Below are 57,671 nucleotides of genomic sequence, written 5' to 3'. Positions count from 1 at the left end.
GCCGTCGCCGAGCACCGGCACTTCGGCCGGGCCGCCGACGCGCTGCACATCACCCAGCCGTCGCTGAGCCGGCAGATCCGGCGGCTGGAGCAGCAACTGGGCGCGCGACTGCTGGAGCGGACCCCGCAGGGGAGCAGCCTCACCGAGGCGGGGGAGGTCTTCCTGCCCCGGGCGAAGGCGCTGCTGCGCTCGGCGGCCCAGGCGGCGAGCCTTGCCCGGGCGGCCGCCGAGCCGAGCCGGATCACCGTGGGGTACACGGCGGGGATCATCGTCACCCCGGCGGTGCGCGCACTGCGCGAGCGCTACCCGGACGCCGACGTCAGGACCGCGCACGTCGACTGGGGCGAGCGGACCACGGCCCTGCCCGAGCTGAAGGTCGACGTGCTGGTGACCCGGCTGCCCTTCCCGACCGACGGGGCGCAGGTGACGGTCCTCTACGACGAGCCCCGGGTCCTGGTGCTCCCGGTCGGTCACCGCCTCGCCGGCAAGGAGTCCGTCACCCTCGACGACATCGCCGACGAGCCGCTGGTCCGGGTGGCCGACCCGGTCTGGAACGCGTACTGGCGCATCGACCCCCGACCGGACGGCCGCCCGGCACCCGGCGGTCCGCTGGCCGACGCCCTGGAGGACAAGTTCGAACTCGTCGCCTCCGGGCAGGCCCTGGCCATCACGGCGTTGCCCCGGGCCGGTGCGCTGCGCCCCGACGTCACCGCGGTCCCGCTGCACGGGGTCGACCCGGCCCATGTGGTCCTCGCGACCCGAGCCGAGGAGCGGAGCCGGTTGGTCGCGGCCTTCCGCAAGGCCGCGCGGACCTTGCTCAAGGCGTCCGACTCCTGAAACGACCTCAGCCGGTGACCCTGTCTCCAGGATCACCGGCTGAGGTGAGTGGGGTGAGTGACGGGACTTGAACCCGCGGCCACCTGGACCACAACCAGGTGCTCTACCAACTGAGCTACACCCACCATGTTCGGCTGTCCGGGTTTCCCTGACCGGCCGAGAAAAAGTGTACAGGGTCTGAAGGGGTGCTCGCGCCCGGCTTTTACCGCCCCGGCAGTACGTGCTTCGCGGCGATCGTCTTCGCGGTGTCGGAGTCGGGTCCGGGCTGCGGGACGAAGATCGCCTCGCGGTAGTAGCGCAGCTCCGCGATGGATTCGCGGATGTCGGCGAGGGCACGGTGGTTGCCGTTCTTCTCCGGGCTGTTGAAGTAGGCCCGCGGGTACCAGCGCCGGGCGAGCTCCTTGACGGAGCTGACGTCCACGATCCGGTAGTGGAGGTAGTCCTCCAGAGTGGGCATGTCCCGGAGCAGGAACCCGCGGTCGGTGCCGACGGAGTTGCCGCACAGCGGGGCCTTGCCGGGTTCCTTGACGTGCTCGCGGACATAGGAGAGGACCTGGTCCTCGGCGTCGGCGAGCGTCGTGCCGCCGGACAGCTCCGTGAGCAGTCCGGACGCGGTGTGCATCTGACGCACCACCTCCGGCATCGTCTCCAGCGCCTGGTCCGGCGGGCGGATGACGATGTCCACACCGTCGCCGAGCACGTTGAGCTCGGAGTCGGTGACGAGGGCGGCAACCTCGATGAGCGCGTCGTCGGACAGCGAGAGGCCGGTCATCTCGCAGTCGATCCACACCATGCGATCGTTCATGCGAACACCCTACGGCTGACGTCTGCTTTTGGGTGCCCCGCGTCGGCGCGAGCACCTGCGACACCGGGCGGGCCGGGTGGCCCGCCCCGTGTCAGGACGTCACGTGCCGCTGCGCTGCCCCGGCAGGCTCGCCCGGCCTCCGACGTACAGCTCGCGGCCGTTCTCGGAGGACGGGCCCACGGGGGCCGGGGTGCGGCGGCTCTGGAGCGGTACCGGACCGCTCTCCGGGTGCAGCTGCACCGGCGGGCTGGGCGCGGGACCGGTCTGACCCACCGAGGCGTCGCTGTCCACCGGCTTGTCGCCCTGCGGACGGCGGGCCCGGTACGCGGCCCGGTAGGCGGCCGGGGACGAGCCCAGCTGCCGCCGGAAGTGCCCGCGCAGCGCCACCGGCGAGCGGAAGCCGCAGCGGCCCGCGACCTCGTCCACCGAGTAGTCGGACGTCTCCAGCAGCCGCTGCGCCTGCAGCACCCGCTGCGTGATGAGCCACTGCAGCGGGGCCGAACCCGTCAGCGAGCGGAACCGGCGGTCGAACGTACGACGGCTCATGTACGCCCGCGCCGCCAGCGTCTCCACGTCGAACTGCTCGTGGAGGTGCTCCAGCGCCCAGGCGACGACCTCGGCGAGCGGGTCGGCGCCGATCTCCTCTGGTAAAGACCTGTCGAGGTAGCGCTCCTGACCGCCGCTGCGGCGCGGAGGGACCACCAGGCGCCGGGCCAGCGCGCCGGCCGCCTCGTTGCCGTGGTCCGTCCGCACGATGTGGAGACAGAGGTCGATTCCGGCCGCGGTACCGGCCGAGGTCAGTACGTCACCGTCGTCCACGAAGAGTTCTCGTGGATCCACGTGCACCGACGGGTAGCGCTTGGCCAGCGTCGGTGCGTACATCCAGTGTGTTGTCGCGGGGCGGCCGTCCAGCAGGCCCGCCGCGGCCAGAACGAAGGCGCCGGTGCACAGCCCGACGATGCGGGCGCCTTCCTCGTGCGCCCGGCGCAGAGCGTCGAGCGCCTCCTCCGGCGGCGGCGAAGTGATCGAGCGCCAGGCCGGTACGACGACCGTGCCCGCGCGTGAGATCGCTTCCAGGCCATGCGGTGCGGTGAGTTCCAGGCCCCCTGTGGTCCGCAGTGGGCCTTCTTCGCCGCCGCACACCAAAAGGCGGTAGCGCGGCACGCCGGCGTCCTGGCGGTCAATCCCGAACACCGACAACGGTATGGAACTCTCGAAGATGGGGCCGCCGCTGAACAGCAGCACCGCGACGATCTCCTTGCGGCGTCGCCCGGAAAGCTTCCGGGCCGCGGCTTCCGGCGCGGCAGTGGAGTCGTGGCTCATACTGCTAAGCCCCCCTCGGTGGTCGCGGCGCCCCTAACTTGTCGGGCATGTCGCTCCAGCACGTTTCCCCTCGGTCCTGCACGAGTCCCCCGCCGTAAGACGTCAAGATCGAATCTACTGTGTCCCGTGGTGTCGGCGTGACCAGTTCGTCATCCGGCACATTGTCGACATGGCAACTTGGCGTAAAGCATTCGATCACGAAGCGTTGCACTCGTGGGCCGTGCAGGGAAGTGCGCCTTGCGGCGGTGGCTAATCCACGTAGGGTGCGCAGGACCCCGGAGACCCTATCCGTGCAGGTGGAACGGGGGTTGAGGGGTGGTCGGACCAAGGGACACGCCCAATGCGGAAGTTGGCTGAAAAGAATCGTCCCGGTGCATGAAAACCGGTCAGCCGACCGGTGTATTTCCCCCGGTGTGACGACCGCCTCGATGGGCCCCGGTGCCGCTCCTGTGGCGACGGCCACGATGCGGTGTCCACTCCTCCGCCCGCAGTTGGGCCGCGCCGCGCTCCGACTGGCGCAGGAGGATACGGCAGACGGCCGTGACGGCGGCGAGACCGAGGGCCGTGCCCGCCGCGCCGGCCAGCGAGGTGCCGTAGCAGACGAGAACCACGGGGACGAGGACGCAGCTGAAGGCCGCCCAGCGGACCACGTCCGTGGTGGAGTCCTCGGAGGGCGGTCGGTGTCCGGTCATCGCGTGCTCCCTGTGGCGTCTCCCTGCGGGGTGGCTCACGGAGGTCAACGCGCGTTCGACCGGTCGGTCACTGTATCGAGGGGCCGTCCGTGGGTCCGGGACGGGAACGGCCATGTGAACCCTGTGCAAACCGCCTGTACAGCGCAGCAACCATTGCGTTGCGGGCGCCCCCTCGTGCATGCTCCGTGGAACCCCCACGGACCGAGGGCGGGCGCTGGGCCAAGGAGGCTTGCCGCCGTACCCTTGGGGGTATGGGGTTGGGAAGATGATTCCCGGACACAGCTCCGCCGCACAGTGTCGTCCCTCCCACACAAGGATCACAACGCCGAGACAGCCATGGCCGGTCACGAATTCTTCGAACCAGCGGACCGCAAGCGGCCCGTCGCCGACCCCACGGCGGCCGAGCCCCTGGCGGCGGAAGAGCCACGCCACTCCTGCGACCCCGCCTTCAAGCACGGCGTCGTGGTCGGCTTCGACGGCTCCACGTCCAGCGAGCGCGCCCTCGCGTACGCAATCGGCATGGCCCATCGCTCCGGCTCGGGCCTGATCATCGTGCATGTCGCCAACCGGCTGCCCACCACCGTGTGGGCCGGCTGCGAGCCACCGGTCTTCGTCGACGTGCCGGATCACCGCACCGAGGTGCTCGGCCTCGAGCTCGCCTGTGCCGACTACCTGGCCGAGGTGCCCTGGATCCTCGTCGAGCGCGGCGGAGACATCTGCCACGAGCTCGAGGAGGTCGGGCGGGAGTACGAGGCGGACGCGATCGTCGTCGGCTCCACTCACGGCATCGTGGGGCGCATCTTCGGCTCCGTCGCGGGGCGGCTCGCCAAGCGGGCGAAGCGGCCCGTCGTCGTCATTCCGTAACTCGCCCTCCTCCCAGGTGAGATGGGCGAATCTACTCGTGTGTAGAGGTGTTTGTGCCCTGGTGAAGGGCATATAGCGGTCACCGCGCCGCGCCCACCGAAGCGTGCTGCCGACCGGGGCGTGACGGCCACCGGTCAGCTGCGCGGGCCGGGAGTTGGGCGGCTTCCCGGCGATGAAACGGACCCCCCGTGAGCATCACGTGGGGTCCGTCCTCATGTCCGGCCTCTGCGGGTGTGGCCCTTCGGGGCGACTACTCCACCGTGACCGACTTGGCGAGGTTCCTCGGCTTGTCGATGTCCCGGCCCAGCGCCAAGGCCGTGTGGTACGCGAGGAGTTGGAGGGGGATACCCATCAGGATGGGGTCCAGTTCGTCCTCGTTCTTCGGGACCACGATCGTCTCGTCGGCCTTCTCCTGGTGCTGGTGGGCGACCGCCAGGATCCTGCCGCTGCGGGCCTTGATCTCCTCCAGAGCGGCGCGGTTCTTCTCCAGGAGGTCGTCGTCGGGGACGATCGCCACCGTCGGGAGGGCAGGCTCGATCAGGGCCAGGGGGCCGTGCTTGAGCTCGGAGGCGGGGTAGGCCTCAGCGTGGATGTAGGAGACCTCCTTGAGCTTCAGGGACGCCTCGCGGGCCACCGGGTAGCCCCGCACCCGGCCGATGAAGAGCATCGAGCGGGCCTCGGCGTACTGCTCGGCCAGCTTCCTGATGTGCTCCTCCTGCTCCAGCATCTCGGTGATCTGCGCGGGGAGCTTGCGCAGGCCCTCGATGATCCGCTTGCCGTCGCGGACCGACAGGTCACGGGTGCGGCCCAGGTGGAGGGCGAGGAGGGCGAAGGCCACCGTCGTGTTGGTGAAGCACTTCGTGGAGACCACGCAGACCTCCGGGCCCGCGTGCACGTAGATGCCGCCGTCGGCCTCCCGGGCGATCGCCGAGCCGACCACGTTCACCACGCCCAGGACGCGCGCGCCCTTGCGCTTGAGCTCCTGGACGGCCGCGAGGACGTCGTAGGTCTCACCGGACTGCGAGACCGCGATGTAGAGGGTGTCCGGGTCCACGACCGCGTTGCGGTAACGGAACTCCGAGGCGGGCTCCGCGTCCGCGGGGATGCGGGCCAGCTCCTCGATCATCTGGGCGCCGATCATGCCCGCGTGGTACGAGGTGCCACAGCCGAGGATCTTCACGCGGCGGATCTGACGGGCCTCGCGGGCGTCCAGGTTGAGGCCGCCCAGGTGCACGGTGGAGAAGCGGTCGTCGATGCGGCCGCGCAGGACGCGGTCCACGGCGTCGGCCTGCTCGTGGATCTCCTTGTGCATGTAGGTGTCGTGGCCGCCCATGTCGTAGGAGGCGGCCTCCCACTCGACGGTGGTGGGCTCGGCCGTCGTGCGGGTGCCCTCCGTCGTGTAGGTGCGGAAGTCGTCGGCCTTGAGCGTGGCCATCTCGCCGTCGTCCAGCGTCACTATCTGCCGCGTGTGGGCGACCAGTGCGGCGATGTCCGAGGCGACGAACATCTCCTTCTCGCCGATGCCGAGGACGACCGGGGAGCCGTTGCGGGCCACCACGATGCGGTCGCTGAAGTCGGCGTGCATCACGGCGATGCCGTAGGTGCCCTCGATCACCCGCAGGGTCTCGCGGACCTTGTCCTCCAGGTTGGTCGCCTGGGAGCGCGCGATGAGGTGGACGAGCACCTCGGTGTCGGTCTCGGAGAGGAACTCGACACCGTCCGCCTCCAGCTTGCGGCGCAGGTCGGAGGCGTTGTCGATGATGCCGTTGTGGACGACGGCGACCTTGCCCTCGGCGTCCAGGTGCGGGTGGGCGTTCACGTCGGAGGGGGCGCCGTGGGTGGCCCAGCGGGTGTGGGCGATGCCGGTCGTGCCCTTGAAGCGGGCCGGGACCTTCGCCTCCAGGTCGCGCACCCGGCCCTTGGCCTTGACCATCCTCAGGCCGGCCGTCTTCGGCGAGGTGACGACTATGCCGGCCGAGTCGTAGCCGCGGTACTCCAGGCGCTGCAGACCCTCCAGGAGCAGGGGGGCGACATCACGCTTCCCGATGTAACCGACGATTCCGCACATGTGTATGCATTCCTAGCCGTAGACGATGCGCCGTAGCTGCCTGAGCGTGAGCTCGGGCGGTGCCACCGCTCGGTATTTCAGATCCGCCTCGATCCGTCCGAAGATCTCCGTGTTCACCAGACCCTGCGCCTGGAGTTCGCGGTGGCGGCGACGGACGAACTCCACGGTCGTCTCGTCGAAGTAGGCGAGCACGTCCTGGATCACCCGCAGCGCCTCGCCCCGGCTCAGGGGCGTGGACCGCGTCAGATGATCAACCAGGTCGTCGTGCACCCGGTAGATCCTGGGGTACCGCGAGCCGATTCGCAAGAATCCTGCCCGGTATCGGGCAAGGTGCTGTTGATGTTCTTATGGACGTCTGTTCGCAAGCTGTCCATGCTGCGTCTTACACCTCGTTGCTCATGGCGACGAGTTTCAGACGTCATGGACATTCCTCGTATGGGCGTACCCGACCAGCTCGCCGAGCACATGAGCATGGCCGAGCAGCACGAGTACCTGCGCGCCAGATTCTCCCGGCGCACCATGATCAGAGGCGGCGCCGTCACGCTGGGCGCCGTCGCGGGTGGCGCGTTCGTGCCGGGCGCCGTCGCCCAGGCCGCCACGCCGACCCGGACCTTCGCCGGCGCCGAGAGCGTCGACGGCGCTCTCGTCGCCCCCTTCGGCCGTCACCTCGCCTACGGCAACGACGCGCGCACCGAGATGACCGTCTCGTGGCAGGTGCCGGTCGCGGTCAAGAAGCCGTTCATCCGGATCGGCGCCCGCCCCTGGGACCTCTCCCACAAGATCGAGGCCGAGGTGCGCACCCTGTACACCCCGGCCGGCGTCGGCGCCGGCGGCGATCACACGCAGTACTACGTGCACGCCAGGCTGAGCCGGCTGCGCCCCGGCCAGACCTACTACTACGGTGTCGGCCACCAGGGCTTCGATCCGGCCGAGCCGCACCTGACCGGCACCCTGGGCACCTTCACCACCGCGCCCGCCCACAAGAAGCCGTTCACCTTCACGGCCTTCGGCGACCAGGGCGTCAGCTACCACGGCCTGGCCAACGACAGCCTGCTCCTCGGCCAGAACCCGGCCTTCCACCTGCACGCCGGCGACATCGCCTACGCCGATCCGGCCGGCCAGGGCAAGTCCGCCGACACGGGTTTCGACTCGCGCGTGTGGGACCAGTTCCTCGCCCAGACCGAGTCGGTGGCCAAGTCCGTGCCGTGGATGGTGAGTTACGGCAACCACGACATGGAGGCCTGGTACTCGCCCAACGGCTACGGCGGCGAGGAGGCCCGCTTCACGCTCCCGGACAACGGGCCGGACACGGCGCACCTGCCGGGCGTGTACTCCTTCGTCTACGGCAACACGGCGGTCATCGCGCTGGACCCGAACGACGTCTCCTTCGAGATCCCGGCCAACCTCGGCATCTCCGGCGGCACCCAGACCACCTGGTTCGAGGGGCAGCTGAAGAAGTACCGGGCCGCGAAGGACATCGACTTCATCATCGTGTTCTTCCACCACTGCGCCTACTGCACCTCCACCGCGCACGCTTCGGAGGGGGGCGTGCGCCAGGAGTGGGTGCCGCTGTTCGAGAAGTACACGGTGGACCTGGTCATCAACGGTCACAACCACCAGTACGAGCGCACCGACGTCATCAAGGGCGACAAGGTCGCCAAGAAGCTCCCGATCGGCGAGACGGCCTACTCCGAGACCGAAGGGGTCGTCTACGTCACGGCGGGCGCCGCGGGCCGCAGCCTGTACGCGTTCTCCGCGCCGGACTCCTACGAGGGCCACCTCGACGAGCAGGACTCCGTCGCCTCCTTCATCAACACCAAGGACGGCAAGGTCAACGAGACCGTCGCCTGGTCCCGGGTGCGCTACCTCAACTACTCCTTCCTGCGCGTGGACGTGGAACCCGCAGCACGGGGCCACTACGCCAAGCTGAAGGTGTCGGGCATCGCCGAGACCGGTGACCGCATCGACCACTTCACGGTGGCGCGCAGGGCGAAGTAACCCGCCTCGGATCACATCCGCTTGAGGATCGCCTGCTTGGCCATCGTGAACTCCTCGTCCGTCAGGACACCCGTGCGGTGCAGCTCACCGAGCTCGCGCAGCCGGCGCAGGAGGGCATCGTGACCGTCCTCGGCGGAGCCGACCGGAGAAGAAGGCGTTTCCGGTCGTACGTCCCGCGTTGTGCGTACGTCGATGGCGGCGGCCCGCGCCGGGTGCGGCAGCCTGGCCTGGACCGCCGCCGCGACCAACGCCATCAGCGGGTCCTTCTTGAAGCCCCACAGCTCCACCGCGTTGGGGTCGTACTTCGGCGGGGCCTTCGTCGGGGCGTGCCGCACGGTGAAGCGCAGGTGGCCGTTCTCCAGGCCGGCCGCGGGTTGCCATTCCACGGCGACGACATCGGTCAGGGCCAGGGTGCGGGGCCCCGCGGAGGCCTTGGCGTCCTCCGTCTTCCAGTTCCACTCCAGCCGGATGTGCTCGCCGTCGAAGGCGGCGGTGCCGTCACCGGCGGAGACGGACAGGGGAACGGCCGGGCCGGGGAGCAGGTACTCGGTGACCGGATCGGTGGGGACCTCATCCAGAAGCAGGGCGCTCCGGACCTCGTCCACGAAGTACTCGGCGACGCCGTAGCGGTCCGACTCGACGGTCAGCTGGTACGGGTCGTGCGGCTCGCTCAACCGGCCGCCCGTCGCATGCAGCAGGGGGTCGGCGCCGTCGCGCAGCCGCAGTCTCAACCGGCCGCTCTTCTTGCCCTGTTCAAGGGAAATGCCCGCCAACGCGCCCAGCGGAACGACGAGTTCACCCAGCGTCCTGCGGAGCAGCCCGACGCTCTTGTCCCTTCCCGGCGTCAGCCGCAGGGCGTCGCCGTCGAAGATCCAAGTGCCGTCCCTCTGGAGGATTTCCGCCATGGGGAAATTCTGGCATCCGGGACTCGGTCGCCGAGCGCTTCGTCCAGGGCGTCGTCGAGAACGAAGACAGCCGCCCTCCCGGCGGTCCCGGTCGACAGGCGTCGCCGTATCCGGTTGGTGGGCGCGGAGCGCGTCGTGCCAATGCTCGTCCGGGCTGGTCTCCACCCGGCTGACGCCGAAGGCGCAAGACCCCCGGGAGCGCTGCTCCCAGAGGCAGCCTGAGTCTGGAATCCCCCTCACTCATGAGCCGGAAAAGGACAGGGCCCGGGAGGACCGTACTCCCGGGCCCCGCCTGGCTGTCGAGGCCGTCCTACCGGCCCGCGATGGGGTTGTTCAGCGTGCCGACCAGCTGGAGCGCGCCCGACGGGTCCGCCAGGTCCACCATCTGCTTGTTGTTGCGCAGCTGGAGGCGGTTGAGGCAGGACCGGGCGAACTCGGGCGCGAACATGTCGTACTGACGGAACTTGTCGGCGAGTTCGGGCACCGAGTGCTGGTAGTCGCGGGTGACCTCGGCGACCGTGCGCCAGAAGTCCTCCTCCTCCAGGATTCCCTCAGCGGCGAGGTTCGCGGCGAGGAAGCGGAAGAAGCAGTCGAAGACGTCCGTGAAGATCGACAGCAGCTTCGTGTCGTCGGGGACCTCGACACGCAGCCGCTCGACCGTCGGCGGCAGCACCGCCTCCGGGTCCATGACGGCGATCTCCTCGGCGATGTCCTTGTAGATCGCCCGCTCGACCACGCCGTCCTTCAGGACCAGGATGACGTTCTCGCCGTGCGGCATGAACACCAGGTCGTAGGCGTAGAAGCTGTGCAGGAGCGGGGTGTAGTAGGCGCGGAGGTAGCGGCGCAGCCAGTCGGTCGGGGTGAGCCCCGACCGCTCGATGAGGGCGCCCGCGAAGGACCTGCCCTCGTGGTCGACGTGCACCAGCGAGGCCATGGTGGCGAGCGACTCGCCGTCCTGGAGGGACGGGACCGGGCTCTCGCGCCACAGCGCGGCGAGCATCTTGCGGTACGGCGAGTAGCGGTCGGTGGCCGCCTCGTACTCCAGGTGCCGGTAGCCCACGGCCGCCCGCTCGCGGATGATCGTGAGGCCCGTCGACTTCAGCACCGGGTCGCCCTCGATCAGCCCGGCGAGCCAGTCGTTGATGGCCGGGGTCGCCTCCATGTATGCGGCCGAAAGTCCGCGCATGAAGCCCATGTTGAGGACCGACAGGGCCGTCTTCACATAGTGCTTCTCCGGGCTCGACCGGTTGAAGAAGGTCCGGATGGACTGCTGGGCCAGGTACTCGTCGTCGCCCTCGCCCAGGCAGACCAGCAGCCCGCGGGCGACCTCGGCGGCGAAGGTGACGGTGAGCTTGTTCCACCACTGCCAGGGGTGGACCGGGATGAGGAGGTAGTCGGCCGGGTCGAGGTCCTTGTCGCGCAGGACGCCGTAGAAGCGCTCGACGGTCGCCTCGCCCAGCTCCTGGCGTACGAAGGACTCGTACTCGATGCCGGCCCCGGCCGTGAACGCGGCGCGTGAGCGGTGGGCGGCGAGCCAGACCAGGCGGACCGGGCTCGCGGTCTCGGGGGCGTACGAGAGGTACTCGTGGATGCCGAAGCCGAGCCGGCCGTTGTTGGCGACGAAGCAGGGGTGGCCCTCGGTCATGCCGGACTCGATGGCCTGGAAGGAGCTCTTCGCGAGTTCGGCGACCGGGACCTGCGGCTTGGTGAGCTTGTAGCAGGTGCCCGAGAGGGTGGAGGAGATCTCCTCCAGGTAGACCGGCAGGATCTCGTCGCTCAGGCCCAGGGTCTGCTTCAGTTCGATGAGGAAGTCCAGGGCGGCGAGGGGGAGTTCGGTGCCTTCGCGGTGGCGGGTGATCGAGTCGGCGTCGATCTGCCAGTGGTCCAGGGCGCGGCGGACGGCCGTGAAGTCGTAGCGGGTCTTGCCGTCGTCGCTGCGGACGACGTACTGGTCCTTGTCGGTCTCCTCGGGCTCGATCAGCCGCTCGTGCGCGAACTCGGCGAGGCCCTTGCGGACCAGCAGGCGGTTGGCGGTCTCCCAGCGCTCGGGGGACAGATGGGCCACGGCGTCGGCGAGGCTCATGCGGTCACCCCCGTCGCGGCCACGCCGTGTTGAATTTCAAAGAAGCGTTCCCGCGTGCAGAAGCTCAACAGGGCCGTCTTCTCCGGCTTCTGGATCTCGCGCTCGGGCACGAACCCGACGGCCTCGTTCAGGGCGTGGACCGCCTTGTTGGAGACGTCCGGCTCCACGACGACCCGCTCAACGGCCGGGTCCTCAAAGAGATGGGCCATCACGGCGGTGATGACGGACCGGGTGAACCCGTGGACGGGCGTGTCGGTCGCCGGGGTCAGGAAGTGCATGCCGACGTCGCCCGGCCGGGGCTCGTACAGCCCGACGAGCTCGCGGTGGGCGGGGTCGTACTTCTCCATCAGGAAGGCGGGCTCGCCGTCCTCGCGGAGCCCCAGCAGGGCGTGGTGGTGCTCGTCGGCCGCGATGTCCATGTACGCGCGCTCGACGTCCTCGAGCTTCGCGTCCTGCATCATCCAGAACGCGGCCTTGGGATGGGTGACCCACCCGTGCAGGAGCTCGGCGTCCTTCAGGGGGTCGAGGGGGCGGAAGGTGAAGGTCATACTGCGAACTCCTGGAACGCGATCGTCTTCTCGACCGGGTAGTACTCGGTGCCGAGCAGCTCTCGGATGATGTAGCTGTTGCGGTAGGCACCCATGCCCAGGTCGGGGCTGGTGATGCTGTGGGTGTGGACGCCGGCGTTCTGGAGGAAGACGCCTCTGCCCGTCACGTCGATCGCGTAATTGCGGGACACGTCGAAGTTGCCCTGGGAGTCGTACACCAGGCGGTCCTTGACGGGCGCCAGGAACTTTGGCTCGGCGTACTTGTAGCCGGTGGCGAGGACGAGACCCTGTGACTCGATCTCGAAGTCCTTCTCCTGCTCCTCCTGGCGGAAGGAGAGCGTGTACGTGCCGTTCTCGTGACGCGCGCTGTTCAGCGAGGAGTTGGTGAGCAGACGGGTGGGGACCGGGCCGCCGAGGTTCTTCTGGTAGAGCAGGTCGAAGATCTCGTTGATCAGGTCGCCGTCGATGCCCTTGAACAGGCCCTTCTGCTCGGCGGTGAGCCGATAGCGGGTGGCCTCGGGGAGCTCGCGGTAGTAGTCGACGTACTCCGGGGAGGTCATCTCCAGCGTGAGCTTGGTGTATTCGAGGGGGAAGAAGCGGGGGGAGCGGGTCACCCAGTTCAGCCGGTAGCCGTGGACGTCGATCTCGCCGAGGAGGTCGTGGTAGATCTCGGCGGCGGACTGACCCGAGCCGACGACGGTGATCGACTCCTTCTTGACCAGCTCCGAACGGTGCTGAACGTAGCGGGAGTTGTGGATGAAGTCTCCGTCCAGCCCCTGGCAGGCCTCCGGGATGTACGGCGGGGTACCGGTGCCGAGGACCAGGTGGCGGGCGCGGAACTCCTCACCGGCCGCGGTCTTCACGGCATAGAGGTCGTTCTCGTACGTCACCTCGGTGACCGTCGTGCTGAAGCGGACGTTGCTCAGCCTGTTCGCGGCCCAGCGGCAGTAGTCGTCGTACTCCACCCGCAGGGGATAGAAGTTCTCGCGGATGTAGAACGAGTACAGCCGGCCCTTCTCCTTCAGGTAGTTGAGGAAGGAGTACGGCGAGGTCGGGTCCGCGAGGGTGACCAGGTCCGACATGAACGGGGTCTGGAGGTGGGCGCCGTCCAGGAACATGCCGGCGTGCCACTCGAAGTCGGGCTTCGAGTCCAGGAAGATCCCGTCGAGTTCGGCGATGGGCTCGGTGAGGCAGGCGAGGCCGAGGTTGAACGGGCCGAGCCCGATCCCCACGAAATCGTAGGTCGTGTTCTGGACTTCAGGACGCGCGGTCAAGGGACTCTCCCAGGTACTGCTCGGCGTGGCCGGCGATCAGGTCGAGAACGACGGACATGTCCTCGACCGTCGTCTCGGGGTTGAGCAGGGTGAACTTCAGGTAGTGACGGCCGCTCACCTTGGTGCCTGCGACCACCGCGTCGCCGGAGGCGAACAGGGCCTTGCGGGCGTACAGGTTGGCGCGGTCGATCTCGGCCGGGTCGGTGACGGAGGCCGGAATGTAGCGGAAGACGAGCGTGGAGAGCGAGGGCTCGACCACGACGTCGAAGCGGGGGTCGGCGGCGAGCAGTTTCCAGCCCTCGACGGCCAGGTCGCAGACTTCGTCGAAGAGCTGTCCGATGCCGTCGGCGCCCATCACGCGCAGGGTCATCCACAGCTTGAGCGCGTCGAAGCGGCGGGTGGTCTGGAGGGACTTGTCCACCTGGTTGGGAATACGTTCCTGCACCATGCGGCGCGGGTTGAGGTACTCCGCGTGGTAGGTGGCGTGACGCAGGGTCGAGGAGTCCCGTACCAGCACGGCGGACGAACTCACCGGCTGGAAGAAGGACTTGTGGTAGTCCACGGTGACCGAGTCGGCGCGCTCGATGCCGTCGATGCGGTCCCGGAACCTGAGCGAGGCGAGCAGCCCGCAGCCGTAGGCCGCGTCCACATGCATCCAGGCGCCGTACTGCTCGCACAGCTCGGCGATCTCGGGCAGCGGGTCGATGGAACCGAAGTCGGTGGTGCCCGCGGTGGCGACGACGGCCATCGGGACCAGGCCGTCGCGACGGCAGCGCTCCAGCTCACGGGCGAGGGCGACGGTCTGCATGCGCTTGTCGTGGTCGACGGGGATGGAGACCACGGAGTCCTGGCCGAGTCCGAGGAGCTTGGCCGACTTCTTCACGCTGAAGTGGCTGACCTCCGAGGCGAAGATGCGCAGTCCGGCCGTCGTGTTCGCCTTGGCCTCCTCACGGGCGAGCAGCAGCGCCTGCAGGTTGGACTGCGTCCCGCCCGAGGTGAACACCCCGTCCGCGTTGTCGCCGAGACCGATGCGCGCGGTCGTCCAGTCGATCAGCTTGCGTTCGATGAGGGTGCCGCCGGCCGACTGGTCCCAGGTGTCCAGGGAGGAGTTGACGGCCGAGAGGATGGCCTCGCCGAGCACGGCCGGGATGACGACCGGGCAGTTGAGGTGGGCGAGGTAGCGGGGGTGGTGGAAGTAGATCGCGTCGCGGAGGTAGACGTCCTCCAGCTCGTCGAGCACCGCTGCGGTGTCCAGCAGGGGCTTGTCGAGGTCGATCTCGTCGATGCGGGGACTGAGACCGTCTACGGTGACTCCGGTGAACGGCCTTGTGGTGGTGGCGAGTTTGGCCGCCACCCGCTCGATTCCTTCGGTCACGGAGCGGCGGTAGCTCTCCGCGGTCGTGTCATTGAGCAGGTGCGAGCGCATGCGGGGGCCCTCCGGTGGGGAAATCCGTGCGGGACGGGGCAGGAGCGGGGCAGGGCCCCAGGCTTCAACTTAGGTAAGCCTAACCTAATTAGCGCGGGGGAAAACCTGCCTCACCGGTGACTGGCGTCACGTGGACGGGAGTTACTCGGCCGCCCGCAGCTGCTCCTCGGTCATCCCCTGCCGCCAGTACCCCACGAAGGTGACCCGGCGCCGGTCGATCCCACGCTCCCGCACGAAGTGCCGCCGCAGCTCCTTCACACACCCGGACTCGCCCGCGATCCAGACGTACGGCCGCTCGGCGTCCGGCAGTCGGGCATCCCGAAGGGCGCCGAGGGCCACGGGGGAGCACGCGGCGCCGGTCTCCTCGGCCACGAGCCAGGTGATCTCGGCGTCCGCCTCGGTCGCGAGGTCCTGGATGTCCCCGGCATCACGCACCTCCAGCCAGACGCGGGCGCGCTGGCCGGCGGGGAGGGCTTCGAGGATCGCGGAGACGGCGGGCAGGGCGGTCTCGTCGCCCCACAGCAGGACCAGATCGGCGTCCTCAGGCGGCCGGAACCGGATCGCCCGGTTGTCGGCGACGGCGGGCCCGAGCAACTGGACCCGGTCGCCCGCGGCGGCACGTGCGGCCCACCGGGAGGCGGGCCCGGCGGGCTCGTGCAGCACGAAGTCGATGTCGATCTCGTCGGGGTCTCGACGGAGCGAGCGCAGCGTGTACGACCGCATCACGGCCCGTACGTCGTCGGGGAGTTCACGCCACGCCTGCCACCATCCGTCGCCGAGCTCGACGGGCACTCCGGGCTCGGTCCGGCCCTCGGCGGGGAGAAAGAGGGACAGTGACTGATCGCGTCCGTCGGAGAAGAAGTGCCGGAGGTCCTCTCCGGTGAAGCTGACCCGGACAAGAGACGGGCCGAGCCGCCTCGTCCGTACGACCTGGAGGGAGAAGAAACGGAACGGGGCGGCTACGGCCGTGGTCATGTGAGGCTCCTGGGGCTCAGGAAGGGGTACGGGTTCAGCTGACCTTCTTCGCGGTCTCGATCGCCTTCGCGAGGTTCTCCACCATCGCCACGCACTTGTCGTACGACGGAATCGGCTCCGGTGACCGCGAGATGACCTGCCCCGCCTTCACCGCGGGCAGCTTCTTCCAGGTCGCCTCGGTGATGTCGGCCGGCTGGATGGTCGCCGTACGGTCGTCCATCATGATGATGTCGGCCGCGTACTTGTCGACGTTCTCCCAGCTCAGCGACTCGTACCAGCCGCCGGAGGCCTTGAGTACGGACGCCGGGGGCTCCACGAAGTTCACGCCGAGCGCCTTGAAGTACTCCAGGTCGATGGACAGGTTGGTGCCGGAGACGTAGAAGACGTCCTGCGCCGCGGACCCGGCGAGCACCTTGATGTCGGGGTGGGCCTTGGCGGCGGTGCGCAGCCGCTCCGACGCCGCTTCGAACCGCTTCTTCGCGTCGGTGGCCTTCGTCGCCGTCATGTCGGCGCCGAGAGACTCGGCCAGCTCCCACACCCGCTGGAGCGGCGTGGTGATCTGGCGGTCGTAGACGGAGACGGCCACGCTCGGCGCCAATTTGGCGATCTTGGACGCGGAGGCCGCGGGGACGTACCAGAGGGTGCCGGCGCTGTCGAAGGTCGTGGTGATGAGGACCTCGGGCGCGAAGGCCGCGTACTGCTCGACGTTGAACTGGTCCCAGACGTTGCCGAAGACCGTCAGCTTGCTGACGTCCATGTCGCCGGCCTGGACATCGGCCTTGCCGTCCTTGGTCTTGGTGGGACCGAAGACGCCCTTGACCTCGATGCCGTAGTCGTGGAGCGCGGCGGCGACGCCGACGAAGGCGACGATCTTCGTGGGAACCTTGTCGAGCTTCACGGTCGTGCCGCGGTCGTCCTTGAAGGTCCACGGTCCGGACTTCGCGGCCGTGGTCTCCTTGCTCGAGCCCTCGCTGCCGGAGTCGTCGTCACCGCAGGCCGCGAGCACGGCGCCGAGGCCGAGTGCGCCGCCCGCGGCGAGGATGCCACGGCGGGTGAGATGGGCGGCTCGTGCGTGGGACATGTGTGGCTGCTTTCGAACGGGGCGAAGCGCCCGCCGGACAAGTTCGAATGTAGGTTAGCCTAACCTCATTGAATGTCCAGAGGGCGGGCGCCGCCCCGCCGAAGCTGTGGGTGCCCTGTGGTCTGCGGATTAACCCGGCAGCCCCAACTCCCGTGCGATCAGCATCCGCTGGACCTCGCTGGTGCCCTCGCCGATCTCCAGGATCTTGGAATCGCGCCACATGCGGGCGACCGGGTACTCGTTCATGAAGCCGTAGCCGCCGTGGATCTGCGTGGCGTCACGGGCGTTGTCCACGGCGATCGTGGAGGAGTACAGCTTGGCGAGGGCCGCCTCCTTCTTGAAGGGTTCGCCGACGACCAGGCGCGAGGCCGCGTCCCGCCAGGCGAGCCGGGCCGTGTGAGCCTTCATCTCCATGTCGGCGATCTTGAACTGGATCGCCTGGTTGGCGCCGATGGGCCGCCCGAAGGCCTCCCGCTCCTTCGCGTACTTCACCGACTCGTCCACACAGCCCTGCGCGAGGCCGGTCGCGAGGGCCGCGATGGCGATCCGGCCCTCGTCGAGGATGCGCAGGAACTGGGCGTAGCCGCGCCCCTGTTCGCCCAGCAGGTTCGCCGCCGGGACCCGGACGTCCGAGAAGGACAGCTCACGGGTGTCGGAGGCGTTCCAGCCGACCTTCGAGTACGGTGCCGCGACCGTGAAGCCCGGTGTGCCCGAGGGGACGATGATCGAGGAGATCAGCGGCTTGCCGTCCGGCTTGCGCCCGGTGACGGCGGTGACGGTGACCAGGCCCGTGATGTCGGTACCGGAGTTGGTGATGAAGCACTTGGTGCCGTTGATCACCCATTCGTCGGTGTCCGGGTCCAGGCGGGCCGTCGTACGGGTCGCCCCGGCGTCGCTGCCGCCGTCCGGTTCCGTGAGGCCGAACGCGCCCAGGATCTCGCCCGAGCACAGCCGGGGCAGCCACGCGCGCTTCTGCTCCTCCGTGCCGAACAGGTGCAGGGGCATGGCGCCGAGGGAGACGCCGGCCTCCAGCGTGATCGCCACCGAGGAGTCCACGCGCGCGAGTTCCTCCAGCACGAGGCCCAGCGCCAGGTAGTCGCCGCCCATACCGCCGTACTCCTCGGGGAACGGCAGCCCGAACAGGCCCATGCGGCCCATCTCGCGGACGATCTCGTACGGGAACTCGTGGTGCTCGTAGTACTCGCCGATCTTCGGCGCCACTACGTCATGGGCGAACTCCTCGACCGTGCGGCGGAGTTCTTCCAGCTCGGGGGAGAGGCGGTGGTCCATCGGTGGGTCACTCCTGGTGGGAGAGGGCGCGGACGGTACGGGACGGGCTGGGTCGGCCCAGGTGTTCGGCCATCCACACGCTGGTGGCGACGAGACGGCCGAGGTCGACACCGGTGTCGATGCCGAGGCCCTGCAGCATCCACACGAGGTCTTCGGTGGCGAGGTTGCCGGTGGCGGACTTGGCGTACGGGCAGCCGCCGAGGCCGCCCGCGGAGGCGTCCACGGTGGTGACGCCGTGCTGGAGGGCGGCGTAGGTGTTGGCGAGGGCCTGGCCGTACGTGTCGTGGAAGTGCACGCCCAACGTGTCCACGGGTACGTCGAGTTCGGTCAGGAGAGCCCGTACGTGCCCCGGAGTCGCCACCCCGATCGTGTCGCCGAGACTGAGTTCGTCACAGCCCATGTCGAGCAGCGCACGGCAGACCTTGGTGACCTGAGGGATCGGGACGGCGCCCTCCCACGGGTCGCCGAAGCACATCGACAGATAACCGCGGACGTGCACCCCCTCGGCCTTCGCCCTGCCGACGACGGGCTCGAACATCGCCAGGGCCTCGTCCACCGTGCGGTTGAGGTTGGCCTTGGCGAAGGACTCGGTGGCGCTGGCGAACACGGCGACCCGGCGGGCTCCGAGGGCCAGGGCCCGGTCCAGGCCCCGGTCGTTGGGGACGAGCACCGGCAGCTCCACGGGCAGAGCGCTCACGAGGGGGAACAACTGCTCCGCGTCGGCGAGTTGGGGCACCCACTTGGGGTGGACGAAGCTGGTGGCCTCGATCGTCGTGAGGCCCGCGTCGGCGAGGCGGCGCACGAACTCCGCCTTGACCTCGGTGGGCACGGTCGCCTTCTCGTTCTGCAGGCCGTCGCGGGCGCCGACCTCGTGGATACGGACGCGGGCCGGCAGGCCGGTCTGGGGAACGGTCATGGGCAGGGTCACTGCGCCACCTCCTCGTGCGGTGCGATCACGGCCAGCACCTGGTCCATGGCGACGGTCGTGCCCGCCGTGACGTCCAGCTCGGCGACCGTGCCGGCGTGGGGGGCGGAGATGACGTGCTCCATCTTCATCGCCTCGACGACGAGCAGACTCTGACCGGCGGCCACCTCGTCCCCGACCGCCACCTTCACGACGGTCACCGTGCCGGGCATGGGGGCGGTGAGGGAGTCCGCGCCGGCGTGACCGCTCCGGGTGAGGGACGCGGCCACCGGGTCGTGGTCGTGCACGTGCCAGGCGTCTCCGTCACGGCCCACCCAGTCACCGGCGCGGTGGAAGGTGTGGCGGACGCCGTCGAGGGTGACGGTGACCTGGTCGTCGGTGACGGTGTGGGTACCGCGGCTCCGGTGAGTGACCGGCTCGAGTCCCGTCACGCGCAGCGGGAACCCGACAGGCTTCCCGAAGCCCCCCATCCGCCAGCCGCTCGGCACCGAGAACGGGTCGGTCCAGCCGCCTTCGCGAGGACGCAACGCCTCAAGCCGTACGGCCGCCGCCGCCTCGTACACTTCTTCCGGTACGTCCGTGGAGACCAGGTCGTCCACCACGCGCTCGACGAGCCCGGTGTCCAACTCGCCCGCGACCACCGCCGGATGGGCCAGCAGCCGCCGCAGGAACCCCGCGTTGGTCTGCACGCCCAGCGTCACCGTCTCCGCGAGAGCCGCCCGGAGCTTCCTGAGCGCCGTCGCGCGGTCCGGGCCGTACGCGATGACCTTGGACAGCATCGGGTCGTACAGGCTGCCGACCTCCGTGCCCTCGCTGAGCCCGGAGTCGGTGCGGACGCCGTCGCCCTGGGGCTCCTGGAGGCGGAGAACGGTGCCGCCGGAGGGGAGGAAGCCCTTCGACGGGACCTCGGCGCAGATCCGGGCCTCGATCGCGTGCCCGGTGAGCGTGATGTCCTCCTGCGCGCAGGGAAGTCGCTCGCCCGCCGCCACCCGCAGCTGCCACTCCACCAGGTCGAGACCGGTGATCAGCTCGGTGACGGGGTGCTCCACCTGGAGGCGGGTGTTCATCTCCATGAAGTAGTACGAGGACGGGTCGTCGCCCGGGACGATGAACTCCACGGTGCCCGCGCCCCGGTAGCCGCAGGAACGGGCCGCCTCGACCGCGGCCTTGCCCATCGACGCGCGCGTGCCCTCGTCGAGGAGGACGCTGGGCGCCTCCTCGATGATCTTCTGGTGCCGGCGCTGGAGGGAGCACTCGCGCTCGCCGAGATGGATCACGTTCCCATGGCCGTCCGCCAGCACCTGGATCTCGATGTGCCGGGGCCGGTCGACCCACCGCTCCACGAGCAGGGTGTCGTCGCCGAAGGAGGCACGGGCCTCGCGGCGGGCGGCGGCGATCTCCTCCTCGAGGGCCGTCAGGTCCCGGACCAGCCGCATGCCCTTGCCGCCGCCGCCCGCGCTGGGCTTCAGCAGTACGGGCGCGCCCAAGGCGCGCGCGGCCTCGGCGAGATCGGGGTCGCGGCCGCCGGGCACCACGGGCACCCCGGCCGCCTCCACGGTCTCCTTGGCGCGGATCTTGTCGCCCATCAGCGCGATGGAGTCCGCCGTCGGCCCGATGAAGACCAGCCCGGCGTCGGCGCACGCACGCGCGAAGGCGGCGTTCTCCGCGAGGAAGCCGTAACCGGGGTGGACCGCCTGGGCGCCGGTGCGGGCGGCCGCCTCCAGGAGCCGCTCGACGGACAGATAGCTCTCCGAGGCCGGCGCCGGGCCCAGTCGTACCGCTGTGTCCGCCTCCCGGACGTGCCGTGCGTCGGCGTCCGCGTCGGAGAAGACGGCCACGGAGCGCACGCCCAGGGCGCGCAGGGTGCGGATGACGCGGACCGCGATCTCGCCCCGGTTGGCGACAAGCACTGTGTCAAACATGGGTCCTCACATCCGGAAGACGCCGAACTGGGGGTCGCCCAGCGGCGCGTTGGCGCATGCGGTCAGGGCCAGGCCGAGCACCTGCCGGGTGTCGAGCGGGTCGATGACCCCGTCGTCCCAGAGGCGGGCGGTGGCGTAGTAGGCGTTGCCCTGGCGCTCGTACTGGGCGCGGATGGGCGCCTTGAAGGCGTCCTCGTCCTCCGCGGACCAGCTCTCGCCCCGCTGCTCCAACTGGTCCCGCTTGACGGTCGCGAGGACGGACGCGGCCTGCTCGCCGCCCATGACGGAGATCTTGGCGTTGGGCCACATCCACAGGAAGCGGGGGGAGTAGGCCCGGCCGCACATGGAGTAGTTCCCGGCGCCGTACGAACCGCCGACGACCACGGTCAGCTTGGGCACGCGCGTGCAGGCGACCGCCGTCACCATCTTGGCGCCGTGCTTGGCGATGCCGCCCGCCTCGTAGTCCTTTCCGACCATGAAGCCGGAGATGTTCTGGAGGAAGAGGAGCGGGATGCCGCGCTGGTCGCACAGCTCGATGAAGTGGGCGCCCTTCTGGGCCGACTCGGAGAACAGGATGCCGTTGTTGGCGACGATCCCGACCGGGTGGCCGTGGATCCGGGCGAAGCCGGTGACCAGGGTCTGCCCGAACTCTGCCTTGAACTCGGCGAACCGGGAGCCGTCGGTGATACGCGCGATGATCTCGCGCACGTCGTAGGGGGTGCGGGAGTCGGTGGGGACGGCGCCGTAGAGGCCGTAAGGATCGACCTTGGGCTCCACGGCGGGCCGGACGGACCAGGGCAGCGGCCCGCGCGCGGGGAGCGTGGCGGCGATGTTCCGCACGATCCTGAGAGCGTGGGCGTCGTCCTCGGCGAGGTGGTCGGTGACGCCGGACACGCGTGCGTGCACCTCGCCGCCGCCGAGCTCCTCCGCGGTGACGACCTCGCCGGTGGCGGCCTTCACGAGGGGAGGGCCGCCGAGGAAGATCGTGCCCTGGTTCCGGACGATGACGGCCTCGTCGCTCATGGCGGGGACGTAGGCGCCCCCTGCCGTGCACGAGCCGAGCACGGCGGCGATCTGCGGGATGCCCGCGCCGGACATCCTGGCCTGGTTGTAGAAGATCCGCCCGAAGTGCTCGCGGTCCGGGAAGACCTCGTCCTGCATGGGCAGGAAGGCGCCGCCGGAGTCCACGAGGTAGATGCAGGGGAGGCGGTTGTCGAGGGCGACCTCCTGCGCGCGCAGGTGCTTCTTCACCGTCATCGGGTAGTACGTGCCGCCCTTGACGGTGGCGTCATTGGCGACGACGACGCACTCCCGCCCGCTCACCCTGCCGATCCCGGCGATGACCCCGGCGGCCGGGGCCTGTCCGTCGTACAACCCGTCGGCGGCGAGGGGAGCGAGCTCCAGGAAGGGCGAGCCGGGGTCGAGGAGGGCGTCCACCCGGTCCCGGGGCAACAGCTTCCCGCGCGCGGTGTGCCGCTCGCGCGCCCTCTCCCCACCGCCCAGCCGGGCCGCGGCGAGCTTGTCCCGCAGCTCGTCCACGAGCGCGCGGTGAGCCGTCTCGTTGGCCTGCCAGGCCTCCGACGCGGGGTCCGCCGCGCTCGTCAGCTCGGGTGCCTCATCCATGTCCCGCGGTCCCCTCACCCAGTGAGCTCCTGTTAATGAGCGTTAACCATTCCCTTCAGGTTAACGACCGCTAACCTCCCTGTCTAGAATTGCTTCCATGGCCACGAGAACCGACGCACCCACCCGCCGCGAGCAGATCCTCAAGGAGGCCGCGCGGCTGTTCGCCGAGCGTGGGTTCCACGGCGTGGGCGTGGACGAGATAGGCGCGGCGGTCGGCATCAGCGGGCCCGGCCTTTACCGGCACTTCGCGGGCAAGGACGCCATGCTGGCGGAGCTGCTGGTCGGTATCAGCGGGCAGCTGCTGACGGGCGGGAAGCGCAGGGTGGCGGAGTCGGACGGCGGGGATGCGGAGGCGCTGCTGGACTCCCTGATCGAGGGCCATATCGACTTCGCCCTGGACGACCGTCCGCTCATCACCCTGCACGACCGCGAGCTGGACCGCCTCCGCGACAGCGACCGCAAGCTGGTCCGGCAGCTCCAGCGGCAGTACGTGGAGCTGTGGGTGGGGGTCGTACGCCAGCTGTACCCGCACCTGGTGGAGCCGGCCGCGCGCTCCGCCGTGCACTCGGTGTTCGGCCTGCTGAACTCAACGCCTCATCTGGGGCGGGCGGGGTCGCTGCCGGGGCGGGGGGCGACCGCCGCGCTGTTGCACCGGATGGCCCGGGGGGCATTGGCGGCCGCCGTGGAGTGAGGGTTTGGTGGCCCGCTGTCCAAGGGCTCATCAAATGGCGGCAAAGGGATCCTTGCGCGGCGCCGCGGGGCCTGTGGTGTCCGCCGCGTCCCTCCTACGCTCGGTGAGCCTGTAGAGGCCACGGGAACACGGGGATGGGATGAGACGGGATGGGCATACCGTCAGGCGGTTATCAGGTCGACCCGGACACGGTATTCCGGTCGTCCGTGCAGTTTCTCGACACCAAGGACTTCGTCTTCGACATCGCCTCCGGGACAGCCGGGGATCTGAGCGCCTCCGCGGGGATGGCGGGCGACGACAGCACCGCGCATTCGTTCGCCTCGAAGTACGAGCCGGCCGCGAGAACCGTCGTCAAGGCGATCGGCACGGCCGGACAGGGCATGGCGACGATCTCCAGCCGCCTGCTGGCCATGGCCACGAACTATCTGGCCGCAGACGACACGATCGCCGCCCAGATGACAGGGAAGATCAACACCTCGTCGGGGCTGTCGCCCTCGGCCCGGCAGCAGCAGTGCGAGCCCAGCGAGGCGTACAACTCCCTGCCGATGGTCACCGGCTCCCAGCAGGTCCACGAGCTCCCGGTGATCGGGAAGTTCTGGCCCCAGGGCGACCCGGACAAGCTGCGCGCGGCGAGCCGGGTCTGGGCGAGTTGCGCCACTCTGATCGACGACGCCCAGGTCAACGCCTCCCGTCACGCGGCGGACGTGGAACAGGAGTGTTCCGGGGAGGCGTTCGACAAGTTCCACGCCTACGCCGCGGGCCTCTACACCGGCCGCCCCCAGAGCGGTACGCAGACCTCGGCGTCGCTGCCGTTGATGGAGAACATCTCGGCGTCCTGCCGGCTCCTCCAGAAGGCGTGCGACGACTACGCGGACGCCATCGACACCTGCCGTGACACCCTGATCGGCCTGGCCACCGCGGCCGGGATCATCACGGTCGGCGGAGTCCTCCTGACGGTGTTCACGCTCGGTGCCTCGGACGCGGCGGCCGGCGCCGCCGACGCGGCCCTGGCGGCGGACGCGGCGGTGGCGGCCGAGGTGCTGGCGACGGCGGAAGCGGACGCCGCGGCGAGCGCGGCCGTCGCCGAGGCCGAGGCGATCGTCGCCCAGCTCGCCCAGCGGCTCGCCGTGACCTCCGGGTTCGCCGGCGTGGTGCTCGGCGGCGCCGTGGTCACCGGGACCGGCCTGGACTCCGCGCAGGCCGCCGGTGCCCCCGAGCTGGGCGGAACACAACTGGCGAGCACGGCCACGGGCCCGGTCGGTCCGGTCCTTCCCCCGGTGCCGCCGCCCTTCCCGCTGTACTCCCCCGCGGAGCAGGCGGCCGCCACCGCCTGGGTGAACGGCCTCCCGCAGCGCCAGCCGAACTACGGCACTCCCGCCGACCGGGCGTACCAGGTGCGGGTGGCGGGCACGCCCGAGCGCCTGATGGGCGGAGCGAACGGCGAGACGGTCTGGGCCGACGGCTACCGGCCCGCCGACGGTGCGATCATCGACGCGAAGAACGTACGGCAGCAGGGATGCAGTCCGCGGACCCTGCAAGGGCTCCAGGAAGGTTCGTTCAACACGAATCTGGTGCTCGGGAAGGACTCCAGCGAGATGGACCGGTACCAGTCCGCCATCGACAACCCGGCCAACCACGCCCAGTATCTGGAGATCGACACCAACGACCCGTCGACCACCGGCTACTGGCAGTACCTGTGCGCCGCCAACCACGTGAAGAGCAACGTCCGTTACGTACCCTGACGGGCGCGGCGGAGGAAGAGGGAAGATCAGGTCATGCAGGACGCCATCTTCGTCGCGGCGCCGCCCGGCACCGTCTGGCCGCTGACCCTCGGGGAGTTCGAGACCCGGATCCTCGTCCGCTATCCCGAGGCGCTGTGCACCGCCAAGCACGAGCCGATCCGTGGCCAGGACTACCTGGCGTTCGAGATCGACCTCGACGGTGAGCGCAGGCACGGCAGCTACTTCGACCGCAGTCACCTGATCCTCCAGGACGCCCCGCCCGCGTTCTGGGCCGACACCGTCGTCTGGTTCCTCGGCCTGCTGCCCCCGGGCACGCCCGCCGTCGCCATGATCGAGACCAACCCCGACACCGCTCCCATCCCGCCCGGAGCCGGCGCGGAGGACGTGCGGCTCCTCTTGGAGGCGCTTCAGGAAGCGGCGTGACGAGCGTTACGGGATCACCTCTGGACGCCCCTCCCTACCCGCCGGTACCTTAAGGGTCTGAGCAAGCGCTTAGACACGTACCTGGAGGTGGCGGCGGTGCGCCGTACTGTGTTCAACGAGGACCACGAGGCGTTCCGGGAGACCCTGCGCGCCTTCATCGAGGCCGAGGTCGTTCCGGTCTACGACGAGTGGTTCGCGGCCGGTCAGGCGCCGCGCGACTTCTACTACAAGCTCGCCGAGCTCGGCGTCTTCGGCATCCGCGTGGACGAGGAGTTCGGCGGCGCCGGCATCGACTCGTACAAGTTCGAGGCCGTGATGTACGAGGAGACCGCGCGCGCGGGCGTGCAGTTCGGTGGCTCCGGTGTGCACGTCCTGCTCGGACTGCCGTACATCAAGATGCTCGCGACGGACGAGCAGAAGAAGCGGTTCCTGCCGAAGTTCGTCACCGGTGAGGAGATGTGGGCCCTCGCGATGACCGAGCCGGGCACCGGCTCCGACCTCGCGGGCATGAAGACCACCGCCAAGCTCTCCGAGGACGGCACGCACTACGTCCTCAACGGCTCCAAGACCTTCATCACCGGTGGCGTCCACGCCGACCGCGTGATCGTCTGCGCCCGCACCTCCGCGCCCACCGCCGAGGACCGCCGGCACGGCATCTCCCTCTTCGCCGTGGACACCAAGTCCGAGGGCTACTCCATCGGCCGCAAGCTCGACAAGCTCGGCCTGAAGACCTCCGACACCGCCGAGCTCGCGTTCGTCGACGTCAAGGTCCCCGTCGAGGACCTCCTCGGCGAGGAGAACAAGGGCTTCTACTACCTCGGCCACAACCTCGCCTCCGAGCGCTGGGGCATCGCCTTCGGCGCCTACGCGCAGGCCAAGGCCGCCGTCCGGTTCGCCAAGGAGTACGTCCAGGAGCGCACCGTCTTCGGCAAGCCGGTCGCCTCCTTCCAGAACACCAAGTTCGAGCTGGCCGCCTGCCAGGCCGAGGTCGACGCGGCCGAGGCCGTCGCCGACCGCGCCCTCGAGGCCCTGGACGCCGGCGAGCTCACCCCCGCCGAGGCCGCCTCCGCCAAGCTGTTCTGCACCGAGGTCGCCCACCGCGTCATCGACCGCTGCCTCCAGCTGCACGGCGGCTACGGCTTCATGAACGAGTACCCGATCGCCCGCCTGTACGCGGACAACCGCGTCAACCGCATCTACGGCGGCACCAGCGAGATCATGAAGACGATCATCGCGAAGGACATGGGTCTGTAAGCCGCCCGCAACCACCGGCCGGTACAAAAGAACCCCATGAGCCAGGCACTTCAGGATCTCCTCGATCTGCTCGACCTCGAGCAGATCGAGGAGAACATCTTCCGCGGCCACTCCCGCGCCGCCGTCGTCCCCCGCGTCTTCGGCGGGCAGGTCGCGGCGCAGGCGCTGGTCGCCGCCGGGCGGACGGTCCCCGAGGACCGGCTCGCCCACTCCCTGCACGCGTACTTCCTGCGCCCCGGCGACCCCGGCGCGCCGATCGTCTACACCGTCGACCGCATGAACGACGGCCGGTCCTTCACCGCCCGCCGGGTCGTCGCCGTCCAGCACGGCCAGCCGATCTTCGCCCTCTCCGCCTCCTTCCAGCGGCACGAAGAGGGCTTCGACCACCAGGCCGCCATGCCCGCCGCCCCCGACCCGGCCACGCTGCCCACCTCCGCGGACCGGCTGCGCGGCTACGACCACCTGGACCCGGCGGTCGTGGAGCGCTTCCTGGAAGCCCGCGAGGCCATCGACCTGCGCTACGCCGACGACCCGCCGTACGGAAAGTTCGGCGAGCCGCGCGAGCCGCACTCCCAGGTCTGGTTCCGCACCAACGGCAAGCTCGCTGACGATCCGCTGCTCCACGTCGTCCTCGCCACGTACGTCTCCGACATGACGCTCCTCGACTCGATCCTCCTCGCGCACGGCCGCGGCGGCTGGGCCGTCGGTGACGTCGTCGGGGCCTCGCTCGACCACGCGATGTGGTTCCACCGCCCCTTCCGCGCGGACGAGTGGCTCCTGTACGACCAGGAGTCCCCGTCGGCCCAGGGCGGCCGCGGCCTCGGCCAGGCCCGCATCTACACGCAGGACGGCCGGCTGGCGATCTCGGTGATCCAGGAGGGCGTGGTCCGCGCGCCCAGGTGACGGCCCCGCGCGGTGCCGGCGGCCAGGGCCTGTCCGGCGGATCATGCCGGCGTCGCGGGTTCTGGGACGCGCTCCCCCGGAGGAGGTACCCGCACCGGCGTTGTCGTCGGTTGCCGGCTCCTCCACGCTCGAACGACCTCGCGCGGGAGGGCGGGCCGGCCGGGCGAGCGGGCTCCGGTGCCGGCCGGTCCTAGGCCAGTCCCGCTTCCGCCAGCAGATACGCCGTCATCGGGTCGTAGTAGCGCGGGCTCACCACGTGGTCGTCCAGCGGCACGGTCACCTGGACCGTCCCCTCGGCCTCCGCCAGGAACAGCGCCGGGTCGTTGGAGTCGGCGTAGCCCACCGAGTCCACGCCGTGCTGTCCGGCGTAGCCCGCCCAGCCGTGGTCGGCGACGACCAGGTCGGGCAGCGGACGGCCCTCGCGCTCCAGGGCCGTGAGGATGGCCTTCATCGGGTCGCCGGAATGCGTGTGCCACAGCGTGGCGCCGTGCTCCAGGACCGCCACGTCCGCGAACTGCATGACATACCCCTCGTCCGTCTGCAACCCGTCCGGGATGACCACGATCTCGCAGCCGGCCGTGCGCAGCGCGGCGGCCGTGGCGTGGTGGACGTCGAGCATGCCGCCGGGGTGGCCGGTGGCGAACAGCACCCGCTGCTGTCCGTCCGCCGCCTTGCGCAGCCGGGCCGCCATGCGCTCCAGGCCGCCGACGGTCAGCTCGGGGTCGATGGTGTCCTGGCCGTACCGGTACTCCGGGTCGTCGTTGACCCCCACGCGCTCCGCCATCACCGCGAGCACGTCCTGCTCGTCACTCCAGCGGTCCCCGAGCTCCAGGCCGAACCAGTAGTGGCGGTTGCCGTTCGCCAGCTGGCGGTAGTGGGAGAGGTTGTTCTCACGCGGGGTGGCGACCTCACCCGCGATGCGGGTCTTCACAAGGTGGTCGACGAGCTCGGCGCGGCTGGGTGTCCCGGGTATCGGCATGTCTCCCATTCTGAGGCACGCCTTCACCGGATCGCCGCGCATCCCGCACGCTGGGACGCGGGTCACGCGATCATGGTCGCCGCAGCGCGAACCACAGCTCCATCCGTACGTCCGGGTCGTCCAGGTCCCGTTCCAGCAGCGCCGCGCACTTGGCGATCCGCTGCCGGACGGTGTTGCGGTGCACGTCCAGCGCGACCGCCGTACGGTCCCAGCTGCCGTGCAGGGACAGCCAGGTGCGGAGGGTCTCGGTGAGGGCGGGGTTCAGCGGGGTCAGCAGTGCCCGGGCATGTGCCTCGGCGTCCGCCTCCGGCACCAGGTCGGCGAGGGCGGGGCGGGCCCCGTACCGGACCAGTCCGGCCCGGGTCGCACGGGCGCGGGCCAGCGCACGGCCCGCCTGGACGTCGGCGGCGGCCCAATCGTGCGGTCCGGCGACGGCACTGACCCCCAGCGTCCACCCCGGCTGCGGGGCCGGTTCCGGGCCGGCGGGCAGCAGCACCCGTACGACATCCCGCGCCACGTCCACCAACGGCGACCCCAGCGCCGCGCCCAGCGCGGAGGCAGCGACCGGGTCGGGAGCGGCGGCCGTGTCGGGCCGGGCGTGCACGACGACCCACCGCTCGTTCCCGAGGAGCGGGGCCACGTCCTCCGCGGAGGCGCCCAGCAGCAGCCGTACGAGAGCGGACGAGCGCGCCGCCCCCGAACCGCTCTGATGCTCACCGGTGAGCAACGACAGGAGCACGGCGGCGACGGAGGCGATCGTGTGGTCGCCGGGGCCCCGCTGCGGGGCGGCGACCCCGAGCACGAAGCCGCGCCCGGCGCCCAGGGAGTAGGCGGCGAGGTGGACGTCGGCGACGGTGTCGGTGGCCGAGGTGGGGGAGGCGGGCGCGGTGGCCGGGCTCGGGCGGCCGCCGCCGGGTGCGTGGCGGCCGGCGGCCGCGGAGCTGCCGGGCCCGGCGGAAGTGGCCGGTCGGGTCGGTGTTGCTCCGGCGGAAGTGGCCGGTCGGGTCGGTGTTGCTCCGGCGGAAGTGGCCGGTCGGGTCGGTGTTGCTCCGGCGGAAGTGGCCGGTCGGGTCGGTGTTGCTCCGGCGGGCGGGACCGTGGCGGTCGGCCGGACGATCCGCGCCAGCCCTTCCAACGCCTCCCGCACGTCCCGGGCCTCGGGCCCCCCTGCGGCTCGCGTCCGCTCAGCCCCTCGCCCGGCCACCGCGACCTCCGCCCCGTCCGGCCCGTACAGCACAGCCCACCCCCCGACCCGCCGCGCCAGCTGCCGCAGGACGGACGGCACCGGGTCGGGGCGGGACGCGGCCGCCGCCAGGCTCTGCTGGGCCTCCGTCACGCGGCGGAGTTCGGCAAGTCGGGCCTGGGCCATCAGTTGCCAGACCGCGCGGGCCACGGCGGAGAAGGTGGTCCGGGGCGGGACCTCGATCAGGGGCAGCTCGTAGGAGTCGCAGGCCGCGACCAGGGCGCGCGGGACCGTGTCGTGCACCGGGGCCACCCCGAATCCGAGGGCCGCGCCGCCTGCCGCGACGATCCTCGACACGTAGTCGTCGAAGTACGTGCCCGAGCCCGCCGCCTCCGGGATGTGCACCCCCGCCGTCAGCAGCAGCTCACCGCCCAGCAGATACGGGTACGGGTCCGCCATCTCCGAGGTGTGCGCCCAGTGGACGACCGCGGACGGATCCGCGGGGCCCGCGATCTGCCGCAGCCCGAGATCCTCGCGGGCCAGCAGCGCGGCCAGCGGGACCGGTGGGGTGGGTGGGACGGCCGGGTCCGGCATGGTGGACGTTCCCTCCATCCAGTACCGCTCGATGGGATGAAACGTACACTTCGCAGTCGCTTTCCGGCCACCTACTGTCGACGCAGACCGGCAGAAGGAGGGCCCCATGGCCGTCGACTACACCGTCATCGTCGTCTACCTGGCCGGCATGCTCGCCATGGGCTGGTGGGGCATGCGCCGCGCCAGGTCCAAGAGCGAGTTCCTGGTCGCCGGGCGCCGTCTCGGGCCCGCCATGTACTCCGGCACCATGGCCGCGATCGTCCTCGGGGGCGCCTCCACCATCGGCGGCGTGGGCCTCGGCTACCGGTACGGCCTCTCCGGCGCCTGGATGGTCTTCACCATCGGCCTCGGCCTGCTGGCCCTGTCCGTCTTCTTCTCCGCCCGCATCGCCCGCCTCAAGGTCTACACCGTCTCCGAGATGCTGGATCTCAGGTACGGCGGCCGGGCCGGGATCATCTCCGGCGTGGTCATGTGGGCGTACACCCTCATGCTCGCGGTCACCTCGACCATCGCCTACGCCACGATCTTCGACGTCCTCTTCGACATGAACCGGACCGTCGCGATCGTCCTCGGCGGCTCGATCGTCGTCGCGTACTCGACCCTCGGCGGCATGTGGTCCATCACCCTCACGGACATGGTGCAGTTCGTCGTGAAGACCATCGGCGTACTGCTTCTGCTGCTGCCCATCGCCGTCGTCAAGGCGGGCGGCTTCGGCGAGATGAAGGCCAAGCTGCCCACCGGGTACTTCGACCCGCTGGGCATCGGCGGCGAGACGATCTTCACCTACGTCCTGATCTACACCTTCGGCATGCTCATCGGTCAGGACATCTGGCAGCGCGTCTTCACCGCCCGCAGCGACACGACCGCCAAGTGGGGCGGCACGGTCGCCGGCACCTACTGTCTCGCGTACGCCCTCGCCGGTGCGGTCATCGGTACGGCCGCCAAGGTCCTCTACCCGAACCTGGCCAACGCGGACGACGCCTTCGCGACCATCGTGAAGGACGAACTCCCGGTCGGAGTAAGGGGCTTGGTGCTGGCCGCCGCGCTCGCCGCCGTGATGTCGACGTCCTCCGGCGCGCTGATCGCCTGCGCGACGGTGGCGAACAACGACATCTGGTCGCGGCTGCGGGGGAGGCCGGCCGAAGGGGAGCGCGACGAGGTTCGGGGCAACCGCGCCTTCATCCTGGTCATGGGCGTGGCCGTGATCTGCACGGCGATCGCCCTCAACAACGTCGTCGAGGCGCTGACCGTCGCCTACAACCTCCTGGTCGGCGGCCTCCTCGTCCCCATCCTCGGCGGACTCCTGTGGAAGCGCGGCACCGCCCAGGGCGCGCTCGCCTCCGTGATCGTCGGCGGCCTCGCCGTCATCGGCCTGATGGCGGGCTACGGCATCCTCGCCAACGAGCCCGTGTACTACGGCCTGTCGGCATCCCTGGTCGTCTACGTCGCCGTATCCCTGGCGACCCCGGCGACCGACACCGCCGTACTCGAAGCGTGGCGCGAGCGTCTCGCCGGGCGCGGTGTTCCCGAACCGGTTCCGGCATCCCGGTAGACCGGTCGGTATCGAACAGCACGACAGAAGGAAGGCACACGACCATGAGCACCTCCGAGACCCCCCGCGGCCCCGTCGACTCCTCCCGCGTCCCGCGCTACGCCGGCCCCGCGACCTTCGCCCGGCTGCCGCGCCTCGACGAGGTCGGTCGGGCCGAGGTCGCCGTCGTGGGGGTGCCCTTCGACTCGGGTGTCTCCTACCGGCCGGGCGCCCGCTTCGGCGGCAACGCGATCCGCGAGGCGTCCCGGCTGCTCAGGCCCTACAACCCGGCACAGGACGCGTCCCCCTTCGCGCTGGCGCAGGTGGCGGACGGCGGCGACGTCGCCGTGAACCCGTTCGACATCAACGAGGCCGTCGAGACGATCGAGGCGGCCGCGGACGACCTCCTCGGTACCGGCGCGCGCCTGATGACCCTGGGCGGCGACCACACCATCGCCCTCCCGCTGCTCAGGTCGGTCGCGAAGAAGCACGGCCCGGTCGCCCTGCTGCACTTCGACGCCCACCTCGACACCTGGGACACCTACTTCGGAGCCGAGTACACGCACGGGACGCCGTTCCGGCGGGCGGTGGAGGAGGGGATCCTGGACACCTCCGCCCTCTCTCACGTGGGCACCCGCGGGCCGCTGTACGGCAGGCAGGACCTCACCGACGACGAGAAGATGGGCTTCGGCATCGTGACGTCCGCGGATGTCATGCGGCGGGGTGTGGACGAGATCGCCGACCAGTTGCGCCAGCGCGTCGGCGACCGCCCGCTCTACATCTCCATCGACATCGACTGCCTGGACCCGGCGCACGCGCCCGGCACGGGCACCCCCGAGGCGGGCGGCATGACCTCCCGCGAGCTGCTGGAGATCCTGCGGGGTCTGGCATCGTGCAACCTGGTGTCGGCGGACGTCGTCGAGGTGGCCCCCGCGTACGACCACGCGGAGATCACGTCGGTGGCGGCCTCCCACACCGCCTACGAACTGACCACGATCATGTCCCGCCAGATTGCAGAGGCCCGCGCGCAGTGACTCACGACCACGACCTGGTGCTCCGCCCGACCGCCGCCCAGACCGAGGCCGCGCTGAACCCGCCTCCCGGCCGCAGCGGCGGAGACCTGGTCGTGGAGACGCTGGCCGCGCTCGGCGCGACGACCGTCTTCGGCCTGCCCGGCCAGCACGCGCTCGGCATGTTCGACGCGCTCCGGCGGTCCGACCTGCGCTACATCGGCCTGCGGGTGGAGAACAACGCGGGCTTCGCGGCGGACGCGTACGGCAGGGTCACGGGGGAGGCGGCGCCGCTGCTGCTGTCGACCGGCCCCGGCGCGCTGACGTCCTTGGCCGCTCTTCAGGAGGCTGCCGCGGCCTCGGCGGCCGGTCCTGGCGATCAGCAGTCAGATCCCGACCGCCGGTCTGGGCGGCGGCCGTCACGGCTATCTGCACGAACTCCCGGACCAGTCGGCCTCGTTCAGGGGCGTGGTCAAGTCGGTCCACACCGTCCGCGCCCAGTCCCAGATCCCCTCCGCGATCGAGGCGGCCTGGAAGTCGGCACTGACCGCCCCGCACGGCCCGGTGTGGGTGGAGATTCCGCAGGACGTGCTGCTGTCCCCGACCCTGATCCCCGTGGTGACGGGCGGCGACGCCTTCCCCGAGGAGCTGCCTCCGCGCCCCGAACTCACCGCGGTGGCGGCCGACCTGCTGTCGAACGCGGCCCGGCCGGCGATCATCGCGGGCGGGGGAGTCGTACGGGCGGACGCGTCCCGCAAGCTGCGACAGCTGGCGGAGACCCTCCAGGCCCCGGTGGTCACCACGCCCGGTGGCAAGGGCGCCTTTCCCTGGACGCACCCCCTGTCCCTCCAGTCCTGGATCGAGGACCGCCACACCACGGACTTCCTGGAGGACGCGGACGTACTCCTGGTGGTCGGCTCGGGGCTGGGCGAACTCTCCTCGAACTACCACACGTTCAAGCCGCGAGGCCGGGTCGTGCAGATCGAGGCGGACCTCGGCAAGCTGGAGTCCAACCACCCCGCGCTGGGGATCCACGCGGACGCGCGGCTGGCCTTGCAGGCACTCCTGGAGACGGTCTCCCCGAGGGAGGACACCGAGGCCCCCGAGCGGGTCCGTACGGTTCTCGCGAAGGTCGCCAACCGCATCGCCGCCCAGGAACTCACCCTGGAACAGGACCTGTTGGCGTCGGTCCGCAGGGCCCTGCCCGCCGACTCCCCGTCCTTCTGGGACATGACGATCCTGGCGTACTGGGCCTGGTCGGCCTTCGACGCCAAGGGCCCCAACCACATGCACTCGGCCCAGGGCGCCGGCGGCCTCGGCTACGGCTTCCCCGCGGCCCTGGGCGCCGCCGTGGCCGACCCGACCCGCCCGGTCCTGGCGGTCTCCGGTGACGGTGGCGCCCTGTACTCCGTCGCCGAACTCGCCACGGCCCGCCAGTACGACCTGAACGTCACCTGGCTGATCGTCGACGACGGCGGCTACGGCATCCTGCGCGAGTACATGGCGGACGCCTTCGGCCAGGCCACGGCGACGGAACTGTCCCGCCCCGACTACGTGGCACTGGCCGAGTCCTTCGGCGTCCCCGGGGTCCGTACGACCCCCGAGAACCTCGCGGACGACCTGTCGAAGGCGCTCGGCTCACCGGGGCCCTCGGTGGTCGTCCTGCCGGCGGTGCTGCGGATGTTCGCGCCCACGCACCTGTAGCCGGGCTCCTACCAGATCGCCTCGACCCACTCCGGGTGGTCGATGAACGGGTTGCGGTTGTGCTGGTAGGTGTCGTAGATGACCTGGTTGCGCTTCTCCTCGAAGGCGCTCGGCGGGTCCGCCTCGTTCCAGGCCTTGAGGACGGAGAGCTTGCCCATGTAGGGGTTGGAGCCGTTGCCGACCTTCTCGTTGGGCTCCAGGTCGGCGAAGCCGTCGCCGCCGTCGTAGCGCACGGCCATGTAGAGGATCATGCGGGCCACGTCGCCCCGGTCCGCGGCGCGCGGCGCGAAGGAGTCGGAGTCGACGGTGCTGCCGCCGCCGTTGGTGACGGCGCTGCCTCCGTTGTCGAAGTCGAGGTTGCCGCGGATGCTGTTGACCTGGACGTCCGCGGGGCGCAGGTGGTGCAGGTCGGTGCCGGGCCCGGTCACCTCGCCGAAGTCGCCGTGGGACTTGGCCCACACGTGCTCACGGTTCCAGTCGCCCGTGTCACCGCCGTTGAGGGACTTGCTGCGGGAGACACCGCTGTACAGCAGGATCACGTTGCTGCTGTTGTTCGGGTCCTGGTCGGTGACCTTGAGCGCGTCCCAGACCGCGGAGTAGGAGATCTTCGAGACGTTGGCGCTGATGATCGTGTGCAGGGAGGACTTCAGGGTGGTGCCCGTCTTGCCGACCGCGTTCTTGTAGTACGTCGAGTCGTACGCGGTCGTCGTGGCGGCGGCCGGGGTCGTGGTCACGACCGGGGCAGCGAGCCCGACCAGCACGGCGGCGGTGGTGAGCGCCACCGACTTCCAACTACGGATGCGTGTCGCCGGCATGAGGGGGGTCCCATCTACGCGGGTTGAATGGAGGCGGCAGATGGGAGCGTGACATGGACATGCGGCCGTGTAAATGGATGGCGCGTGTCCATTAGGTGACCTGAAACGGCAAATCGGGCCTTGTCTACGCGAGTTGACACGCCGAGCGGCCCCCGACGCGTGATCGGGGGCCGCTTTACCGGGACTTGGGTCAGCTGACGTCCGACGGGTCCAGGCGGTAGACCGTCGACGTGTTCGTGTCCGACGCCGAGCCCTTGCTCGTGCTGTAGGCGCTCTCCTTCACCGCCGTGCCGTTCTTCTGCACCCAGCTGGTGATCTCCTGGCTGAGGCTGCTGTTGCCGCCCATACCGCCGCCGCCGAGCTGGATGTAGTGCAGCTCGCCCTTCTTCACCAGCTCCTTGAGCCGGGCGAGGGTCATCGCCTGGTCGGTGCCCGTGAAGCCCCACATGGAGATGACCGGCTTGTGCGTGCTGAGGATCAGCTGGCCGGCGCTCTGCGAATTGGACACCGCGAGCAGCCACTTGGCGCCGTCCTGGTGCTTCTCCAGGTACGAGACCAGCGCGCTGTCGACGCTGCCGCCCATGCCGCCGCCACCGCCACCGGGGCCACCGGTCATGCCGCCCGTGCCGCCGGGAGCCGTACCGGACTCGCCGTTCCGGCCGTCGGCGCTGCCACCGCCCGGGAGTTCCCCGTTCGTGCCGCCGGGTGCGCCGCCCTGCGGGAGCTCACCGGTGCCGCCACCGGGCTGCACCTGGCCACCGCCGTTGCCGCCGGGGAACTCCCCGCCCGCCTGGCCGCCCTGCTGGGTGCCGTCCTGCCCGCCGGGGCCACCGCCGTTGCCGCCGAAGCCGCCCCGGCCGCCACCGCCGCCGGGACCGCCCATGCCGCCACCGGTCGACGGACCCGCCGTCGGGTTGGTGCCGCCCATGCCGCCGGTGGTGGTGGAGAAGGCCGGCGAGGCGGCGTACGCCGTCGGGCCCGCGAGGGCCGCCACGATCGCCGCGACGACGGACACGCCGAGCAGCCGCGCCCTGGTGCCGGAACCCGCCGTACGGAAGACGAACAGGCCCACGATCGCGAGGACCATGACCACACCGACGGCCGGCCACAGCCAGGTGTTCCAGCCGGTGGCCCGGCGCAGCAGCACGATCGCCCAGATGCCGGTGACCGCGAGCCCGGCCGGCAGCACCCAGGACCAGCGGGCGTCACCGCCGCGGAAGGCGCGCCACAGCATGACACCGCCCGCGCCGGTCAGCGCCGCGATGCCCGGGGCGAGCGCGGTCGTGTAGTACGGGTGCATGGTGCCCTCCGCCATCGCGAAGGTCAGGTAGTGCAGCACCAGCCAGCCGCCCCACAGGACGAGCGCGGCGCGGGTGGCGTCGGTGCGCGGGGCCCGGCCGCACAGCACCAGGCCCGCCACGAGCGCGAGGAAGGCGAAGGGGATCAGCCAGGAGATCTGGCCGCCGAGGATGTCGTTGAACATCCGGCCGAGGCCCGCGGTGCCGGCGAAGGTGCCGCCCCCGCCGCCACCGCCTCCGCCGTTGCCCTCGCCGCCGAGGACCCGGCCCAGGCCGTTGTAGCCCATGATCAGGTTCCAGGCGGAGCCGTCGGTCGAACCGCCGATGTAGGGCCGGTCGTCGGCGGGCACGAGCGAGACCGCCGTAGCCCACCAGAAGCTGGAGACCGCCAACGCCCCAGCCGCGAGGGCCAGGTTGACGGCCTTCCTCCTCCAGCCGAGCCGCGACGCGTACACGTACACCGCGAAGACGGCGGGCAGGGCGATGTAGCCCTGGAGCATCTTGGTGTTGAAGGCGAGCCCGAAGAGGACCGCGGAGCCGATGAGGGGCAGCAGCCTGTCGGTGCGCACCGCGCGCAGCGCGAGGGCCGCGCCGCCGACCATCAGCAGGACGAGGATGGTGTCGGGGTTGTTGTCCCGGTTGATCGCGACGGTGATCGGGGTGAGCGCGAGGACGAGCGCGGCGATCGCGGCCGCCGCGTGCCCGAACACCCGCTTCACGGAGGCGTGCAGGATCCAGATCGTGCCGAGGGCGGCCGCGACCTCGGGCAGCATCATCTGCCAGGTGCCGAAGCCGAAGACGCGGCACGACAGCCCCATGATCATCAGCGCGAACGGTGGCTTGTCGACGGTGAGGAAGTTCCCCGCGTCGAGCGACCCGAAGAACCAGGCCTTCCAGCTCTGCGTCCCGCTGTAGATCGCGGAGCTGTAGAAGCTGTTCAGGCCGGCCCCGGACAGGTTCCAGCTGTAGAGGACGCCGGCCAGGACCAGGATCGCGAGCAGGGTGGGCAGCGACCAGCGCGGGGCCTTGTCCGGGGATGCCGCGGGCGGGGCCGGTGGTGGCCGGTCGGCGGACACGGTCTCGGTGTGGGGGTGGGGATCGGTGGCAGATGTCACCCGGGCATCGTGCGAAGGGCGGTTGGGTGAGGGCTGTGACGTAGCTGGCGCCGTCCTGTGAAAACGCCACGGGTTGGGTAACGGCTCGCACAACCATTCCCCATGCGTACAACCATTCACCCGAACCCGAGAGTCAACTGGGCATGACACGGGGGATAGCAAGACACGCGAAATGGATCGCGGCCGGTGCGCTGGCCGCCTGCGTCGCCGCCGCCACGCCGGCCGCCGCCGCGACCGCACCGGCCGTCAGCTGCACGTCCGCGAAGGCGGGCCTCGCCGACAAACTGAAGCGGGACATCACGTCCGCCCTCTCCCACCGCTCGGGCACGATCGCGGTGGGCCTCTACGACCGTACGACGAAAACCACCTGCACCCTCCGCTCCTCCACCGCCTACGACTCCGCGAGCGTCGTCAAGGTGACCGTCCTCGCCACGCTGCTGTGGGACGCCAAGAAGCACAACAGGTATCTGACCGACCGTGAGAGCACCCTCGCCAAGGCCATGATCACCAAGTCGGACAACGACGCGACCAGCAAGCTGTGGCGGCAGCTCGGCCTGACGAAGATCAAGGGCTTCCTCACCGCGGCCGGCATGACCCGGACCAAGCCCGGGGCGAACGGTTACTGGGGCCTGACCCAGATCACCGTCACCGACGAGCAGAAGCTGCTCAAGCTGATCACCGCGAAGAACACGGTCCTGAGCGACAACGCCCGCGCCTACATCCTGAAGTTGATGGGCCAGGTCATCTCGTCGCAGCGCTGGGGCACGCCGTACGGCGCCGGATCGGGCATCTCCTGGCACGTCAAGAACGGCTGGCTCCAGCGCTCCACCCACGGCTGGCGGGTGCACAGCGTCGGCACCTTCAAGGGCGGCGGCCACGACTACATGATCACGGTGCTCACCCACGGCAACAGCACCATGAACTACGGCATCACAACCATCCAGGGCGTCGCGAAGGTCATCCACCGGGATCTCGCGGCGAGCTGACGCCTGCCGGACTCCCGTACGTCACCGACCCGCTCTACGGTGACGCCCATGCAGCTGAGAACCGTACTCGCCACCACCACCGCGGCCCTGGCGGCGGCGGCCTGCCTCGCGGCCACAGGCCCGGCGCAGGCCGCCGCGCCGGTGAGCCACGCCTGCTCCCCGTCCGTCTCGCTCGACCGCTTCTCCGACGCGCTCGACAAGACGACGTACGACGGCACCTTCGTCGGCAACCTCTCCGCGCTCGCGGTGGACCGGGACGGCTCGCTCGCCGCCCTCTCGGACCGCTCCTCGCTGTTCTCCCTGGACGCGAGGACCCTCGCGCCGAAGTCGGTCGTCCCGCTCGTCGACGAGAAGGGCGCCGCGCTGGACTCCGAGGGCCTGGTGATCGACCGGGACGGCACCCGGCTGATCACGTCGGAGACCGAGCCGTCGATCCGCCGCTACAGCACCGACGGCATGATCCTCGACCGCCTCCCCGTCCCGGCCTCCCTCCAGGTGGCCCCGGCGGGCCGCGCCACGTCGAACCAGACCTTCGAGGGCCTGACCCTCATGAACGGCGGCCGCACCCTGCTCGCCTCCATGGAGTACGCGCTCTCCGGCGACACGGCCGGCATCGTCCGCTTCCAGACCTGGCGGCGCCACCACGGCCGTTTCGAGCTCGCGGCCCAGTACGCCTACCGCACCGACGCCGCCTTCCTCGGCGTCCCCGAGGTTCAGGCCCTTCCCGACGGCCGCCTGCTCGTCCTGGAGCGCGGCTTCACCTCCGGCATCGGCAACACGGTCCGCCTGTACCTGGCCGATCCCCGCCACGCGACGGACACGAGCGGCGTCGAGAACCTGACGGCCCAGTCCGGCGTGCGCCTGATCAAGAAGACCCTGCTCACGGACATCGCGAGCTGCCCGACCCTGGGCGCGACGGCCAAGCAGCCGCAGCCGAACCCCCTCCTCGACAACATCGAGGGCATGGTCGTCACGGGCGTGAGCAAGGGCCGCCTCAAGGTCCTCCTGGTCAGCGACGACAACCAGAACGCGGTGCAGACGACCCGGTTCTACTACCTGAGGGTGCGGTCCTGACCCTCGGGAATATTGCGGAGGGATGAAATCCGCTTGGTTTCGCGTTGGTGCCTTCCGGTAGATCAGGTCGAGGGACAAACCGGAGGGCACCGCGTGGAACCGCAACGGGGATGGGCACGACGACTGGCCGGGTACGCCTGGCGTTACCCCAAGGACGTCGTCCTCGCTCTGGTCTCGTCCCTCGGCGGCATGGCCGTCATGGCGATCGTCCCCCTGATCACCAAGGTGATCATCGACGACGTCATCGGTGACCACACCCGGGACATGGCCCCCTGGGCCGGCGCCCTGGTCGTCGCGGCGGTCCTCGTCTACGTCCTCACCTACATCCGCCGCTACTACGGCGGCCGCCTCGCCCTCGACGTCCAGCACGACCTCCGCACGGAGATGTTCGGCACGATCACCCGCCTCGACGGCCGCCGCCAGGACGAGCTGTCCACGGGCCAGGTCGTCGGCCGGGCCACCAGCGACCTCCAGCTGATCCAGGGCCTGCTGTTCATGCTGCCGATGACGATCGGCAACTTCGCCCTCTTCCTGATCTCCCTGATCGTGATGGCCTGGCTGTCGATCCCGCTCACCCTGGTCGCCCTGGCGGTGGCCCCGGCCCTGTGGTGGATCGCGAGGCGCTCCCGCTCCAAGCTGCACCCCGCCACCTGGTACGCCCAGGCCCAGGCCGCCGCCGTCGCGGGCGTGGTCGACGGCGCCGTCAGCGGCGTACGCGTGGTCAAGGGCTTCGGCCAGGAGGACCAGGAGACCGGGAAGCTCCGGGAGGTCGGCCGCCGTCTCTACGCGGGCCGCCTGCGCACGATCCGCTTCAACTCGAAGTACACCCCGGCCCTCCAGGCCGTCCCCGCCCTCGGCCAGGTCGCGATGCTGGCCGTCGGCGGCTGGCTCGCGGTCCGCGGTCACATCACGCTCGGCACCTTCGTCGCCTTCTCCACCTACCTCGCCCAGCTCGTCGGCCCGGTCCGCATGCTCGCCATGGTCCTCACGGTCGCCCAGCAGGCCCGCGCCGGCACCGAGCGCGTCCTGGAGCTGATCGACACCGAGCCGTACCTGAAGGACGGCACCAAGGAACTCCCCGCCGACGCGCCGGCCACCGTCGAGTTCGACGACGTGTCCTTCGGCTACGACCATGAGCGCCCGGTGCTGCGGGGACTGTCCTTCGAGATCCGCGCCGGCGAGACCCTCGCGGTCGTCGGCTCCTCCGGCTCGGGCAAGTCCACCGTCTCCCTGCTCCTGCCGCGCTTCTACGACGTCACCCACGGCGCCGTCCTCATCGGCGGCCACGACGTCCGCGAGCTCACCCTGGACTCCCTGCGGGCCGCGATCGGCCTGGTCCCCGAGGACTCCTTCCTCTTCTCGGACACGGTCCGGAACAACATCGCCTACGGCCGTCCCGAGGCGACGCAGGAGGAGGTCGAGAAGGCCGCCCGCGCCGCCCAGGCGGACCGTTTCATCGCCGCGCTCCCCGAGGGCTACGACACCAAGGTCGGCGAGCACGGCCTCACCCTCTCCGGCGGCCAGCGCCAGCGCGTCGCGCTCGCCCGGGCGATCCTCACCGACCCGCGCCTGCTCGTCCTTGACGACGCCACCTCAGCCGTGGACGCGCAGGTCGAGCACGAGATCCACGAGGCCCTGAAGCAGGTCATGGAGGGCCGCACCACCCTCCTCATCGCCCACCGCCGCTCCACCCTGAACCTCGCCGACCGCATCGCCGTCCTGGAGAACGGCCGCCTCGCCGACCTCGGCACCCACGAGGAGCTCCAGCACCGGTCGCCCCTCTACCGCCGCCTGCTCACCGACCCCGACGGACTCGGCGGCGTCTCCCCGGGCCACGCCCGTCCGGCCGCCGTACAGGATGACACCTCCGTACGCGACGAGCTGGACGCCGAGTTCGACGCCGAGCGCGGAGTCACCCCCCACCTGTGGACCGGCGACCGCGAGCCCAAGGACACAGCTCTGGCCGGCACCCCGGCCACCCCCGAACTCCTCGCCGAGGTCGACGCGTTGCCTCCGGCGACGGACACCCCCGACATCGACGAGGCACGCGCGGTCACGCCCGAGGAGTCGTACGGCCTACGACGGCTGCTGCGGGGCTTCGGCCGCCCGCTGCTGATCAGCCTGGGCCTGGTCGCCGTGGACGCCGGTATGGGCCTGCTGCTCCCGGTGATGATCCGGCACGGCATCGACGACGGCGTCACGCGGATGGCCATGGGAGCGATCTGGACGGCGACCCTGTTCGCCCTGCTCTCGGTCCTCGTCCAGTGGACGGCCCAGATCGGCGAGACCCGGATGACCGGACGCACCGGCGAACGGGTCCTGTACTCCCTGCGTCTGAAGATCTTCGCCCAGCTCCAGCGGCTCGGACTCGACTACTACGAGCGGGAGCTGACGGGCCGGATCATGACGAGGATGACGACGGACGTCGACGCCCTGTCGACGTTCCTGCAGACCGGCCTGGTCACCGCGTTCGTCTCGGTCGTCACCTTCTTCGGCATCATGGGCGCCCTGCTGGTGATCGACGTACAGCTGGCGCTGGTCGTCTTCGCGACGCTCCCGCCGCTGATCATCGCCACGTACTTCTTCCGCAAGGCGAGCGTGAAGGCGTACGAACTCGCCCGTGAACGCGTCTCGCTGGTCAACGCCGACCTCCAGGAGTCGGTGTCCGGGCTGCGGATCGTGCAGGCGTTCCGCCGGGAGCGGGACGGCGCGGCGCGCTTCGCGGAGCGCAGCGACAGCTACCGCCAGGCCCGCACCCGGGGCCAGTGGCTGATCTCGATCTACTTCCCGTTCGTCCAGCTGCTGTCCTCGGTGGCCGCCGCGGCCGTGCTGATCGCGGGCGCGGGCCGGGTGGACGCGGCGACCCTGACGACCGGCGCCCTGGTCGCCTACCTTCTCTACATCGACCTGTTCTTCGCCCCGGTCCAGCAGCTCTCCCAGGTCTTCGACGGCTACCAGCAGGCGACCGTCTCCCTGGGCCGCATCCAGGAACTGCTCCAGGAACCGACGTCCACGAAGGCGGCCGAGGAGGCCCTGGACGTCCTGTCGTTGCGGGGCGACGTGGCCTTCGAGAACGTGCACTTCGCGTACGGGGACGACGAGGAGGCCCTCGGCGGCATCGACTTGAAGATCCCCGCCGGTCAGACAGTCGCGTTCGTCGGCGAGACGGGCGCGGGCAAGTCCACCGTGGTCAAGCTGGTGGCCCGGTTCTACGACCCGACGGGCGGCCGGGTGACGGTCGACGGCACGGACCTGCGCACCCTGGACCTGACCTCCTACCGCCACCGCCTCGGCGTGGTCCCCCAGGAGGCCTACCTCTTCCAGGGCACGGTCCGCGACGCCATCGCCTACGGCCGCCCGGACGCCACCGACGCCGAGGTCGAGGCGGCGGCCCGCGCGGTCGGCGCCCACGAGATGATCGCCACGCTGGAGGGCGGCTACCTCCACGAGGTCGCCGAACGCGGCCGCAACCTCTCCGCGGGCCAGCGCCAGCTGATCGCGCTGGCCCGGGCGGAACTGGTCGACCCGGACATCCTGCTCCTCGACGAGGCCACGGCAGCCCTGGACCTCGCCACCGAGGCCCTGGTCAACCAGGCCACCGACCGTCTCGCGGGCCGCCGTACAACCCTGGTCGTGGCCCACCGCCTGACCACGGCGGCCCGCGCGGACCGCGTCGTGGTGATGGACCACGGTCGCGTGGTCGAGGACGGAACGCACGACGAGCTGCTCGCGCTGGACGGGCGGTACGCCGAGTTGTGGCGGACGTTCGTAGGGGAGCCGGTCGAGGTGTCCGGCTGACGGTCGTGCAACCGTCCGACATACGCTCTGCGTCCGTACATCTGTACGCCAAAGAGCTGCGGGAGGGACGGCAGTGAAGAGTGGAGCGATACGGCGGCTGGCGGTGGGACTGGCCGTGACGGTGGCGGCCGGGATGCTCGGGGTCGCCGTGCCGGGACAGGCGCAGGCCGCGGCCTCGACCTGCGAGGGGCGCAAGGTCAGGTCGTTCCCGTTCTCCACCGGCACCGTGGAGGTGTACAAGCGGCGCGGTTACGTGTGCGCGGTGACACTTCCCAAGCGCCCCGGAGTCCGGCAGCACATGAAAGTGAGTCTGCGGGCCTACGGGTTGCGGCCGGTCGAGGACGTGGGCCGGTACAGGTACCGGGCCGGTCCGGTCACCGTGCACGCCGGGCAGCGGAAGGTGTGGGTGAAGGGCGAGGTCGGCCGGGGCAAGTACGACTCGGACGGCTGGATCCGGCTCTGAGACACAGGTTTCCCACAGGGTTTTCCCCATCGTGGCGTCACCTCCCCTGGTGCGGACCGGACTTGCGCCGCTAGCGTCCGGCGCACATCTGTACTCACAGGGGAGGGTGCATGCGCAAGGCGCTCAGATGGCTCCTCACGCTGGTCGTGCTCATCGGCACGGTCAGTACGGCAGGGGCGGCCACCGCCGCCGAGCCGGAGGCCGACGGCACCAGTGCCACCACCGACATCAAGGATCAGCTCCTCGCCGTCCCGGGGATGAGCCTGATCGAGGAGAAGCCGTACACCGGCTACCGCTTCTTCGTTCTGAACTACACCCAGCCGGTCGACCACCGGCACCCGTCCAAGGGCACGTTCCAGCAGCGGATCACCGTGCTGCACAAGGACGCCGGCCGGCCGACGGTCTTCTACACCGGCGGCTACAACGTCTCGACGACTCCGAGCCGCCGTGAGCCGACCCAGATCGTGGACGGCAACCAGGTCTCCATGGAGTACCGCTTCTTCACGCCCTCCCGGCCCGACCCGGCCGACTGGACCAAGCTGGACATCTGGCAGGCGGCCAGTGACCAGCACCGCATCTTCAAGGCGCTGAAGACGGTCTACCCGAAGAACTGGATCTCCACGGGCGGCTCCAAGGGCGGCATGACCGCCACCTACTACGAGCGCTTCTACCCGCGGGACATGGACGGCGTCGTCGCCTACGTCGCCCCCAACGACGTGGTGAACAACGAGGACTCCGCCTACGACCGCTTCTTCGAGAAGGTCGGCACCAAGGAGTGCCGCGACCGGCTGAACGCGGTGCAGCGCGAGGCCCTGGTGCGGCGCGAGCCGCTGGAGAAGAAGTACGCCCAGTACGCGGCGGCGGAGGGCTTCACCTTCAGCACCGTCGGCAGCCTGGACCGGGCCTACGAGGCCGTCGTCCTCGACTACGTCTGGGGGTTCTGGCAGTACAACCTGCTGGCGAACTGCGGTGACGACGAGCTCGTCCCGCCGGACGCGAAGACCGCGACCGACGACCAGATCTGGAACTCGATCGACACCATTTCCGGGTTCTCCTTCTACACCGACCAGGGCCTGGCGCCGTACACGCCGTACTACTACCAGGCGGCCACCCAGCTCGGCGCCCCGACGATCCACTTCCCGCACATCGAGAAGAAGTACATCCGCTACGGCTACCAGCCGCCGCGCAACTTCGTCCCGCGGGACATCCCGACGAAGTTCCAGCCGTACGCGATGCGGGACGTGGACAACTGGGTGCGGAACAACGCCCGTCACATGCTCTACGTCTACGGCCAGAACGACCCGTGGGGCGCGGAGCGGTTCCGCGTCGACAAGGGGGCGAAGGACGCGTACGTGTTCACCGCGCCCGGCATGAACCACGGGGCGAACGTCGCCGGTCTGGTCGCCGACCAGAAGGCGTTCGCCACGGCCAGGATCCTCGCCTGGGCGGGCGTCCCGGCCACCGCCGTGACCGAGGCGAAGCCGCTCGCGAAGTTCGACAAGAAGCTGGACGTCCGTGACGTGGAGCGCGAGCCCGCCCTGCGTCCGTAGTCCGCTCGCCGCGCCCGGCCGGGATCACAACGGCCGGGCGCAGCCCACCGGCTGAGCGCCGCCGAGCTGGACGTACAGGGCCGTCGACAGCGGGCACCGGCTGCGCTCGGCGACCGCCTTCACCACCTTGTACTGCGGTTTCCTCGCGCCCTTGCCGTCACACGCGGTCTCCCTGACCTGCCCGCTGCCCGAGCCGTACACGCAGTCGCCGACGATGGTCCGCGGTCCGCCCCCGCCACCGGGGTCACCGGGGTGCGGCGGTTGCAGGTTGCGCATGCAGGCGTATCCCTGCGGTACCGCCCCGTCGCCGTCCTCGTCGGAGATCTGGCTCTGCTCGCTGATGTGCAGCACGAAGTCGGTGGTCGCCGGGCACGGCGGCCCGCCGGCCGGGGTACCGTCGTGCCGGGCCACGACCCGTGCCGCCGCCCGCTCACTGGTGCAGGGCACCTCGGTGAAACTGGCCTTGCCGAATGAGCTGCACTCGTCGACCGCGAGGAACACCGCCCCGAAACCGGAGGCCCGGGTCGCGGACGGCGAGACCGAGGCCGTGGCGGCGGTCCCCTCGTCGCTCTCCCCGCCGGCCGCCGGCTGCGTGCACCCCGTCAGCAGGGCGGCGAGCAGCGCCGGCAGTACACACACCACCCCCGTGGAAAACCTGTCGCGCATCGCCATCCCCCCGCACTGACCCCGCCGTCCAGCGTGACCGTCGCGGCGGGGCCACGCCAGACGTGTGGGGTCCTTTGCGCCTTTCGGGGGTGATGTACGAGTTGCGAGTCGTACGGGAACTACGTCCCGCGCGCTATCGGCCGTACGACAGCCCGTGCCCGACCGGGTACAGCACCTTCGCCGGATCGTCCGCCCGCTGCACCGGCACCGGCAGCCTCCCGCGCGGCGCCGCCGTTCCGGCGATCACCCGTGCCGCCGCCCGCAGTTCGACGTCGGTCCAGGAGTAGGCCGCCAGGTAAGCCGGGACAGTGGGCAGTTGGGCCACGTCGTAGGGATTGCGGATCGCGACCGCCACCACCGGCCTCCCGGTCGCCACGAGCTGCTCGACGAGTGTCTTCTGGGCGGCCGTGATGTTGTACGTCCCCACGATCACCGCGTCCGCGTCCTGCGCGGCGGCGACGGCCTGGGCGATGGTGGCCGCCGAGGGGGCCGTACCGGTCGGCAGGGCGGTGGCCGTGAAGCCCAGTTCGGTGAGGGCCGCAGCGAGGACCCCGGTCGGCGGGCCCGTCGTGCCGGAGGGGGAGGCGGGGTCGGCGCCCACCACCAGCAGCTTGGGGTGGGTGTTGCGGTTCAGGGGCAGCAGCCGCCCCTCGTTGACCAGCAGGGTCGTCGTCCGCTCGGCGATCCGGTCGGCCGCGGCGAGGTGGGCCGGGGTGCCGACGGTCCGGGTGACGCCGCCGTGGCTGACGTACGGCTTCTCGAAGAGCCCCAGCCGGGCCTTGAGCCGCAGGATCCGCAGGATCGACTCGTCCAGCCGCGCCTCGGTGAGCTCGCCGCCCTGTACGGCCCTCAGGACGGCGTTCCACGCGACGTCCAGGGACGGCGGGTTGAGCAGCTGGTCGACACCGGCCTTGAGAGCGAGGACGGGGACGCGGTCGTCGCCGTACTTCGTGCGGACGCCCTCCATGCCGAGGGAGTCCGTGACCACGACCCCGTCGTAGCCGAGTTCGCCGCGCAGGATGCCGGTGAGGATCGGGTGGGACAGGGTGGCCGGGTCGCCGGAGGCATCGAGGGCCGGGAACTGGATGTGCGCGGTCATGATCGAGTCGATGCCGGCGCGGATCGCGGCCCGGAAGGGAACGGCGTCCAGCTTCTCCCACAGTTCCCGGCTGTGGGTGATGACCGGGAAGCCGTAGTGGCTGTCGACGGCGGTGTCCCCGTGCCCCGGGAAGTGCTTGGCGGTCGCGGCGACCCCGGCGCCCTGGTACCCGGCGACCTCGGCCGCCACGAGCCCGGCGACCGCGCCGGCCTCGGAGCCGAAGGAGCGGACGCCGATGACGGGGTTGGCCGGGTTGACGTTGACGTCGGCGACGGGGGAGTAGTTCTGCCGGATGCCGATGGCCCTGAGCTCCTGCCCGGCGACACGGCCGAGGGCGTGGGCGTCCTTGCGCGACCCGCCGGCACCGATCGCCATGGCGCCCGGGAAGAGGGTGGCGGGCTCACCGACCCGGCAGACGATCCCGTGCTCCTGGTCGGTGGAGACGAGGACGGGCAGTCCGCGCGGCTGTCGCAGGGACGCCTTCTGGATGCCGTTCGACAGGTCCGCGATCTGGTGCGGATCACGGGTGTTGTGCGCCCAGGTGAAGTAGATGATCCCGCCCACCCGGTACCTGGCGATCATCTCGGCGGCCGTACGGACGCCGATCTCCTTGAGGTTGGCGTCGGCGTCGGCCTGGTCGGGGGCGGTGGCGGAGTGGCCGTAGACCCGCATCACGAAGAGTTGGCCGACCTTCTCCTCGATCGTCATACGGGAGATGAGGGAGCGGAGCTTCTTGTCGTCGGCGTGTGCGGTCCCGCCGATGGCGAGTGAGGCGGCGACGCCTGCCGTGGCGGCGAGGACGGTACGTCTGGAGGGCACGTGCGCTCCTTCCGGAGGTGATCCGCTGAAGGAAACTTCCGAGGGGTCACCAATATCCGGGAAGTTTCTGCCAGTCAAGGGAGCGCGCAGCAACCAGGGAGGGGCCGCCATCGGCGCAGTTGGAGGGGGGCGCGCCGATGACGGCGTGCTGCCGGCCGCAGTACGCAGGAGAGGGTTGGTCAGCGTTCGCAGCCAGCAGCGAGGCCGACGCCGTACCACGGTGACTCTCCGGCAGCTTGCGCATTGGACGAGCGGCGGCGGGGCGGGGTTCCCGGCTCGGGCCGAATATCCCCAAGTTGGTGCGGCCGGGGCCAACGGGACTGATGAGTCGGCGACTTGCACGGCGTACGGTCGCTGCATGGGTCAGTTGATGCCGCTCCTGATCGTCATCGGTTCTCTCGCCATCGTGCTCGGGCTCTTCACGGCCCTGGCCGGACACGTCCGCAGACGGGGCACGGCCGGGGGCGGCCTGCGCGGCGCGCTGGCCGCACACGACGAGGCGTGGCACGGAACGGCGGCCGACTCGTACTACGAACTCCAGGTGCAGACGGACCGGAAGGCGCCGCTGCCGGACGACCGGTGGAAGCGGGGGCCACGCTCCGGGCGTCGCGCCTGAACGAGGTCCACCCCGTGGACGTCCCCGCGCCGGGGGTGGTCGTGGGCGATCATGAGGGGCATGCCCGCCGACACGCCCGCCCCGCAGACCCTCTCCCTCCCCGGCTCGAAGTCCATCACCGCCCGGGCCCTCTTCCTGGCCGCAGCGGCCGACGGAGTCACCACCCTCGTACGCCCCCTCCGCTCGGACGACACCGAGGGCTTCGCCGAGGGCCTGGTACGACTGGGCTACCGGGTGGGCCGTACGCCGGACGCGTGGCAGGTGGACGGCCGGCCGCAGGGACCGGCCGCCGCCGAGGCGGACGTGTACTGCCGTGACGGCGCGACAACCGCCCGCTTCCTGCCCACCCTGGCCGCGGCCGGCCACGGCACGTACCGCTTCGACGCCTCGCCCCAGATGCGCAGGCGCCCCCTGTTGCCGCTGTCGCGTGCGCTGCGCGACCTGGGCGTGGACCTGCGGCACGAGGAAGCGGAGGGACATCACCCGCTGACAGTGCGAGCGGCGGGCGTGGAGGGCGGCGAGGTGACGCTGGACGCGGGCCAGTCCTCCCAGTACCTCACCGCACTCCTGCTACTGGGCCCCCTGACCCGCCGGGGCCTGCGCATCCGCGTCACGGACCTGGTGTCGGCGCCGTACGTCGAGATCACCCTCGCGATGATGCGGGCGTTCGGGGTGGAGGTGGCGAGGGAGGGCGACGTCTTCGTCGTCCCGCCGGGCGGCTACCGCGCCACGACCTACGCGATCGAACCCGACGCGTCCACGGCGAGCTACTTCTTCGCGGCGGCGGCGGTGACCCCGGGCGCCGCAGTGACCGTCCCGGGCCTGGGCACGGGCGCGCTCCAGGGCGACCTCGGCTTCGTGGACGTACTACGGCGGATGGGAGCGGAGGTGTCCGTCGGCACCACGGCCACCACCGTCCGGGGCACCGGCGAACTGCGCGGCCTCACGGTCAACATGCGGGACATCTCGGACACGATGCCGACGCTCGCGGCGATCGCCCCCTTCGCCTCCGCCCCCGTCCGCATCGAGGACGTGGCGAATACGCGGGTGAAGGAGTGCGACCGCCTGGAGGCCTGCGCGGAGAATCTGCGCCGGCTGGGCGTGCGGGTGGCGACCGGCCCGGACTGGATCGAGATCCAACCGGGGGCCGCTCCTTCGGCTGGCACCCGCATCACGACATACGGCGACCACCGCATCGTCATGTCCTTCGCGGTCACCGGCCTTCGGGTACCGGGAATCTCGTTCGACGACCCCGGATGTGTACGCAAGACTTTCCCCGGTTTCCATGAGGCGTTCGCGGAGCTGCGAAGGACCATCGGGGGTTGACGAGGCGTTGAGTTTCCAGCTGGAAGGGCCGGTCCTGGCAGGCGAGTTGGTGCGCCTGGAACCGCTGGGCCACGAGCACACGGCGGACCTGGCCGTGGCGGCGGAGGAGAACCGCGGTACGTACGAGTTCACCTGGGTGCCCAGGGCCGACGAAGTCGGTGACTACGTCGACGCGCAGCTTGCGCGGGCGGCGGCGGGGCGGCTCGCGCCGTACGCACAGGTGTCGGTCGCGACGGGACGGGCGGTGGGGGCCACGTCGTTCTGGGAACCGCGGTGCTGGCGGTCGCAGGACCGACTCGACGCCGTGGAGGTCGGTTTCACCTGGCTGGCGGGCTCGGCGCAGGGGACGGGCATCAACGCCGAGGCCAAGCTGCTGCTCTTCCGGCACGCCTTCGAGGAGTGGGACGTCGCCCGGGTCGATCTGAAGACGGACGCCCGCAACGAACGCTCCCGCGCGGCGATCCAGAGCGTCGGCGCCCGTTTCGAGGGCGTCCTGCGGAACTGGTCGCGCTCCTGGGCGCCCGGTGAGGACGGACGGCTGCGGGACTCGGCGATCTTCTCCATCACGGCGCAGGAGTGGCCGGGGTGCCGGAAGCGGTTGGAGGAGCGGGTGGCGGGGTTCGTGGCGCGGCGGGGATGAGGGGAGCGGCAGCGTGTGGTTGCGCGATGTCACGGTGGACGACGTGGACGCCTACGTCCGGATGCGCTGCGACCCGGTCATGATGGCCGGGCTCGGCGGGCCGTTGCCGCGGGAGGGCATCGAGGACAAGGTGCGCCGGGACGCGGAGGAAGCGGCGGCCGGCGAGTCCTGGATCAAGATGATCGTCCCCGAACCGGACCGGCCCGACGTGGTGGCGGGGTCGGTGACCGTGTGGTCCCACGACCCCGGGGACGGGCCCCTCACCGAGATCGGCTGGATGGTGCTGCCGGAGTTCCAGGGACGGGGACTGGGCAAGCGGGCGGTCCGCGCGCTGCTCGAACGGGCGTGGAGCGAGGACCGCTGGGGTGACATCCACGCGTTCCCGGCCACGAGCAACGGCCCCTCGAACGGCATCTGCCGCTCCCTGGGCTTCCGTCTGGTCGGCCAACTCGACATGCCGTTCGCGGACCGGGTCCTGCGCAGCAACCACTGGACGATCACACCGCCCGGCTCATAAGGCCCGTTGCTGATCCCTGCGGGTGAACTCCAGGCCCGACAGCCGTAGTTGATCCAGGACCGTCGCCAGCACCGGATCTCCCTCCGCCCCCGTCCGCACCGCCGCGAAGACGTGCCGGGACGGGGGCGCCCCGTCCTCCGTCGTGAGCAGCGCCAGGTCGCGGTGGACGTATGCCGGGCGGACCAGGCGGGGGACCAGCGCCACTCCCTGGCCCGCCTCGACCAGCGCCGCCAGCGCGCCCCAGTCGCTGACCGCGTGCCGGATGTCCGGGGTGAACCCGGCCGCCGCGCACACCGACCGCGCCACCGCACCCACGCAACTGCGCGCGTCCCCCACGATCCATGCCTCCGCGGCCAGTTCACGCAGGGCGACGCGCTCGCGCCCGGCCAACCGGTGGCCGGCCGGGACGGCGATGTCCATCACGTCGGTGAACAGCTCGGTGCGGCTGTAGCGGGCGTCCGTGTGCGGGGGTGCCGCCGCGAAATGCACCGCCACGGCCACATCGACCTGGCCCGCGTCCAACGCCGTGAACAGGTCCGGCGGCTCGGACTCCACCACGTCGACCCGGACCCGAGGCAGACGGTCGCCCAGCGCCCGCAGCACGCCCGGCAGCAGGCCGAGGATCCCGCTCGACAGACAGCCGATCGTCACCGACCCCCGACCGCCCTCCCCGTACGCCCCCAAGTCGGCCCGCGCCCGCTCCAGCTGGGCCGCGATGGCGTCGGCGTGAGCCAGCAGCACACGCGCCTGACCGGTCAGCCGTACGCCTCGGCCGTCCTTCTCCGTCAGAGGTACGCCCGTCTCGCGGGCCAGCGCCGCGATCTGCTGCGAGACGGCGGACGGGGTCAGGTGCAGGGCCTCCGCCGTCCTCGCCAGACTGCCCCGGCGCTGAAGCTCGCGCAGCACGGTCAGCCGGCGCAGATCGATGGTGAAGGGTTCGCTTACCTGTTCCACGGTGAAAGATTAACTGGACCTGCGCATCGGCGATCGGAAACCATCGACGCCATGACCGCCTACCTCATCCTCCACGGCTGGCAGAACCACCGGCCCGACAACCACTGGCAGCACTGGCTCGCCGACCGCCTCACCGACCTCGGCCACCACGTCACCTACCCCCAGCTCCCCGACCCCGACGACCCCGACCTCGACACCTGGCTCACCGAACTCGCCCGGCATCTCGGCCGGCTGCCCGCCACCGGAGAGCGCATCGTCATCGCCCACAGCGCCTCCGCCCTGCTGTGGCTGCACGCCGTCTCGCGCGGGCTCGTGCAGCACGGCTCCGCCGACCGCGTGCTGCTCGTCGCCCCGCCCTCCGCCTCCGTCCTCGAACACCACCCCGAGGTCGCCGAATTCGCCGCGCCCGCCCTGGAGTTCACCCTCCCCGGGCCCACCCGCCTGGTCGCCGGCGACGACGACCCGTACTGTCCCGAGGGAGCCCGCGAGACCTTCGGCGAACCGCTCGGCATCCCCGCCGACATCCTCCCCGGCGCCGCCCACCTCGACCTGGACGCCGGCTACGGCTCCTGGCCCGCCGTACTGGACTGGTGTCTGGACCCGGATGCGGCGATCACGCCTCGTCCGTAGCCGGAACCGCCCGCAACTCCGGTGTGCTCGCCCCGACGTACCCCACCGCCGCCACACACATGAGGCCGCCCGTGATCAGCGCCGTCACGCCCGAGCTCCAGCCCGCGAGGAGGCCGCCGCGCAGGTTGCCGAGGTGCGGGCCCGCCTGGCCGACGATCGTCTCGGCGGCCGTGACCCGGCCGAGCAGGGCGTCGGGGGTGCGGGTCTGGACGATGGTCGTGCGGGACAGGACGGCGAGGGCGTCCGCCGCGCCGGCCAGCGCCAGGATGCCGAGGCCGGCCCAGGCGCTGGTGGTCAGGCCGAACAGCGCGAGGGCCGCGCCCCAGGTCGCCGACGCGCACAGCATCACCGGGCCGGGCCGGGCCAGGCGGGTGACCGGGCCTGAGAAGACCGTCGCGGCGACACCGCCCACGGCGAGCGCGGACAGGAACAGGCCGAGCGTGCGCGGGTCGCCGCCGAAGCGCTCCTCGTTGACCAGCGGAAACAGGCTCACCGGCATGGACAGGACGGTGGCGGCCAGGTCGGTCAGCAGCGCGCCGCGCACCACCCGGTGGCCGGTCAGAAAGCGCAGCCCGTCCAGGACACCGTGCAGACCGGGGCGGGACTTCTCGCCCTCGGGCGGCAGCGCGGGCAGACCGTAGGCGCCGTAGAAGGACATCGAGAAGCTCAGGGTGTCCAGGAGGTAGCAGACGCCGATGCCCCACCAGCCGAGTACGACCCCGGCGACGGCCGGGCCGACGAGCATCATCGCCTGGCCGGTGACCTGCTGGAGCGCGAGACCGGCGGCCACCTGCTCCCGGGGCAGCAGGCGCGGCACGAACACGCCGGCGGCGGGCGCGCCGAGCGCGGCGAAGGAGGTCTGGGCTGCGACCAGCAGCAGGACGACGGCCACCGGCGCGTGCCCCGCGAAGCCCTGCACGGCCAGCAGCAGGGAGCAGACAGCCGAGCCGACGGTGCCCGTGAGGTAGACCCGGCGCCGGTCGGCCCGGTCGACCCAGGCGCCCGCGAACAGGCTGACCCCGACCATCGGCACCGCCTGCGCGACACCGACCGCGCCGCTCCAGATCGTGCTGTGGGTCATGTCCCAGACCTGGTACATGACGGTGACCATGGTCATGAAGGTGCCGAGCGTGGACACCGTGCGCCCGAACAGCAGCCGCCGGAAGACCGGGGAGGCGCGCAGGGGCCGTACATCGAGGAACGTACGGCTGAGGCTCATGACAGGGGGACCGGGACAGGGGCGGGCTGATGCACCCCGGGACGGTAACCGGCCGCCCCCGCCCCGGCCACCGAATATTGCTTGCCGTAGCCGAGGACCAGGCCGTGGCCGCGTGGTCCTCGGTGGCGTGACGGCCGGCGAGGCCGGCGACCGGGCGGCCGCCGCCGCCCTGACCAGGCGGTTGGCCCGACCGCCGATGCCCAGCCCGACCTGGCCGCTGGATCGCCTGACCGCTCGATGCCGCTTAAGCCGAGTCGTTCAGCAGTCGCGCCAGGTGCTCGCGGCCCGCCCCGAGCAGCTCCTCCAGCGGCGCGGCCGCCTCGTACCACCGCTTCTCGTACTCCCAGCACAGCCAGCCGTCCCAGCCGTGCCGGGAGAGGACCTCCACGCACTCCGCGAGCGGCAGGACCCCGGAGCCGAGCGCGACCGGAGTGGTGTCGTCGGCCGACGCGATGTCCTTGACCTGGACGTATCCGAGGTGCGGCGCGAGGGCCGCGTAGGTCTCGGAGGGCTGTTCGCCGCCGAGCCAGGTGTGCATGACGTCCCAGAGCGAGCCGACCTGACGGTGGCCGACCCGGCCGAGGACGCGGATCGCGTCGGCGCCGGTGCGGTGCGAGTCATGCGTTTCGAGGAGGATGCGTACGTCGAGGTCGCCGGCGTACTCCGCGGCCGTGCCGAGCCGCCGGGCGGCCGTGGCGTCGGCCTCCTCGCGGGACTGGTCGGAGGCGGCGCCGGGGAAGACGCGCACGAAGCCGGCGCCGAGGTCGCGGGCGAGGTCCAGGAGACGGTGGATCTCCTCCACGACGGGTTCGTCGTCGCCGGGGGCGGCCACGCGCGCGTACCCGGCGAGACCGAGGACCTCCACGCCCGCCGCCTTGAACTCGGCGACCGCGTCGGCCCGTTCGGCGAGCCCGATACCGGGGTGCACCGGCTCCTCCGGATGCGCGCGCAGTTCTACTCCGTGATAGCCGTGCGTGGTCGCGAGCCGTAGCACGTCGGTGAGGGGGAGGCCGGGGACACCGAGGGTGGAGAACGCCAGTTTCATGCGCCCTACTCTCACCCGGTCGAGTCGGTGAGGTCCAGTCCGGGCCGGTGGCGCGGGTGCGTGGCTGAGCCAATGGGTGGCTCAGCCACTGGGCGGATGGGCAGCTGGGTGGATCGGCCGCTGGGCTCTGCACTCGTCGACTGGCTCGGCCACGCCTTGGGCGAGTGGCTCAGCCACTCACGGGCCGGCCGACCGAGCGGCTCTCCGGTTGACCGGCCGAGCCGCTCTCCGGTTGACCGGCCGAGCCGCTCACAGGCCCGGCCCCACCTCACTCACCCGTCCCGGTCAGGTCCAGCCTCCAGTCCTGCCCGTTCAGGTCCCTGCCGAAGGAGCGGTGGGGTTTCTCGGCGGCCAGGACGAATCCGTGGCGCTGGTAGATGCGCCGGGCGGCGGCGAGGACGTCGTTGGTCCACAGGACCAGGTCGCGGTAGCCGACACCGCGTGCGAAGTCGACGACGGCCGACACCAGCCGGTCCCCGATGCCGAGTCCCCGCGCGTCGGGCTCGACGAGGAGCAGCCGTAGCCGGGCCGTGGCGGGCGCCTCGTCCCGTACGCACATGACGCACCCCACCGGCCGCCCGTCCAGCTCGGCGATCCACACCCGCTCGAGATGCGGATCGTGGTCCTCCGCGAAGTCGGCGACGATCCTGGCGACCAGTCCCTCGTAGTCGGCGTTGAAGCCGTACTCGGCGGCGTAGAGGGCCGCGTTCCGGGCCACGATCCAGCCGAGGTCGCCGGGGCCCGGCTCGCGCAGCAGGACGTCCTCGCGGCGGGGAGGGCGGCCGTCGGACAGGAGCGTACGGACGGTCCGCATCGCCTCGGAGAGCCGGGGCCGGTCGGCGGAGGGGACGGTCGCGAGAAGCGCGCCCACGGATTCGTCGGCGCGCTCGGCGAGCAGCGCGGCGGTCTCCCGGCCGCGCGAGGTGAGCGTGACCCGGCGCCGGCGCGGATCACGGGCCGAGGCCGTGCGCTCGATCAGTCCGTCCTGCTCGAACTTGTTCAGGATCCGGCTCAGGTACCCCGCGTCCAGCGAGAGTTCGGTGCGCAGGTCTGCCGCGTCGGTGCGCGGCGAGTGCGCGAGCTCGTACAGGACACGGGACTCGGTGAGGGTGTAGGGGGCGTAGAGCTGGCGGCTGTAGTCGAGGGCGCCGATGACGTTCGTGTAGAAGCGGTTGAAGGCGCGGATGTCCTGGACGGTCATGATCGGTCGACCCCCGGATACTTGACTCAGTCAGAGATATCGATGGACTGAGCGTAGAACGTCCGCGCCCACCGCGGCTACCCCTCGGTGGTGGGCGTAACGGCGGCACCTGCGCAGTCATCAAGGGTGGTACCGAAAACTCGTACCGACAGTGGTACGTTATTCCTGTACCACTTACGAGAGGATGGTGTTCGGCATGTCGATAAGCGCCAGTGAGGCAAGGAAGACCCTGTTCCCCCTCATCGAGCGGGTCAACAACGACCACACCGTCGTCGAGATCACCTCCCGGTCCGGTGATGCGGTGCTGATGTCCGCCGACGACTACCGTTCATGGCAGGAAACGGTGTATCTCCTGCGCTCCCCGGCCAATGCCGCCCGCTTGATGAAGGCGATCGCGGACTACCAGGCGGGAACGGAAACGGTCCACAAGACCATGGACGAGCTGTACGGCGCGGTGGACGGTGAGACGTGAGGGACATCCGTTTCACGTCCTACGGATGGGACGACTTCGTGTACTGGGCGACGACCGATCCGAAGATGTGCCGCCGTCTGGCGAAGGTGATCGATGACTGCCGACGCGATCCCTTCGCCGGAATCGGAAAGCCGGAACCGTTGAAGGGTGACCTGTCGGGGTTCTGGTCCCGCCGGATCAATGACGAACACCGCCTGGTGTACGCAGTCGAAGAGAAGGCCGTCGTGGTCATCAAAGCCCGCTACCACTACAGCTGACAGTGGCCAGGCGGGTCCATCGGATCCGGAGCAGCCCTGCCGCACCCGCCTCAGTCCCACCAGAACCGCCACTCCGTCCGCCCGACCAGTTCGTGCGCGTACTCCGGGAAGGGCGTCGGCGGGTCGTCCACGATGTTGTCCGCGGTGGACAGCACATGCTCGAGCGCGAGCCGCTCGGCGTCCGCCTGGTCGAGGGGCGGCCGGGCGACGGAGACATGCAGCTCACCGCCGTACGCGGCCACCACCCGGGCCCCGAATCGGTCCTCCCAGCTCCGCAACAGGGCGCCCAGCAGCGGCAACGGGCCACCGTGGGACCAGCCCATCACCGCGGGGACATCGGCGGAGCGCCGGGCCGGGACGAGGGCGAGCACGAAGGACGCCGCGAACGGCTCGGTGTACAGGAGATCGGCGACCGCACGGGCCGCCGCCTCCTCTGCTCCCGGCCCGTCGCCGCCGCC

General features: G+C 70.7%; 49 protein-coding genes, 1 tRNA gene and 1 pseudogene (2 of these 51 running past the window's edge). 23 read left to right on the top strand and 28 right to left on the bottom strand.

Annotation, left to right across the window (positions count from 1 at the left end):
* Positions 1-837, top strand: partial view of a LysR family transcriptional regulator gene (locus QF027_RS18285; protein WP_306980892.1) — the 3' portion only. The gene continues 39 nt to the left of window position 1, outside the view; the window shows 837 of its 876 coding nt (coding positions 40-876); its start codon lies off the left edge, out of view; it ends in the stop codon at positions 835-837.
* A 49-nt stretch (positions 838-886) separates the two neighbouring features.
* Here QF027_RS18285 and QF027_RS18280 read toward each other — a convergent pair.
* From QF027_RS18280 to QF027_RS18265, 4 genes are all read right to left on the bottom strand, one after another.
* Positions 887-962: transfer RNA gene (locus tag QF027_RS18280), tRNA-His, on the bottom strand.
* A gap of 77 nt (positions 963-1,039) precedes the next feature.
* On the bottom strand, positions 1,040-1,642 hold the full coding sequence (gene orn / locus QF027_RS18275; RefSeq protein WP_057609681.1) for an oligoribonuclease: 603 nt from the start codon (positions 1,640-1,642) through the stop codon (positions 1,040-1,042).
* A gap of 99 nt (positions 1,643-1,741) precedes the next feature.
* On the bottom strand, positions 1,742-2,965 hold the full coding sequence (locus QF027_RS18270; RefSeq protein WP_306980897.1) for a GlxA family transcriptional regulator: 1,224 nt from the start codon (positions 2,963-2,965) through the stop codon (positions 1,742-1,744).
* 386 nt (positions 2,966-3,351) lie between these two features.
* Entirely contained in the window at positions 3,352-3,657 is a 306-nt protein-coding gene (locus tag QF027_RS18265) for a hypothetical protein (protein WP_306980899.1), read from the bottom strand.
* Positions 3,658-3,993: 336 nt separating this feature from the next.
* On the opposite strand from QF027_RS18265, the gene QF027_RS18260 reads away from it, so the two are divergent.
* Positions 3,994-4,521 carry a universal stress protein gene (locus tag QF027_RS18260; RefSeq protein WP_020277234.1) on the top strand — a complete coding sequence of 176 codons (528 nt, stop codon included), beginning with the start codon at positions 3,994-3,996 and terminating at the stop codon, positions 4,519-4,521.
* Positions 4,522-4,771: 250 nt separating this feature from the next.
* Here the strand turns inward: QF027_RS18260 and glmS are convergent, their stop codons facing one another.
* A complete protein-coding gene (gene glmS, locus QF027_RS18255; RefSeq protein WP_306980903.1) occupies positions 4,772-6,589 on the bottom strand; it encodes a glutamine--fructose-6-phosphate transaminase (isomerizing) in 1,818 nt (605 codons plus the stop codon).
* 12 nt (positions 6,590-6,601) lie between these two features.
* On the bottom strand, positions 6,602-6,859 hold the full coding sequence (locus QF027_RS18250; RefSeq protein ID WP_057609677.1) for a hypothetical protein: 258 nt from the start codon (positions 6,857-6,859) through the stop codon (positions 6,602-6,604).
* 165 nt (positions 6,860-7,024) lie between these two features.
* On the opposite strand from QF027_RS18250, the gene QF027_RS18245 reads away from it, so the two are divergent.
* Complete coding sequence (locus tag QF027_RS18245) at positions 7,025-8,587, top strand: purple acid phosphatase family protein (RefSeq protein WP_307075675.1); 1,563 nt, start codon at positions 7,025-7,027, stop codon at positions 8,585-8,587.
* An 11-nt stretch (positions 8,588-8,598) separates the two neighbouring features.
* Here QF027_RS18245 and QF027_RS18240 read toward each other — a convergent pair whose 3' ends face one another.
* From QF027_RS18240 to QF027_RS18190, 11 genes are all read right to left on the bottom strand, one after another.
* The gene (locus QF027_RS18240; RefSeq protein ID WP_306980908.1) at positions 8,599-9,492 is read right to left on the bottom strand and encodes a DUF4429 domain-containing protein; all 894 of its coding nucleotides are present in this window, start codon (positions 9,490-9,492) and stop codon (positions 8,599-8,601) included.
* Positions 9,493-9,802: 310 nt separating this feature from the next.
* Complete coding sequence (locus QF027_RS18235) at positions 9,803-11,575, bottom strand: IucA/IucC family protein (RefSeq protein WP_307075673.1); 1,773 nt, start codon at positions 11,573-11,575, stop codon at positions 9,803-9,805.
* The gene (locus tag QF027_RS18230) at positions 11,572-12,123 is read right to left on the bottom strand and encodes a GNAT family N-acetyltransferase (RefSeq protein WP_307075671.1); all 552 of its coding nucleotides are present in this window, start codon (positions 12,121-12,123) and stop codon (positions 11,572-11,574) included. The genes QF027_RS18235 and QF027_RS18230 overlap by 4 nt, the downstream gene beginning before the upstream one ends.
* The gene (locus tag QF027_RS18225; protein WP_307075669.1) at positions 12,120-13,397 is read right to left on the bottom strand and encodes a lysine N(6)-hydroxylase/L-ornithine N(5)-oxygenase family protein; all 1,278 of its coding nucleotides are present in this window, start codon (positions 13,395-13,397) and stop codon (positions 12,120-12,122) included. The genes QF027_RS18230 and QF027_RS18225 overlap by 4 nt, the downstream gene beginning before the upstream one ends.
* A complete protein-coding gene (gene desA / locus QF027_RS18220; RefSeq protein ID WP_306980915.1) occupies positions 13,381-14,823 on the bottom strand; it encodes a lysine decarboxylase DesA in 1,443 nt (480 codons plus the stop codon). The genes QF027_RS18225 and desA overlap by 17 nt, the downstream gene beginning before the upstream one ends.
* 141 nt (positions 14,824-14,964) lie before the next feature.
* Positions 14,965-15,798: a siderophore-interacting protein gene (locus QF027_RS18215; RefSeq protein ID WP_307075667.1), complete on the bottom strand. Its 834-nt coding sequence runs from the start codon at positions 15,796-15,798 to the stop codon at positions 14,965-14,967.
* A gap of 34 nt (positions 15,799-15,832) precedes the next feature.
* Entirely contained in the window at positions 15,833-16,879 is a 1,047-nt protein-coding gene (locus QF027_RS18210) for an ABC transporter substrate-binding protein (RefSeq protein WP_307075665.1), read from the bottom strand.
* 129 nt (positions 16,880-17,008) lie between these two features.
* A complete protein-coding gene (locus tag QF027_RS18205; RefSeq protein WP_307075663.1) occupies positions 17,009-18,169 on the bottom strand; it encodes an acyl-CoA dehydrogenase family protein in 1,161 nt (386 codons plus the stop codon).
* A gap of 7 nt (positions 18,170-18,176) precedes the next feature.
* On the bottom strand, positions 18,177-19,097 hold the full coding sequence (locus QF027_RS18200) for a hydroxymethylglutaryl-CoA lyase (RefSeq protein WP_307075660.1): 921 nt from the start codon (positions 19,095-19,097) through the stop codon (positions 18,177-18,179).
* Positions 19,094-21,016 carry an acetyl/propionyl/methylcrotonyl-CoA carboxylase subunit alpha gene (locus tag QF027_RS18195; RefSeq protein WP_307075657.1) on the bottom strand — a complete coding sequence of 641 codons (1,923 nt, stop codon included), beginning with the start codon at positions 21,014-21,016 and terminating at the stop codon, positions 19,094-19,096. Before QF027_RS18195 ends, QF027_RS18200 begins: the two co-directional genes overlap by 4 nt.
* 6 nt (positions 21,017-21,022) lie before the next feature.
* Complete coding sequence (locus tag QF027_RS18190) at positions 21,023-22,639, bottom strand: carboxyl transferase domain-containing protein (RefSeq protein WP_307075655.1); 1,617 nt, start codon at positions 22,637-22,639, stop codon at positions 21,023-21,025.
* Between the two features lie 97 nt (positions 22,640-22,736).
* On the opposite strand from QF027_RS18190, the gene QF027_RS18185 reads away from it, so the two are divergent.
* The 5 genes from QF027_RS18185 (at position 22,737) to QF027_RS18165 (ending at position 27,652) form a co-directional block, all read left to right on the top strand.
* Complete coding sequence (locus QF027_RS18185) at positions 22,737-23,330, top strand: SACE_7040 family transcriptional regulator (RefSeq protein ID WP_306980927.1); 594 nt, start codon at positions 22,737-22,739, stop codon at positions 23,328-23,330.
* Between the two features lie 149 nt (positions 23,331-23,479).
* A complete protein-coding gene (locus QF027_RS18180; RefSeq protein ID WP_307075654.1) occupies positions 23,480-25,072 on the top strand; it encodes a restriction endonuclease fold toxin-2 domain-containing protein in 1,593 nt (530 codons plus the stop codon).
* 33 nt (positions 25,073-25,105) lie between these two features.
* On the top strand, positions 25,106-25,495 hold the full coding sequence (locus QF027_RS18175) for a hypothetical protein (protein ID WP_306980931.1): 390 nt from the start codon (positions 25,106-25,108) through the stop codon (positions 25,493-25,495).
* Between the two features lie 96 nt (positions 25,496-25,591).
* Complete coding sequence (locus QF027_RS18170) at positions 25,592-26,749, top strand: acyl-CoA dehydrogenase family protein (RefSeq protein WP_307075651.1); 1,158 nt, start codon at positions 25,592-25,594, stop codon at positions 26,747-26,749.
* A 36-nt stretch (positions 26,750-26,785) separates the two neighbouring features.
* Positions 26,786-27,652, top strand: coding sequence for an acyl-CoA thioesterase (locus QF027_RS18165; protein WP_307075649.1), 867 nt, complete (start codon positions 26,786-26,788; stop codon positions 27,650-27,652).
* Positions 27,653-27,842: 190 nt separating this feature from the next.
* Here the strand turns inward: QF027_RS18165 and QF027_RS18160 are convergent, their stop codons facing one another.
* Both QF027_RS18160 and QF027_RS18155 read right to left on the bottom strand, forming a co-directional pair.
* On the bottom strand, positions 27,843-28,631 hold the full coding sequence (locus QF027_RS18160) for a phosphatase (RefSeq protein ID WP_280866765.1): 789 nt from the start codon (positions 28,629-28,631) through the stop codon (positions 27,843-27,845).
* Positions 28,632-28,701: 70 nt separating this feature from the next.
* A complete protein-coding gene (locus QF027_RS18155) occupies positions 28,702-30,408 on the bottom strand; it encodes a helix-turn-helix domain-containing protein (RefSeq protein WP_307075647.1) in 1,707 nt (568 codons plus the stop codon).
* A gap of 106 nt (positions 30,409-30,514) precedes the next feature.
* On the opposite strand from QF027_RS18155, the gene QF027_RS18150 reads away from it, so the two are divergent.
* The 3 genes and pseudogenes from QF027_RS18150 to QF027_RS18140 all read left to right on the top strand — a co-directional run bounded on the left by QF027_RS18150 (position 30,515) and on the right by QF027_RS18140 (position 34,653).
* Positions 30,515-31,960, top strand: coding sequence for a sodium:solute symporter (locus tag QF027_RS18150; protein WP_307075645.1), 1,446 nt, complete (start codon positions 30,515-30,517; stop codon positions 31,958-31,960).
* Positions 31,961-32,004: 44 nt separating this feature from the next.
* Positions 32,005-32,973 (top strand): agmatinase, encoded by a 969-nt coding sequence (speB, locus tag QF027_RS18145; protein WP_307075643.1) that lies wholly within the window; start codon positions 32,005-32,007, stop codon positions 32,971-32,973.
* Positions 32,970-34,653 (top strand): annotated as a pseudogene (locus QF027_RS18140) (thiamine pyrophosphate-binding protein). Before speB ends, QF027_RS18140 begins: the two are co-directional and overlap by 4 nt.
* An 8-nt stretch (positions 34,654-34,661) precedes the next feature.
* Here the strand turns inward: QF027_RS18140 and QF027_RS18135 are convergent.
* Entirely contained in the window at positions 34,662-35,468 is an 807-nt protein-coding gene (locus QF027_RS18135) for an endonuclease I family protein (RefSeq protein WP_307075641.1), read from the bottom strand.
* Positions 35,469-35,658: 190 nt separating this feature from the next.
* Positions 35,659-37,881 carry a glycosyltransferase family 39 protein gene (locus QF027_RS18130; protein WP_307075640.1) on the bottom strand — a complete coding sequence of 741 codons (2,223 nt, stop codon included), beginning with the start codon at positions 37,879-37,881 and terminating at the stop codon, positions 35,659-35,661.
* A gap of 143 nt (positions 37,882-38,024) precedes the next feature.
* On the opposite strand from QF027_RS18130, the gene QF027_RS18125 reads away from it, so the two are divergent.
* From QF027_RS18125 to QF027_RS18105, 5 genes are all read left to right on the top strand, one after another.
* Positions 38,025-38,867: a serine hydrolase gene (locus tag QF027_RS18125; RefSeq protein WP_306980953.1), complete on the top strand. Its 843-nt coding sequence runs from the start codon at positions 38,025-38,027 to the stop codon at positions 38,865-38,867.
* 48 nt (positions 38,868-38,915) lie between these two features.
* Entirely contained in the window at positions 38,916-39,941 is a 1,026-nt protein-coding gene (locus QF027_RS18120) for an esterase-like activity of phytase family protein (RefSeq protein ID WP_307075638.1), read from the top strand.
* Between the two features lie 93 nt (positions 39,942-40,034).
* Positions 40,035-43,739 carry an ABC transporter ATP-binding protein gene (locus tag QF027_RS18115; protein WP_306980957.1) on the top strand — a complete coding sequence of 1,235 codons (3,705 nt, stop codon included), beginning with the start codon at positions 40,035-40,037 and terminating at the stop codon, positions 43,737-43,739.
* Positions 43,740-43,812: 73 nt separating this feature from the next.
* Positions 43,813-44,202: a hypothetical protein gene (locus QF027_RS18110; RefSeq protein ID WP_306980959.1), complete on the top strand. Its 390-nt coding sequence runs from the start codon at positions 43,813-43,815 to the stop codon at positions 44,200-44,202.
* Between the two features lie 110 nt (positions 44,203-44,312).
* Positions 44,313-45,752, top strand: coding sequence for a S28 family serine protease (locus tag QF027_RS18105; RefSeq protein ID WP_306980961.1), 1,440 nt, complete (start codon positions 44,313-44,315; stop codon positions 45,750-45,752).
* 24 nt (positions 45,753-45,776) lie between these two features.
* On the opposite strand, the gene QF027_RS18100 is transcribed toward QF027_RS18105, so the two are convergent.
* Together QF027_RS18100 and QF027_RS18095 are read right to left on the bottom strand one after the other, a co-directional pair.
* Positions 45,777-46,418, bottom strand: a complete 642-nt coding sequence (locus QF027_RS18100) for a hypothetical protein (protein ID WP_306980964.1) — start codon at positions 46,416-46,418, stop codon at positions 45,777-45,779.
* Between the two features lie 133 nt (positions 46,419-46,551).
* Complete coding sequence (locus QF027_RS18095) at positions 46,552-48,336, bottom strand: glycoside hydrolase family 3 protein (protein WP_307075636.1); 1,785 nt, start codon at positions 48,334-48,336, stop codon at positions 46,552-46,554.
* 358 nt (positions 48,337-48,694) lie between these two features.
* On the opposite strand from QF027_RS18095, the gene QF027_RS18090 reads away from it, so the two are divergent.
* Genes QF027_RS18090 through QF027_RS18075 form a run of 4 tightly spaced genes read left to right on the top strand, consistent with a single transcriptional unit; the run spans position 48,695 to position 51,435 of the window.
* The gene (locus QF027_RS18090) at positions 48,695-48,952 is read left to right on the top strand and encodes a hypothetical protein (protein ID WP_307075635.1); all 258 of its coding nucleotides are present in this window, start codon (positions 48,695-48,697) and stop codon (positions 48,950-48,952) included.
* A 60-nt stretch (positions 48,953-49,012) separates the two neighbouring features.
* On the top strand, positions 49,013-50,278 hold the full coding sequence (gene aroA / locus QF027_RS18085; RefSeq protein WP_307075633.1) for a 3-phosphoshikimate 1-carboxyvinyltransferase: 1,266 nt from the start codon (positions 49,013-49,015) through the stop codon (positions 50,276-50,278).
* A 7-nt stretch (positions 50,279-50,285) separates the two neighbouring features.
* Entirely contained in the window at positions 50,286-50,918 is a 633-nt protein-coding gene (locus QF027_RS18080) for a GNAT family N-acetyltransferase (RefSeq protein ID WP_307075631.1), read from the top strand.
* Between the two features lie 13 nt (positions 50,919-50,931).
* A complete protein-coding gene (locus tag QF027_RS18075) occupies positions 50,932-51,435 on the top strand; it encodes a GNAT family N-acetyltransferase (protein WP_307075629.1) in 504 nt (167 codons plus the stop codon).
* Here the strand turns inward: QF027_RS18075 and QF027_RS18070 are convergent.
* Complete coding sequence (locus tag QF027_RS18070) at positions 51,430-52,389, bottom strand: LysR family transcriptional regulator (protein ID WP_307075626.1); 960 nt, start codon at positions 52,387-52,389, stop codon at positions 51,430-51,432. The two genes, QF027_RS18075 and QF027_RS18070, sit on opposite strands and share 6 nt — an antisense overlap.
* Before the next feature lie 51 nt (positions 52,390-52,440).
* On the opposite strand from QF027_RS18070, the gene QF027_RS18065 reads away from it, so the two are divergent.
* Complete coding sequence (locus tag QF027_RS18065; protein ID WP_307075624.1) at positions 52,441-53,019, top strand: RBBP9/YdeN family alpha/beta hydrolase; 579 nt, start codon at positions 52,441-52,443, stop codon at positions 53,017-53,019.
* Here the strand turns inward: QF027_RS18065 and QF027_RS18060 are convergent.
* The 3 genes from QF027_RS18060 to QF027_RS18050 all read right to left on the bottom strand — a co-directional run bounded on the left by QF027_RS18060 (position 53,003) and on the right by QF027_RS18050 (position 56,484).
* A complete protein-coding gene (locus tag QF027_RS18060) occupies positions 53,003-54,238 on the bottom strand; it encodes an MFS transporter (protein WP_307075622.1) in 1,236 nt (411 codons plus the stop codon). The genes QF027_RS18065 and QF027_RS18060 overlap by 17 nt on opposite strands.
* A 244-nt stretch (positions 54,239-54,482) precedes the next feature.
* Positions 54,483-55,283, bottom strand: a complete 801-nt coding sequence (locus QF027_RS18055) for a sugar phosphate isomerase/epimerase family protein (RefSeq protein ID WP_306980984.1) — start codon at positions 55,281-55,283, stop codon at positions 54,483-54,485.
* 268 nt (positions 55,284-55,551) lie between these two features.
* Complete coding sequence (locus QF027_RS18050; RefSeq protein ID WP_306980985.1) at positions 55,552-56,484, bottom strand: bifunctional helix-turn-helix transcriptional regulator/GNAT family N-acetyltransferase; 933 nt, start codon at positions 56,482-56,484, stop codon at positions 55,552-55,554.
* 196 nt (positions 56,485-56,680) lie between these two features.
* Here QF027_RS18050 and QF027_RS18045 point away from each other — a divergent pair, with 196 nt between their 5' ends.
* Complete coding sequence (locus QF027_RS18045; RefSeq protein ID WP_306980987.1) at positions 56,681-56,956, top strand: type II toxin-antitoxin system Phd/YefM family antitoxin; 276 nt, start codon at positions 56,681-56,683, stop codon at positions 56,954-56,956.
* Positions 56,953-57,213, top strand: coding sequence for a Txe/YoeB family addiction module toxin (locus QF027_RS18040; protein WP_306980990.1), 261 nt, complete (start codon positions 56,953-56,955; stop codon positions 57,211-57,213). The genes QF027_RS18045 and QF027_RS18040 overlap by 4 nt, the downstream gene beginning before the upstream one ends.
* A gap of 50 nt (positions 57,214-57,263) precedes the next feature.
* On the opposite strand, the gene QF027_RS18035 is transcribed toward QF027_RS18040, so the two are convergent.
* On the bottom strand, positions 57,264-57,671 hold the 3' portion of the coding sequence (locus QF027_RS18035; protein WP_307075620.1) for a DUF4253 domain-containing protein. 375 nt of this gene lie beyond the right edge of the window; the window shows 408 of its 783 coding nt (coding positions 376-783); the start codon falls outside the window, past its right edge — the gene reads right to left on this strand; the stop codon is at positions 57,264-57,266.

The organism is Streptomyces canus (genome assembly GCF_030816965.1).
In the GTDB taxonomy this organism is placed as follows: Bacteria; Actinomycetota; Actinomycetes; order Streptomycetales; family Streptomycetaceae; genus Streptomyces; species Streptomyces canus_E.
Note: the sequence above shows the minus strand (reverse complement) of the source record. Positions and strands in the feature narration are given on the sequence as shown.

Coding starts and splice junctions, on each gene's coding strand:
- QF027_RS18260 (WP_020277234.1), top strand. CDS start 3,994: ATGGCCGGTCACGAATTCTTCGAACCAGCGGACCGCAAGCGGCCCGTC.
- QF027_RS18050 (WP_306980985.1), bottom strand. CDS start 56,484: ATGACCGTCCAGGACATCCGCGCCTTCAACCGCTTCTACACGAACGTC.
- QF027_RS18190 (WP_307075655.1), bottom strand. CDS start 22,639: ATGGATGAGGCACCCGAGCTGACGAGCGCGGCGGACCCCGCGTCGGAG.
- QF027_RS18090 (WP_307075635.1), top strand. CDS start 48,695: ATGGGTCAGTTGATGCCGCTCCTGATCGTCATCGGTTCTCTCGCCATC.
- QF027_RS18155 (WP_307075647.1), bottom strand. CDS start 30,408: ATGCCGGACCCGGCCGTCCCACCCACCCCACCGGTCCCGCTGGCCGCG.
- QF027_RS18195 (WP_307075657.1), bottom strand. CDS start 21,016: ATGTTTGACACAGTGCTTGTCGCCAACCGGGGCGAGATCGCGGTCCGC.
- QF027_RS18060 (WP_307075622.1), bottom strand. CDS start 54,238: ATGAGCCTCAGCCGTACGTTCCTCGATGTACGGCCCCTGCGCGCCTCC.
- QF027_RS18185 (WP_306980927.1), top strand. CDS start 22,737: ATGGCCACGAGAACCGACGCACCCACCCGCCGCGAGCAGATCCTCAAG.
- speB (WP_307075643.1), top strand. CDS start 32,005: ATGAGCACCTCCGAGACCCCCCGCGGCCCCGTCGACTCCTCCCGCGTC.
- QF027_RS18210 (WP_307075665.1), bottom strand. CDS start 16,879: ATGTCCCACGCACGAGCCGCCCATCTCACCCGCCGTGGCATCCTCGCC.
- QF027_RS18180 (WP_307075654.1), top strand. CDS start 23,480: ATGGGCATACCGTCAGGCGGTTATCAGGTCGACCCGGACACGGTATTC.
- QF027_RS18205 (WP_307075663.1), bottom strand. CDS start 18,169: ATGGACCACCGCCTCTCCCCCGAGCTGGAAGAACTCCGCCGCACGGTC.
- QF027_RS18270 (WP_306980897.1), bottom strand. CDS start 2,965: ATGAGCCACGACTCCACTGCCGCGCCGGAAGCCGCGGCCCGGAAGCTT.
- QF027_RS18265 (WP_306980899.1), bottom strand. CDS start 3,657: ATGACCGGACACCGACCGCCCTCCGAGGACTCCACCACGGACGTGGTC.
- QF027_RS18150 (WP_307075645.1), top strand. CDS start 30,515: ATGGCCGTCGACTACACCGTCATCGTCGTCTACCTGGCCGGCATGCTC.
- QF027_RS18105 (WP_306980961.1), top strand. CDS start 44,313: ATGCGCAAGGCGCTCAGATGGCTCCTCACGCTGGTCGTGCTCATCGGC.
- QF027_RS18235 (WP_307075673.1), bottom strand. CDS start 11,575: ATGAGCCTCGCCGACGCCGTGGCCCATCTGTCCCCCGAGCGCTGGGAG.
- QF027_RS18175 (WP_306980931.1), top strand. CDS start 25,106: ATGCAGGACGCCATCTTCGTCGCGGCGCCGCCCGGCACCGTCTGGCCG.
- QF027_RS18135 (WP_307075641.1), bottom strand. CDS start 35,468: ATGCCGGCGACACGCATCCGTAGTTGGAAGTCGGTGGCGCTCACCACC.
- desA (WP_306980915.1), bottom strand. CDS start 14,823: ATGCGCTCGCACCTGCTCAATGACACGACCGCGGAGAGCTACCGCCGC.
- QF027_RS18055 (WP_306980984.1), bottom strand. CDS start 55,283: ATGAAACTGGCGTTCTCCACCCTCGGTGTCCCCGGCCTCCCCCTCACC.
- QF027_RS18240 (WP_306980908.1), bottom strand. CDS start 9,492: ATGGCGGAAATCCTCCAGAGGGACGGCACTTGGATCTTCGACGGCGAC.
- aroA (WP_307075633.1), top strand. CDS start 49,013: ATGCCCGCCGACACGCCCGCCCCGCAGACCCTCTCCCTCCCCGGCTCG.
- QF027_RS18230 (WP_307075671.1), bottom strand. CDS start 12,123: ATGACCTTCACCTTCCGCCCCCTCGACCCCCTGAAGGACGCCGAGCTC.
- QF027_RS18245 (WP_307075675.1), top strand. CDS start 7,025: ATGGGCGTACCCGACCAGCTCGCCGAGCACATGAGCATGGCCGAGCAG.
- QF027_RS18120 (WP_307075638.1), top strand. CDS start 38,916: ATGCAGCTGAGAACCGTACTCGCCACCACCACCGCGGCCCTGGCGGCG.
- QF027_RS18215 (WP_307075667.1), bottom strand. CDS start 15,798: ATGACCACGGCCGTAGCCGCCCCGTTCCGTTTCTTCTCCCTCCAGGTC.
- glmS (WP_306980903.1), bottom strand. CDS start 6,589: ATGTGCGGAATCGTCGGTTACATCGGGAAGCGTGATGTCGCCCCCCTG.
- QF027_RS18125 (WP_306980953.1), top strand. CDS start 38,025: ATGACACGGGGGATAGCAAGACACGCGAAATGGATCGCGGCCGGTGCG.
- QF027_RS18100 (WP_306980964.1), bottom strand. CDS start 46,418: ATGCGCGACAGGTTTTCCACGGGGGTGGTGTGTGTACTGCCGGCGCTG.
- QF027_RS18165 (WP_307075649.1), top strand. CDS start 26,786: ATGAGCCAGGCACTTCAGGATCTCCTCGATCTGCTCGACCTCGAGCAG.
- QF027_RS18045 (WP_306980987.1), top strand. CDS start 56,681: ATGTCGATAAGCGCCAGTGAGGCAAGGAAGACCCTGTTCCCCCTCATC.
- QF027_RS18065 (WP_307075624.1), top strand. CDS start 52,441: ATGACCGCCTACCTCATCCTCCACGGCTGGCAGAACCACCGGCCCGAC.
- orn (WP_057609681.1), bottom strand. CDS start 1,642: ATGAACGATCGCATGGTGTGGATCGACTGCGAGATGACCGGCCTCTCG.
- QF027_RS18160 (WP_280866765.1), bottom strand. CDS start 28,631: ATGCCGATACCCGGGACACCCAGCCGCGCCGAGCTCGTCGACCACCTT.